General features: G+C 57.7%; 42 protein-coding genes. 8 read left to right on the top strand and 34 right to left on the bottom strand.

From position 1 onward, the window contains the following. Positions 1–151: 151 nt before the first annotated feature. The 10 genes from H7B90_RS19520 to H7B90_RS19475 form a co-directional block, all read right to left on the bottom strand. Positions 152–1771 carry a PH domain-containing protein gene (locus H7B90_RS19520; RefSeq protein WP_185137568.1) on the bottom strand — a complete coding sequence of 540 codons (1620 nt, stop codon included), beginning with the start codon at positions 1769–1771 and terminating at the stop codon, positions 152–154. Next, positions 1758–2222 (bottom strand): PH domain-containing protein, encoded by a 465-nt coding sequence (locus H7B90_RS19515; RefSeq protein ID WP_311772763.1) that lies wholly within the window; start codon positions 2220–2222, stop codon positions 1758–1760. The genes H7B90_RS19520 and H7B90_RS19515 overlap by 14 nt, the downstream gene beginning before the upstream one ends. A 5-nt stretch (positions 2223–2227) precedes the next feature. Further along, positions 2228–2893: a TetR/AcrR family transcriptional regulator gene (locus H7B90_RS19510; protein ID WP_185137567.1), complete on the bottom strand. Its 666-nt coding sequence runs from the start codon at positions 2891–2893 to the stop codon at positions 2228–2230. Positions 2894–3151: 258 nt separating this feature from the next. Beyond that, positions 3152–3799: a response regulator transcription factor gene (locus H7B90_RS19505; RefSeq protein WP_185137566.1), complete on the bottom strand. Its 648-nt coding sequence runs from the start codon at positions 3797–3799 to the stop codon at positions 3152–3154. Beyond that, entirely contained in the window at positions 3796–5997 is a 2202-nt protein-coding gene (locus H7B90_RS19500) for a sensor histidine kinase (protein ID WP_185137565.1), read from the bottom strand. Before H7B90_RS19500 ends, H7B90_RS19505 begins: the two co-directional genes overlap by 4 nt. 143 nt (positions 5998–6140) lie before the next feature. After that, entirely contained in the window at positions 6141–7346 is a 1206-nt protein-coding gene (locus H7B90_RS19495; RefSeq protein ID WP_311772764.1) for an MFS transporter, read from the bottom strand. Between the two features lie 833 nt (positions 7347–8179). Then, a complete protein-coding gene (locus H7B90_RS19490; RefSeq protein WP_185137563.1) occupies positions 8180–9586 on the bottom strand; it encodes a TIGR02679 domain-containing protein in 1407 nt (468 codons plus the stop codon). After that, positions 9583–13728, bottom strand: a complete 4146-nt coding sequence (locus H7B90_RS19485) for a TIGR02680 family protein (RefSeq protein WP_311772762.1) — start codon at positions 13726–13728, stop codon at positions 9583–9585. Before H7B90_RS19485 ends, H7B90_RS19490 begins: the two co-directional genes overlap by 4 nt. A gap of 25 nt (positions 13729–13753) precedes the next feature. Continuing rightward, entirely contained in the window at positions 13754–14989 is a 1236-nt protein-coding gene (locus tag H7B90_RS19480; RefSeq protein WP_185137562.1) for a TIGR02678 family protein, read from the bottom strand. Further along, positions 14982–16502, bottom strand: coding sequence for a TIGR02677 family protein (locus tag H7B90_RS19475; protein WP_185137561.1), 1521 nt, complete (start codon positions 16500–16502; stop codon positions 14982–14984). The genes H7B90_RS19480 and H7B90_RS19475 overlap by 8 nt, the downstream gene beginning before the upstream one ends. A gap of 263 nt (positions 16503–16765) precedes the next feature. Here H7B90_RS19475 and H7B90_RS19470 point away from each other — a divergent pair, with 263 nt between their 5' ends. The 3 genes from H7B90_RS19470 (at position 16766) to H7B90_RS19460 (ending at position 20072) form a co-directional block, all read left to right on the top strand. After that, positions 16766–17728: a carbohydrate ABC transporter permease gene (locus tag H7B90_RS19470; protein ID WP_185137560.1), complete on the top strand. Its 963-nt coding sequence runs from the start codon at positions 16766–16768 to the stop codon at positions 17726–17728. Continuing rightward, positions 17725–18546, top strand: coding sequence for a carbohydrate ABC transporter permease (locus H7B90_RS19465; RefSeq protein ID WP_185137559.1), 822 nt, complete (start codon positions 17725–17727; stop codon positions 18544–18546). The genes H7B90_RS19470 and H7B90_RS19465 overlap by 4 nt, the downstream gene beginning before the upstream one ends. 92 nt (positions 18547–18638) lie before the next feature. Then, on the top strand, positions 18639–20072 hold the full coding sequence (locus H7B90_RS19460) for an ABC transporter substrate-binding protein (RefSeq protein WP_185137558.1): 1434 nt from the start codon (positions 18639–18641) through the stop codon (positions 20070–20072). A 229-nt stretch (positions 20073–20301) separates the two neighbouring features. Here H7B90_RS19460 and H7B90_RS19455 read toward each other — a convergent pair whose 3' ends face one another. The 11 genes from H7B90_RS19455 to H7B90_RS19405 all read right to left on the bottom strand — a co-directional run bounded on the left by H7B90_RS19455 (position 20302) and on the right by H7B90_RS19405 (position 31396). Beyond that, entirely contained in the window at positions 20302–21531 is a 1230-nt protein-coding gene (locus tag H7B90_RS19455) for a S1C family serine protease (RefSeq protein WP_185137557.1), read from the bottom strand. A gap of 117 nt (positions 21532–21648) precedes the next feature. Beyond that, positions 21649–22299 (bottom strand): peptide-methionine (S)-S-oxide reductase MsrA, encoded by a 651-nt coding sequence (msrA, locus tag H7B90_RS19450; protein ID WP_185137556.1) that lies wholly within the window; start codon positions 22297–22299, stop codon positions 21649–21651. Between the two features lie 531 nt (positions 22300–22830). Then, positions 22831–23538 (bottom strand): hypothetical protein, encoded by a 708-nt coding sequence (locus tag H7B90_RS19445; protein ID WP_185137555.1) that lies wholly within the window; start codon positions 23536–23538, stop codon positions 22831–22833. A 169-nt stretch (positions 23539–23707) separates the two neighbouring features. Beyond that, positions 23708–24592 (bottom strand): ADP-ribosylglycohydrolase family protein, encoded by an 885-nt coding sequence (locus H7B90_RS19440; protein ID WP_185137554.1) that lies wholly within the window; start codon positions 24590–24592, stop codon positions 23708–23710. Positions 24593–24756: 164 nt separating this feature from the next. Further along, positions 24757–25188, bottom strand: a complete 432-nt coding sequence (locus tag H7B90_RS19435; protein WP_185137553.1) for an OsmC family protein — start codon at positions 25186–25188, stop codon at positions 24757–24759. Next, positions 25185–26171, bottom strand: a complete 987-nt coding sequence (locus tag H7B90_RS19430) for an ABC transporter ATP-binding protein (RefSeq protein ID WP_185137552.1) — start codon at positions 26169–26171, stop codon at positions 25185–25187. Before H7B90_RS19430 ends, H7B90_RS19435 begins: the two co-directional genes overlap by 4 nt. Next, positions 26155–27147, bottom strand: coding sequence for an ABC transporter ATP-binding protein (locus tag H7B90_RS19425; RefSeq protein WP_246578744.1), 993 nt, complete (start codon positions 27145–27147; stop codon positions 26155–26157). The genes H7B90_RS19430 and H7B90_RS19425 overlap by 17 nt, the downstream gene beginning before the upstream one ends. A 59-nt stretch (positions 27148–27206) precedes the next feature. Continuing rightward, positions 27207–28841 carry an ABC transporter substrate-binding protein gene (locus H7B90_RS19420; protein ID WP_185137550.1) on the bottom strand — a complete coding sequence of 545 codons (1635 nt, stop codon included), beginning with the start codon at positions 28839–28841 and terminating at the stop codon, positions 27207–27209. Then, complete coding sequence (locus tag H7B90_RS19415; RefSeq protein ID WP_185137549.1) at positions 28838–29734, bottom strand: ABC transporter permease; 897 nt, start codon at positions 29732–29734, stop codon at positions 28838–28840. Before H7B90_RS19415 ends, H7B90_RS19420 begins: the two co-directional genes overlap by 4 nt. Next, positions 29727–30737 carry an ABC transporter permease gene (locus tag H7B90_RS19410; protein ID WP_185137548.1) on the bottom strand — a complete coding sequence of 337 codons (1011 nt, stop codon included), beginning with the start codon at positions 30735–30737 and terminating at the stop codon, positions 29727–29729. Before H7B90_RS19410 ends, H7B90_RS19415 begins: the two co-directional genes overlap by 8 nt. A gap of 26 nt (positions 30738–30763) precedes the next feature. Then, a complete protein-coding gene (locus H7B90_RS19405; protein ID WP_373315981.1) occupies positions 30764–31396 on the bottom strand; it encodes a TetR/AcrR family transcriptional regulator in 633 nt (210 codons plus the stop codon). Between the two features lie 196 nt (positions 31397–31592). Here H7B90_RS19405 and H7B90_RS19400 point away from each other — a divergent pair, with 196 nt between their 5' ends. Together H7B90_RS19400 and H7B90_RS19395 are read left to right on the top strand one after the other, a co-directional pair. Then, positions 31593–32108 (top strand): GNAT family N-acetyltransferase, encoded by a 516-nt coding sequence (locus H7B90_RS19400; protein ID WP_185137547.1) that lies wholly within the window; start codon positions 31593–31595, stop codon positions 32106–32108. Positions 32109–32253: 145 nt separating this feature from the next. Further along, the gene (locus tag H7B90_RS19395) at positions 32254–32784 is read left to right on the top strand and encodes a hypothetical protein (protein WP_185137546.1); all 531 of its coding nucleotides are present in this window, start codon (positions 32254–32256) and stop codon (positions 32782–32784) included. A 62-nt stretch (positions 32785–32846) separates the two neighbouring features. Here H7B90_RS19395 and H7B90_RS19390 read toward each other — a convergent pair whose 3' ends face one another. After that, on the bottom strand, positions 32847–34073 hold the full coding sequence (locus tag H7B90_RS19390; RefSeq protein WP_185137545.1) for an RtcB family protein: 1227 nt from the start codon (positions 34071–34073) through the stop codon (positions 32847–32849). Positions 34074–34241: 168 nt separating this feature from the next. Between H7B90_RS19390 and H7B90_RS19385 the strand changes: the two genes are divergently transcribed. Beyond that, positions 34242–34769, top strand: coding sequence for a DUF3841 domain-containing protein (locus H7B90_RS19385; protein WP_185137544.1), 528 nt, complete (start codon positions 34242–34244; stop codon positions 34767–34769). Between the two features lie 387 nt (positions 34770–35156). On the opposite strand, the gene H7B90_RS19380 is transcribed toward H7B90_RS19385, so the two are convergent. The 8 genes from H7B90_RS19380 to H7B90_RS19345 form a co-directional block, all read right to left on the bottom strand. Further along, positions 35157–36710 carry an Eco57I restriction-modification methylase domain-containing protein gene (locus H7B90_RS19380; protein WP_185137543.1) on the bottom strand — a complete coding sequence of 518 codons (1554 nt, stop codon included), beginning with the start codon at positions 36708–36710 and terminating at the stop codon, positions 35157–35159. A gap of 2 nt (positions 36711–36712) precedes the next feature. Next, a complete protein-coding gene (locus tag H7B90_RS19375) occupies positions 36713–37300 on the bottom strand; it encodes an HNH endonuclease (RefSeq protein ID WP_185137542.1) in 588 nt (195 codons plus the stop codon). A gap of 21 nt (positions 37301–37321) precedes the next feature. Then, positions 37322–37945 (bottom strand): chemotaxis protein, encoded by a 624-nt coding sequence (locus H7B90_RS19370; protein WP_185137541.1) that lies wholly within the window; start codon positions 37943–37945, stop codon positions 37322–37324. Between the two features lie 3 nt (positions 37946–37948). Further along, the gene (locus H7B90_RS19365) at positions 37949–40231 is read right to left on the bottom strand and encodes a sensor histidine kinase (protein ID WP_185137540.1); all 2283 of its coding nucleotides are present in this window, start codon (positions 40229–40231) and stop codon (positions 37949–37951) included. Between the two features lie 452 nt (positions 40232–40683). Continuing rightward, positions 40684–42801, bottom strand: a complete 2118-nt coding sequence (locus H7B90_RS19360) for an alpha-amylase family protein (protein ID WP_185137539.1) — start codon at positions 42799–42801, stop codon at positions 40684–40686. Between the two features lie 199 nt (positions 42802–43000). Then, positions 43001–44632, bottom strand: a complete 1632-nt coding sequence (locus H7B90_RS19355; RefSeq protein WP_185137538.1) for an extracellular solute-binding protein — start codon at positions 44630–44632, stop codon at positions 43001–43003. A gap of 141 nt (positions 44633–44773) precedes the next feature. Continuing rightward, positions 44774–45664 carry a carbohydrate ABC transporter permease gene (locus H7B90_RS19350; RefSeq protein WP_185137537.1) on the bottom strand — a complete coding sequence of 297 codons (891 nt, stop codon included), beginning with the start codon at positions 45662–45664 and terminating at the stop codon, positions 44774–44776. A gap of 27 nt (positions 45665–45691) precedes the next feature. Next, a complete protein-coding gene (locus tag H7B90_RS19345) occupies positions 45692–46663 on the bottom strand; it encodes an ABC transporter permease (RefSeq protein ID WP_376701738.1) in 972 nt (323 codons plus the stop codon). Positions 46664–46866: 203 nt separating this feature from the next. Between H7B90_RS19345 and H7B90_RS19340 the strand changes: the two genes are divergently transcribed. Together H7B90_RS19340 and H7B90_RS19335 are read left to right on the top strand one after the other, a co-directional pair. Beyond that, positions 46867–48432 (top strand): response regulator, encoded by a 1566-nt coding sequence (locus H7B90_RS19340; RefSeq protein WP_185137536.1) that lies wholly within the window; start codon positions 46867–46869, stop codon positions 48430–48432. 18 nt (positions 48433–48450) lie between these two features. Continuing rightward, positions 48451–50259 carry a cache domain-containing sensor histidine kinase gene (locus H7B90_RS19335; protein WP_185137535.1) on the top strand — a complete coding sequence of 603 codons (1809 nt, stop codon included), beginning with the start codon at positions 48451–48453 and terminating at the stop codon, positions 50257–50259. A gap of 72 nt (positions 50260–50331) precedes the next feature. Here the strand turns inward: H7B90_RS19335 and H7B90_RS19330 are convergent, their stop codons facing one another. The 4 genes from H7B90_RS19330 to H7B90_RS19315 form a co-directional block, all read right to left on the bottom strand. Next, on the bottom strand, positions 50332–54297 hold the full coding sequence (locus tag H7B90_RS19330) for an endo-1,4-beta-xylanase (RefSeq protein ID WP_185137534.1): 3966 nt from the start codon (positions 54295–54297) through the stop codon (positions 50332–50334). 250 nt (positions 54298–54547) lie between these two features. Beyond that, positions 54548–55279 (bottom strand): restriction endonuclease, encoded by a 732-nt coding sequence (locus tag H7B90_RS19325; protein WP_185137533.1) that lies wholly within the window; start codon positions 55277–55279, stop codon positions 54548–54550. A gap of 141 nt (positions 55280–55420) precedes the next feature. Further along, positions 55421–56059 carry a hypothetical protein gene (locus H7B90_RS19320; protein WP_185137532.1) on the bottom strand — a complete coding sequence of 213 codons (639 nt, stop codon included), beginning with the start codon at positions 56057–56059 and terminating at the stop codon, positions 55421–55423. Then, positions 56056–56889: a hypothetical protein gene (locus H7B90_RS19315; RefSeq protein ID WP_185137531.1), complete on the bottom strand. Its 834-nt coding sequence runs from the start codon at positions 56887–56889 to the stop codon at positions 56056–56058. Before H7B90_RS19315 ends, H7B90_RS19320 begins: the two co-directional genes overlap by 4 nt. Positions 56890–57197 lie beyond the last annotated feature (308 nt).

The following is a 57197-nucleotide window of genomic DNA, read 5'->3' as shown; positions in this document are numbered from 1 at the left end:
TGGGCACGCCGTAGAAAAAAAAGACCCATCCGTACGACGGATGAGCCTTCGGTCCCGGGGAGCGGATCGCTCGCTTTTCTCTTGCCGGCAGGCGCTTCGACTAAGCCGCGGCCCCATGAACGGAGCCCGAGGAAGGGAGTCCTCCAGGGCTCTATCGTCGTCCGGCCGGCTCGGCCAGCCAGTCCGACAGCGAGCGGATCTCGGCGGCGGGCGCATGCCGGAGCGCGAAGACGGCGCCGGATTTGCCCGAGGCGAGGGCGACTTTGAAGGTCGCCAGCGCCTTCCCTTCCTGCAGCGGATTCTGGGAGATCCGCTGCCATTGCACGCGGCTTTTGGCGATCAGCACTCGCTGTCTGGACACCCCGCCGAACCGGATCGCGAGCTGCCTCTCTTCCCGCGACCACGCCGCCTGACGGAGCTCCATCGTCCCGTTCAGCCAAGCGGCGGCGGGAAGCAGCAGCGCGAACCAGCTCCAGGCCGACGGAATCCAGACGATGGCGGCCGCGGCGGCGATCAGGCAGAGCAGCAGCGGAACCGTCACGTAGACGGCTCGGGCGCCGCGGCCGACGGGATTCCACGTCTCGGGCAGCCGATAGTCCGGCAAATAAGCGTCGAGCAGCGCCGGAAGCTCCGCGAAGCGAACGAGAGGGAACAAGTCCACCGTCTTCTTGTCTTCGTCCGAGCCGCCGGCGACGACGATCCGGACGCTGGCCAGTCCGAACGGCCTGTGCAGCGGGTTCTCCGTCACGCGCACGGCTTGGACGCGGCGGGCCGCGATGACGGTCCGCTTCTTCTCCAGCAAGCCCCTTTCGATCGTCAGAGTGCCGTCCTGCGACTCCAGCCGGAAGCCTCCGTCCAGCAGGAAGACGGCCGCGGCCGCGAGCAGACAGGATCCGGCTAGGAGCAGGACGATCGCCCCCGGCCATCCGAGGCGGTCCAGCACGGCTTCCCATAGCGCGGTCTTCTTCAGCCACTCGTCCCAAGCCTTCAGGGCGGTTCCGCCGATCGTCAGCCAGAGCAGCGCGAACTTGGCGGTCGACATGCTAAGGGCAAGGGAACGGCCAAGAGGGAGCTTGAACATAGGTGGGCCGCTCGGTGACGCGGTCTCCGGCTGCCCCGCGTTCGCGGCATCCGCGTCTACGGGATGGCCGGACGGTTCAGCGGGTGCGGCAGAGGCGATAGATGCGTCAGGTTGGTGGGCGGCGCTCCGGGCAGAGCCTCGGGCTGAATCTTGGGCAGGATTTTGGGTTAAACCTTGGGCAAGATCACGGGCGGAGCTTCGAGCGGAGCCGCGGGCGAAGCCGAGAGCCTCCTGAACGCGCGCCGCCTCCTCGGCCGTTATGGAGCTGAGTGCCGCTTCGGGCTTGCCGTCCCCGCCGGCCGTCTCCACCTCCAGCCGGACCAGACCGAAGAAGCGGTCGTACAAGCTGACGCTCGCGTGAATCGATTGAACGCGATCTTTGGCTATCCACGTTTTCCGACGGACCCAGAGCCCCTGCTCGATGTACAGGACGCCGGGCTCCACGCGATAGCGGAACTGCCGCCAGCGAAGCCAAGCGAATGAGACGATCGCGACGGCGGCCGCCGCGATAACCGCGGCCGTCAGCAGGGCGCGGTCGACGGCCTCGCCGAACAGCCGGTTAACCAGCAGGATGGCGACGGGAATGAGAGGCAGCATCCCCGCCAGCTCCTTCCCCGACCGCGCGATAAAGTAGACCATCGAGATCGGATGCAGTCGTCGGCCCGGTTCCCCCTGCTTAGATGTCGTCATCGGCAACCCCCGCCCAATCGGATATTTGTCGGCGCACGCGCTCGGCCTCCGCCTCGGACAAGGCGGGAATCCGGTGGCTGCCCGCCGCGGTGGAGAACGTCACGGAGGAGAGCCCGTACCGCTTCTGAATCGGCCCCTGCTTCGAGTCGACGTGCTGGATGCGCGTCATCGGAATCAACGTCCGCCTTCGCACCCAGATCCCGTGTTGAAGCTCGATCTCCTTCTCGGCGACGGAATATCGCCACGAGCGGTAGAGAAGCCCCGGCAGCACCGCCAGCTCCAAGATAGCGGTCAGAGCGGCCAACGCCGCCGCGGACGCGACGATCCAGACCGGCCAGCCGAAGCGCGCGGTCAGGACGCCGAGGACGGCGACGACAGCGATGCAGCATGCGGATGCCAGAACTCCCTCCATTCTTCTGGCGTTAACCGCTCTCGAATCGATACGCTTCACCTCCGTCACCCTCTCTCCTTGGATTCGGTCTCGGTCTCCCAAGCCGGACGGCGGACGGCCGCCAAGAACAACTCCGCCAGCTCCCGCGCGAAGCCGGCGACGTCGAGGTTGGGATCCGCCGCCAGCCGGTAAGCCACGCCGTCGATGGCGCTTCGCAGCGTAATGGCGGCGACCCGGGCCGAGAAGTCGGAGAACGCCTTGAACTCCCCCGTCTGCTCTCCCCACCGCAGAATCTCGACGACCGGCTGCAGGATCGAATCGTCCGACGAGTCCGCGAACTTCGGCCTCCCGTCCGGTTCGCGCGCGTTCCCGACGATCTCGGTCAAGGCGACGATATGGTCGCGATTCGCCGCCATGAATGCCAGATTGGATTCGATGTACGCCCGCAGCACGGCGACGGGGACCGTCTCCCTCTCGATGATCGGCTGCATGAACCGGACGGCCGCTTCGTATACCTCCTTGACGATCTGCTCCATGATCTCGTCCTTGCTCGCGAAGTGGTACGTGATGACGCCTTTGCTAATGCCGGCGCGCGCCGCGATCTGCCCTACCGAGGCTTGCGCGTATCCGAGCGTAGCGATCGTCTCGATCGCCACCCGCAGGATCTGCGCCTTCCTCGTCCGGTCGGCCGCGGCCCCTTCTTTGGTTTGGGATGGTTTATTGGTTTTCATGGTTTGAATTTTAGTACGATCGTACGAATTTGTCAATCGGCTCGAACGCCAAGCCTCCTTGGACGGATTCGCGCCTGCTTGATTAGACGTCCGTCTTCCTCGTCCTCGTCCCCGTCCTCGTCCCCGCCGCCGTGTCTCCGCCCGCCGCCCCACAAAGAAAAAAAGGCCGGTTGGCCCGGCCTTGTACCCTCTGTATCCTCTCTGTATCCTCTCTGTACCCATCGCCCAGCACATCTATCGCACCATCCCGCCGCCCGATCAATACAAATCCTCCGCCGGCAAAATCCCAAGGCTCTTCGCCTTCTTGATGACCTCCACCCGCGAGTTGACGTGCAGCTTCTGGAACAGCTCCGTCAGGCTGTACTCGAGCGAGCGCTGGCTGATCATGAGCGTCTTCGAGATCTCCTTGTTGCTCTTCCCCTTCGCCAGCTCGCGAAGCAGCCGGTCCTCCTCCCGGCTGATCGTCGTCGGCTCGCGTTCGGCGTCGCCCTGCACGGTGATCTCCTGGCGCCTCAGCTGCCGCAGCAGCTGCATCGGGATGATCGCCTGCTTCCTCGCCGCGCAGCGGATCGCCTGGATGAGCTCCTCGCGCGTCGACGTCTTGGAGACGAAGCCGGAGACGCCCGACTCCATAAGCAGGTTGAAATGCGGCGCGATCTCGAACCCCGAGTAGATCAGGATGACCGCGTCCGGCACGTACTCGAGCAGCTTCCGAGCCAGATCGGCCCCGTTCATGTTCGGCATGTACAAGTCCAGCAGAATGACGTCGTACTTCTTCAGCCGCACAAGGTCCGGCACGCAATAGACGTCGGTCTCGATCGTGACTTGAATGTCCGGCTCCGATTCGATCAGCATCTTCGTTCCTTCGACCACGGACCGATGGTCGTCGACCAGCAAGACGTTCATAGCGCCAGCGCCCCCTTCTCCATGGTCTGCTTGGGCACCTCGATGGCCACCCGGAAGCCCCGGCCCGGGGCGGACTGGACGTCCACCTCCCCTTCCAGGCTCAGCACCCTCTTCTCAATGCCCGAGATCCCCATATGCGAGTAGGAGCCTCCGAGCCCGGCCAAGTCGACTCCGACTCCGTCGTCTTCGTAGCGGAAGCCGATCCGGTCCCCTTCGTCCTCGAGCGAGATGACGACGCGGCTCGCCCGCGAGTGCTTCGTCGCGTTGTTCAGCAGCTCCTGCACGATCCGGTAGAGGCCGAGAATTTGGTCCTCGTTCAGGGACGCGTCCAGCTCCCCCGCCCGGAATTCGATCTCGTAGTTGGCGAACATGCGAGCATACTCGAACAGACTTCTCAGCGACTCCACCAACCCCATCTTCAGCAGAAAAGGAGGACGAAGCTCGTTGCAAGTGATGCGAATCTGGTGAATCGCGTCGAGCAGCCCGTTCTCGATCCGAACGAGCTCCTCCCGCGTCTCCTCTCCGAACGAGGAGCCCGCGGAGCGGAGCGACTCCAGCTTCCGGTACCAGATGATGAGGTCCTGCAGCACCGAATCGTGCAGGTCGCTCGAGAGGGCGGCCCGCTCCTTCTCCGACAGCCGGAACAACAGCCGCAGCATCCACCTCGGCGTCTCGCTCGTCCCGACCAGGTGCTCCAGCCGCTTCATCAGATCCTCCGTCCGGTGAAGGTTGTCGTACAGGATTTTCACATAATGCACGGCCGTCTCCAGCCATTCCTCCTCCATCTTGACGAGCGGGCGCTCCAGCCGAAGGTTCAGGCGCGCCGGCTGCGGCTTCTCGCCGATTCGGACGCGGACCCGGATCTCTCCCGTCTCCTCATCGCCGCCCGCGGACGCTTCCTCCGCCTCTTCCTCGATCGAGACGCCGGAAGCCGGCAGCACGCTTCGGATCTCCCCGATCAGCCGCTCCTCCAGCTCCGACACCTTCATGACGTTCGCCAGGTCGTTCGACAGCCGGTTCAAGCTCAATTGCAGCGCCTTCGACCGCTCCTCGCTCCGGATGAGCTCCTGTTCCTCCTGCTTGCGCTTCGTGATATCCTTCAGGATGCCGTGGATGCCGGTCAGGCTGCCTCCGAGCAGAATCGGAACGAAGGTGATGCTGACGATCCGCTCGCCTCGGTCCATCCGGGCCAGCCGGCACTCGATATCGCGCGGCTCCTGCCGCTGCATGACTTCCATCAACGCCTGGAAAACTTCCGGATGATCCTCGTCGTGAATAAGCCCGATGAAGCAGCGGTCGGTCAGCCGGTCGAGCCGGATGCCCGTCGTCTCCTCGAACGCCCGGTTGGCGTTGACGAAGTGCAGACCGGTCAGCTCGATGGAGAAAACGCTGTCCAGGTTATGCTCGAACAGCGACTTGTACCGTTGCTCGCTCTCTTCGAGAGCCAGCTCCGCCCGCTTTTTCTCCGTGATGTCCAGCATGATGCCGTCGAGCCTGCGAATCTCCCCCGTCCCGTCCCGGTAGGGGTGGATGATCATCTGCCCCCACAACGTCTCGTTCGGAACGTGAATCCAGCGGAACTCCTTCCGCACCGGCACGCCGCTGTCCAGTAGATCCTTCACTTCGCCCATGAGCGACACGTTGTCCTCCGGATGGATGTGGTCGTGAATCCGGATCGGCCGGTCGAGAATCTCCCGCTTCGGAATGCCGCACACCTTCTCGGTGTTGCCGATGTGATATTGATATTGCTTAAAATCCTTGTCGATCGACCATACGGAAGCGTTCACGTTGTCCAGGATGTTCTCGAGCAGCTGCTCGGCTTGCTTGCGGTCGGTGACGTCCCGGACGACGGCGACGACGGATTGAACGAGGCCGTCCGCGTCGAGGACGGGCTTCACTCTCGTCTCCACGTGGACCATGCGGCCGTCGGCGTGAAGGAACCGATAGTCGACGTCCACGGGACTCCGCGTCTCGACGACCTGGGCGAACCGTTCGCGGATTCGCTCCCGGTCCTCCGGCATGAGCATGGCGAACGCGTCCGTGCCCTCGTATTGTTCGACCGTGTAGCCGGATAACGTTGCTATGGACGGAGAGACGTAACGGACGACCGCGTCGCCGTCGACCAGAACGATCGTATCCAGCGAGTTCTCGGCGACGATCCGGTAGATCTCGTTTTTGTCGATATCGAATCGCGTCATGCGTCGCATCTCCTTTATGTCGGTTGAAGCTTCTGCCTACCATTATAGCGGACATCCCAGACCTCCATCGCGCAAAAAAGAAGAAGAACCCCGCAAAAAATGCCGGGGTTCCTCCTTCCGAGTGGCGTCGCCTCTCGGATCGGTCAATGATGGCGAAGTCCGGCGGCGGCGGGTGCCGTGCGGGCAGGCTCCTTATGGCGCAGCAGCGGCAGGACGCCGACCGCTCCGAGCAGGAAGAGAACGGCTGCCGCTCCGAAGAGCGCGGCGAGGGGAAGATTCGTTTTGAGCACGCCGGACAGGCTCATCGTCAGCACCATCCCTCCCGTGAAGAGCGGGTTCAGAATGCCGCTAACCCGGCCGACGAACGCTTCCTCCGCGTGGCTCATCACCAGCGTCTGGCAGGAGATGTGGATGAACGGCACCATGAGGCCGGAGACGAACTGCGCCGCCAGCGCAACGCCCATCGAGCCCGTGGATCCGACGACCGCCACCGCGGCGGCATTGCCGACGAACCCGATCAGCAGCATCACCCGGGGGGAGACGCGCTTGGACAGCCCCATGACGAGCATGCCGCCGAGAATCATGCCCGCTCCATTCGCGGCCGTCAGCCACTGCAAGGAATCCTCCGCCCGCTTCAAGTGCTCGGTCACCACGTACACTCCAAGCGGGTTGATGAGGCCGAGCGCCAGCCCTGCGGCCAGGAAGAAGCTCCCCATATAGACGAAAATCTTGTTGCCCTTCACATAACGCAGGCCCGACCGGATGTCCTCGCCGATCCTAGCGGATGGTCCGGTCTTGCGGATCACTTGGTCCCTCGGCAGCGTCGTCAGCACGGCGGCGGAGAGCAGGAAGCAGACGCCCATCAGCACGACCGCGGCTTGAATGCCGAGGCGGAAGTATACGAGCGTGCCCAGCATCGGACCCAAAATCATGAACACGGCCTGGATCGTCTGGTACATCGACATTCCCATCGGAATTTGCTCTTCCGGGACGTGGAGCTTGAACAGCTTCATCCCGGCCGGCTGCGAGAACTGGGAGAGAATCGAAGAGACGAGCGTGGCGAAGAAGATGGCCTGCCATCCTCCGTAGACGAGAGTCAGCAGCACCGCGAACACGGACGCCGCGCTCAGCACGTCGCAGAGCACCATCGTCCGCTTCGGCCGCCACCGGTCGGCGAACGCGCCTCCGATGAACGAGAAGACGAAGATCGGCGCGAACTCCGCGACGGAGATGAACGAGAGCGCGACCGGATCCTTGTCCGTCTGCTCCGTGACGAACAGCAGGATGGCGAAGTTCCGCACCCAGATGCCGAGCTGCAGGAACACGGCGGACAGCAGAATGGATCGGATGAAGCGATTGGACCAGAAGCCTTGCCGGTCCGGACCGGGTGCGGATGCGGATGTGGCTTTGGACTCGGTTGTAGGAGCGGCTGTAGAGGCGGCTGTGGAAGTCGCTGCAGATGCAGACGTGGTTGTAGAGGACGTTACGGATGTCGCTGCAGATGCATACATGGTTGTAGAGGCTGTTACGGATGTCGATACGGATGCAGACGTGGTTGTAGAGGCCTTTGCGGATGTCGCTGCCGATACGGACGTGGATGCGGTTGTACCTGTCGTTGCGCGAGACATAGAGTCGATCCCCTTTTCTTCCCCGTGGGTGGATAGACCCATTGTAAGAGGAAGCCGGCTCTGCCAACCCGCACATCTGAGGCGTCTCCGCGCACGATACGCGCCCTTGCCGCGCAGGAATTTGCGGGAGAAGCGCAAGCGATCATCTAATGGATCCCGCAGAGCGGCTTCAAGGTATCCGAACAGAAAAATGCCGCATTGCGGCATTTTTTCTACGAAAGACCCTTTCGCTAACAGGCTTCTTGGGATAGGGTGACAGGGAAGTCTCGTTCATGGTTGCCATCGGAATCGGATCATAATGTTCCGGATCATAGGCCCCGTTCTCTAACGAACTCAGACGACGCTATTTAGCGTCAAAAGCCCATTTTGAAAACTCTAACGAACTCCAGCGATCTTATTTAGGTCCAATCGGGGGAAAAACGAGCTTCCGGCACGAAATAGCGTCTATACGATTCGTTAGATTCGAAAATCCACGATTTTTGGCGAAATAGCGTCTCCTCGATTCGTTAGCCGCCTCCCTCCAATCGAAACGGGCACCAGGCACAGCATAATCGCTACTCCATCCTATTTGCGTTGCCCGTCAAATCCATCCATAACGACTCCGCGAGGACTTCCTGATGCAGCTTAACCCCTCTCGCGAGCATAACGGGAATGAGAGTCTCCTCCCATGGGAGGCTCATTTGCTCCAATCGCCGCTTCTCCGCGGACGCGAGAGGCAGCCCCTTCCCTGCTCCTCGTTCGTAGTCGCTTGCCGACATGCGCCAGGCCCGGAATCGATCTCCGTAGCGTTGCTGCAGGAATAGCGTAATCTCCAGGCCTTGAACGTCCAGATCGCCAGCGTAGCGCAGCTCCGGGCTGCGGCCTTCGCCATCCAGCATGCATCGGTCAAGCCACCGAAGCGTTGCAGAGCTCGGATAGCCGTTCACGCATACCAGCATAGCGTCGCCTAACGTCTCTTCGCTTAGCCCCCGGTCCAGTAAATAGCCGAATAAAGAGGGGTTCTCCACCGCCCAGATCACCGAAGGCTTCGGCACTTCGTCCATACGCTCAACTTGCCGGAGCGTGAGCAGCCTCTCCTCCCGATCCTGCGTCCATAACGGAGCGTAGAAGAGAACCTGGGAGCTCATATCGTCATCCGCGATGCCCGCCGTTCGATACAGCTCTCTTCGAAGCAGAGCGCCTCCGGGTAACGCCGACTCATCCGCCGGCGCTTCTCCGCCTTCGCCGTCAGCGACGCCAGAGCCTTTGTCCCCTTCCGTCCTCTGCCCCCATACTTCCTGAATGGCGAAGACGAGCAACCTGCCTAGCGGCTCTTGCCAATCCAGCGCATGGGCGTTGCCGGTTGCGGAAGCGGCCAGAATGGGCAGCCGGATCATGCAGCGCTCGCGCTCGAGAACGCGCTGCCGATCCCACAGCTGCATGACAATCTCGATGCAAACGGCAAGCTGCCGCTCGGCCATAACCGGGTCGGCATCCGCCATCCGCCCTAATGTACGGCTGCCAGCCGCAACTCCCGACTCCACCCCCTTCAGCCATTGCCGAATAGGGGCATAATCATCCCCGCCCTCCTGTAATCCTGCGGCGGCAGATGCGTCTCGCAAGAGCCGAATCCATGCCTCGGCCTTCTCTCTCTTGCGTTCGGAACGGATCGTAACGGTACGACCGTCCAAGTTCTCCAGCATCTCGCGGATCGTGCAGCCGAACGCGCTCTCAAGAAGCCGACTCTCCAAGCGGCGCAACGAGATCGTCGCACGCCGGCCCGGCGGATAATAACGCTCCAGCAGACTGGACAACGCCTCGCTCTCTTCGCCGGACAGCGCCTCCAACGTCACATTGCCGGACGCTCCCCTCGAATCGAACTTGCTGCGCACTTCCTCGACCAATCGCCGCAAGCCCGGTTGCTCGAAATAAGATTTGCTGTCGTCGCCGCCGTTCGAATTCCGCTCGTCCCTTCCGATCATTCGATCAATTCCCGCTTGGTCCCGTTCCACCGGTAGCGGAACAGCGTGACGTAATCGGCATCCTTCGGTCGATAAATCTCCACAATCGCAAGGCGCGGAACCGTATCGTAGCACCCCCACAAAGCTTGGGAGGTCATCATATAGTCGAAGTTCATCTCCGTCAGCAGCTCGAACAAATCGCGGATGTTCTCATCGTCTACGCCGGCGAACGCCTCGTCCAGGGAGATAATTCGCGGCGCATCGGGAGCCGCGTCCGCATATCGGGAAGAGGTAGCCGCGAACAAGGGAATGTACATGCTCATCGCCTTCTCGCCGCCGCTGAACGTATTGAATCTGGCGTCGGTTAGCGGTTTGTAGCCTACGGCTTCCCCTTTCTGATAACGAAGCTCGAATTGGAACCACGTGCGGTAATCCAGCAGCTCGTATATTTGCTTGCGGAGCGATTCCCTCTCCTCCTGAGCGGCCTGCTTCGCCCATCCGACCCGGGAACGGAAGTGCTGGCTCATCTGGTCGATCTCGGTCTGATGCAGCAGTCTGGCGTCCTTCATTAACAAGTCGACGAGCTTCTCCGCGTTCAACTCCTGCTCCGACTGCGCCGGCTTCGGCACCCAATCGAGCTGAAGGCGGAAAGCGTTGGACGTATTCCGCTGCCCCATCAGCTTATTGATCTCCTTGATCCAATGCGTAGCGCGATAAATACGCTGACGAATGGCCTTCCCTACGCTGCGCAAAATAATCTCTTCATATAATTCCCGGTCCTTCTCGCCGAGCAAACCGTTCTGTTCTTCGATGAACGACTCCACCTCGGCCAGCAGCATCGCAGGCGTCCTTGGCCGAGAACGGTCTTGCATGGAGAACACTTGCAGCCTGCCGGATTCGGGCGTCTCTACCATCTCGAGCGAGTAATCGAGCAGCAGATGCTTCACGGCATGGAACTGATCGTGCAAGCTGGTCGTAGCGCTGGAGACGCTTCGGCCCGACATCGCTTGCAGCGACGAGCGAATCTCCCGGCACAGCTTGAAGGCTTCCGCCATCTCTACCTTCGCGGCTCCGGCCGGCCATTCCGGCACAAGCCCTAATTCAAGCTCGATCTGCCAACGGCCATAGACCCGTTCGACCGCCTCCTTCTCCGCCTCAAGCCGTTGTTCCCTCGAGAGCAGCCGCTCGCCCAGGGCAGCCAATGCCTGTTCGATCTCGCGAACTTGCCGGTCTTCGCTCTTGCGCCGTTCGGCCAGCGACCGCTTGCGCTTCTCCAGTTCGGCCAATTGTTCGTACAGATTGTCTATGCCCTGCTCCCTCATCCACTTGCGCAGGCTATCGGCCTGCACTTTGGCCTGCTGCCGCTTATGGGAGAGCTCATCCAGAAGCTCTTGTTCGTTCTCCGCCGAAGCCTCCTGCTCGGCCAGCTCCGCCGCGATTCTGTCGCGGGACGTTACGGACTGCCAATACTGCTTCCACTCCGACCACAGCTCCGTAATGCTCTGCGAATATGAGCGCATCGTCTCGATGGCTTCCCGAAGATCGTTCAGCCGCTTCAGCCGCGACCATCCCGATACCCGCATGGCGAATTGCGTTCGAAGCTCTTGCCATTCCGCGGTCATCTGCCGAAGCCGCTCGGACATCTTCTTCTCCTGCTCCAGAAGCACATTCAGCCTGGACAGCTCCGAAGCCCATTCGTCCAGCTTCTCCTGGAGCTCCGCATCGTCGGGCAAAGCGGCAAGCTCCTCATCCAGCGCCCTCTCTTGCTCCTCCACTTCCGACTGAAGCGCCGCCAGCCTGAGAAGCTCCCGCTCCAGGTCCGCAATCTCGGCTTCCAGACGGTCGATCTGCGCCAGCTTGTAATTCCGGCGAGCTTCCTTGCCGATATATTGGGCGGGCGGCGCATCCGCGAGCTGGCCGATCAATGGACCGAGCTTAAAATGACCGAAGCCTACTGCGGCGGCATTCGAATCGCCGCCGCCCCATGCCGCCGGCGCGGCAAGAGATTGTTCGCCCTTGTCCGTCCAAGCAAACGAGCGCAGCAAAGCGTCGATCGTCTCTGCGGACAATCCGCTCTCCGGAGATGGCGACGGTTGCAAATAATCGGCCAAGGTGTAACCGAATTCGATCGGTTGAGGGACGGCCCACACTTCTTCTCCATCTGCCGACATCAAGGAAGCAGACCCGTCGGGAGCGATCCAGGCGTCAAGCAGTCCGCTCGCGGCGATCGCCGCCTCCAGCAGCCCGCGCTGCTTGTCGCCGACATGACTCTTGAACTCGCATACGGCGTACAACGGCGCCCCTTGAAGCTCCGTCCGCGAGGCCCGTTCCTTGGCTCTGCGTTCCGAGCGAATCGGCTCCGGCTCGCGGCTCAGCTTCCATCCTTGAAGCTCTTCTTCCAGCTGAAGTTTTCGGACCCTAACAGCCTGCCGATCCGCTTCCAGCCGCAGGCCGCGTTCGGTCAGCTCTCTTCTGGCGCGATCGGCCGCCTGACCGGCCACGGCGCGTACAGGGCCGTAATCCCGCCGACTCACTGTCATCTCCGATAGCGCTCGAAGCATGCGAGCCAATTCCTCGTCTTGAACGGCAATGCGGTTCAAGCGGCTTTTCCACGACACGATCCGCTCCTTGTGAGCCGACACCTGCCGTTCATAAGCCCGTTCCTTCTCGCCGGCGTCCCGTTCGGCCCGGTCCCGCAAGAGCCGAAGCTCCCCGAGCTCCTTCTCGTAAGCTTCGACCCGCTTCCCTTCCTCCTGCTCCCGTTCCCCAAGCTGCAACGCCGAGGATAAGTTCTCCCGGTGCTTGCCCGCGTCATTGCGCCAAGACGCCAAGAACCTGTCGTCCTCCGGCGGCCCGCCGCTCCAATTCCGGTGATAGACATCATGCTCGTAGTATTCGCTGTCGCGAGCCATGCCTTCCATCTCTTCAAGCACGTCATGCTGAGCCTGCAGCCTCTCCCGACTCTCCCGAACCGCCTCTTCCTGCTCCCGATTCAAGCGTTCGATTCTCGCCGTGGCCGTCGTCAGCCTTGCCCGAGCATTGTCTTCATAACGCTGCGTGTCCCGAATCGTCTCTTCCAACCGCTGCAGCTCTTGATGCTTGCCGATCCCGTCATGACGATTCAACACGTCCAGGTCCGCCTGAATGCCGGCCAGTTCTTCTTCCGTCGCCTTTAACCGATCGGCTGTCTTCTGCCGCGACAGCTCTTGTTCGTCGCGAGCTTGAAGGACCTCGTCGTATTCCTTCTGAGCCTTATCCTGATTCGCTTTGGCATCCAGCATCTGTTCGGATGCCTGCAGCAGCAGCAGCCGATTATAACGATCGTAAACCTGATGCAGCTTGTCCAATTCGGTTCGTTGAAGCTTCAACTCATCCAGTCGATCCGCCATCTGGTCCATATCTTCCAACACTTCGGACAGCGGGCGCAGTTCGTCCTCCTGCAACGGAGGGAGGGCATCGGTCAAGATCTCGTAGATCGCCGAAGGCTTGAAGTCCTTGGACAGCTTCGGGCTGCGCAATTGAATCAGCAGCTCCAGCAGATCCCCGTAAGACTCGCTATCATAAAATCCGAAGAGCGACTTGTTGACCAACTGCTGATAGGCCCGCTGCTCCTGAACGACTTCGCCGCCCGCGCCGATTCGCTCTTGCAGCTCTCTGCGATCATACGGAAACTTCCCCTTGCCTTCCAGCCAGACCTCCCGGTCGTATAACCAGAAGTCGCGGTTGATTCGGCGGCCGTCCTCCAGCACAAAGCCCCAGAATGCGGCGCCGGAGCCGCCTTTCCTGGCGCGCAGGCCGATGCCGATCGTCTTGTACAGATCCTTGACCGGATGATGGAACTCCAGCCACAAGTATCCGATCCGGTCGCTGTGCCGGTCGTCCTCGCCAAGCAGGTAATATTCGATTCGCCGGTCTCTGGAGCCGAACGGGTCGAGTCTCTTCGGCCGTTTGTCCCCATCCAGGACAAGCGGCACGAAGCTCTGCATCGTCACGGACTTGCCCGCTCCATTCGTTCCTCTCAGCATAAGTCTGCCCTGCTCCAACGTCAGTTCTTCATCGTCGTAATACCAGAAGTTGAATATCCCCGCGCGCGACATCTCCCAACGATTTCGCGTCGAATTAGCCGCACCGCTCTCCTGCTCCGTGCGCTCCTCCGTAATCACGATCCGACCCCTCCGTCCCTGATCTTCATTCGAACCCTTGCGAATCTTCCGATCGATATTCGGCGTTCCAACGGCTAAGCGCAGGCGATAGCGCGAACTTCTCCTCGGAGATCCACCTTCCCAAGCTCCACTCGACAAGATGCGCCATCAGCCCGCTCGCCAGCTCCGCCGAAGTCATGTCCTGCTGCTCCTTGCTCCAATACGGCTTATGCTTCTGTTGCAGAACAAGCAATAACGTCTCCATATCGCTTCTCGTCAGCACGATGCTCCCATCGTTCTCGGGATACCAGACGGCGTCCTCCCGATGAATGCGCCGTCTGATCTCTCCCGCGAACAGCATCGCCAGATCGGACATCGCCGCCGCCGTCGGGAATAACGCCGATTCCCCCGTCAACTCCGGATGGAAGACGAGCAGCCCTTCCCGATAGCGGCTGATCGTCCAACCGAACATCAATTGCAATTGATCCGCAATCGAGCGGCGCTGGTTGACGATATACTTCAAATCTTCCGGCTCCCAGTCCCGGTCCATGACGACCGGCTCCAGCAGAAGCCGGCGGTAGACTCTGTGCCTTCTCTGCCGAAGCTCGCCCTCCGTCGTCTCCGGATAGACGGCGAGCTCATGCAGATCGTGCAAAGACTCATAGCGATTCAGCTCCTGCGGGAACTGCCGCAGCATATATCTCGCATGCGGCGAGCATTCGTAGAGCACGTTCTGCTCCTTGTTGTTGGCCCAGTCGCCTTCCTCGCCGTCGATGGCCGATAATGCGCCCAACTGCCGCAGCTTCTTGAGCGCTCTGACCATGGATAACCGATGCGGATAATGCGTCCAATCCACGGCCATGCCTTCTCCGACCATCTGCTCGCGCAGATGCTCCGCCATATCCGTCAACAGAAACTGATCGAGCTCGCTTTTATTTTCCAAATACCAGAGCCCGTAAGTGAAGAAGACGTAATCCCGGCTCTCCCGAAACTCGCCGAAGCCCATCCACGGCAACGCATGCAACGGGGCCTTGTCCAGCTTCGCCATCGTTCGGGTGAGCAGCAGCACGAAGCCCGTGAATTCCGCAAACCAATCCCGCAGCTCGCGGTATTGATCCTTCACCCAATAGAACAGCTCCGGATCTTCGTCCTTGCGAATCCATGGGCGGTTCAGCAGCGCATTGGCGCATTCGCGGCGGCGGGAGGCCCATACGTCCGAGCCTTCCCGAGCCTGCGCCCGCATCCGGCGAATCGCCCAGGAACGAGCCCCGCCTTTAGCCATTGTCCGTCGCCCTCCGTTCCGTTAGCGCGTACTCGACCTTCATGACATAATCGGGCATATCCAAATCCCCGTCCGTGCAACGAAGAACGGCCCTCTCGCCGGCCTTCGCTGCGGACAGCGTGATCCGATAGCCGTCGGACGTCACGAAGGAGCGGCTGGGACTCGCCGTACATCGGCCGATCCAACTGAGCAGCCGGAGCCGCTTGCGCGGCTCTAATACGCCGAGTTGCTCCAACCGCACGTTGCCCAGGCTTGCAAGCTGCTCCAGATACTCGCGCTCCTCCCGGAGCTGCGCTTCGACGATCGCCCGGTGCTGGCGCTTCCGTTCGTCATCGGAACGAACGGGTTCGGCATCGCTTTTGCCAAGACGCTTGCGGCTCCTTGAGCGAATCCCTCGAACGATCGGAGGTTCCTGCCACATCGCGGCATCCGCCCGATCCGTCGTTCGCACGTCCTCGCCTTGAAGATGCCGGCCCGGGAACAGGCCGAATGCATAAGCGGCCAAGCAATGGGCCTCCTCCAGCGATTCGGCTTGCTCGAACCGGACCGCCAGCCACTCGAGGTCCTTCCTCCGGCTTACGCCCACCCTTCTGCGTTCCTGCAAGCGAAGCGCGCTGCGGACGACCTTCGCGATCGTATCCTTCGTCGCGCGCTCCAGCTGCTGCAGCTCGCTCGCCTCCCGGTCGTCCCCGAGGAACCAACGGCGCAAGTTCATCCAGCCTCTCGTCCATCGGTCGAGAAGCTCCTCCCGCGACTGCACCTCGTCCAGCCGCGGCTTGGCCAGCTCATCGTCCACGGCTTGCTCGAGGAAGAGGTCCCGCACGTTCGGCGTAATCTGCTGCAGATGCCCTTCGATCTGATAGGCGCTCTGCTGCAGACCCTTCACGAAATGCTGCAAATAATCCGTCAGCCGATCCTTCATCGCAAGGAACGCATCCGTCGCCATCATCTCTTCCGCCTGAATCGAGTTCATGCTGCCGATGAAGTCCGCCGCGTTCTCGTGCATTTGCTTAAACGCCTGAAACAGCTTGTCCCAACACTGAAGAGCCTCGCCCGCTGCGAATGCTCCGACGTTCCCGCGGATGGACAGCAAGCACTCGGAGATCGTATCCAGATAAGTGGTCTCCAGGGAGCCTCCATACCCTTTGATCGTCTCCAGCGTCTCCAGCATCCGCTCGATCTCGATCGAGTACGGCGTTAACAGGTATAGGCTCTTCTTGCGCATATATTCTTCGATCGTGACGGCTCTGCCGCCATCGTGCCGCGACGCCAGATTCTGCCAGTTCTTAAGCTGCTCCAGATCGGCCAGGCATTGCTCTAACGTATAAGAGTCCAGCACGCCCCAATTATTTACGCCTTCATAGACTTCCTCGGGGCGCATCCAATAGCGCAGACGCTGATACTCTTGATAGAAATATCGCATGACCGCCCGATATCGAGCTACATTATCCGCATTCAAATAGCGCAGCTCCGGTACATCCCGCAGCCCCGCAGCGGACATTCCGTTCTTCATCGTCTGCCTCCCGTCGCTTGTTCGATGATCTTTCACGATATACCTAAATCGTAAGTTCGGTTAGTAGAATTTTGCAATACTCGCCCCTCTTTGTCTACTTCTATATTACAGGTAATGGTTGGTGCGCCTGCACGTCGACTTTTTTGAATTTACAGAAAGTTTACTCCTAAGAGACGCCCGGATGATACGGGCCCGATAGGATGAGAGGGGGGAGCCGATTGCCGGCCGCCAGTCGAATCCCGAAAGGAGGAGGAGCAGGAGGAATGAACGGGTTGGACGAGAGGCTCAGCCTCCCCCGGAATCGAATCCGAACCCGGGAGAAGGCGCGCCGCCGCGAGAGAACGCTGAGCGGCTTGAAGCGGCGGGAGAATGCGCTCGCTTACGCTTTTCTGGGACCCTCCTTGCTGTTGTTCGCGATCTTCTTCTTCTACCCGATGGGCAAGTCCGTCTATCTGAGCCTGCACGCCACGGACCCGACCGGACGCGTCGCCGGGTTCGTCGGTCTCGATAACTTCCGTTATCTCTTCCAAAGCGACCAATTCGTCCAAGGCTTAAAAGTCACCGTATCGTTCGCCCTGCTGACCGTGCCGACGGGCATTGTGCTCGCGCTGGTCCTCGCCGCCTTGACGAGCGGCCGTCAGAGAGGGCTGTCCCTCTTCCAATTCGCCTTCTCGCTGCCGGTCGTCCTGTCCGTCGGCTCCTCTTCCGTCATCTGGATGTTCCTCTACCACCCGAGCCTCGGCATGCTGAACTATTTTCGAAGTCTCATCCATCTCGATCCGATCTCCTGGCTCGTCGATCCGAAGCGGGCGCTGCTCTCCGTCTCCCTCATGACGGTGTGGATGAACCTCGGCTTCAATTACATCGTGCTGTCCAGCGGCCTGCGCGGCATTCCGGACGAGCTCCGCGAGAGTGCAGCCATCGACGGAGCCGGCCCGTTGCGCGTATTCGCCCGGATTCTGCTGCCGCTCCTGTCGCCGACGCTGTTCTTCCTCGCCATCGTCTCGGTCATCAGCTCGTTCCAATCGTTCGGCCAGATCCACATCCTGACGTTGGGAGGCCCGATGGACCGGACCAACGTGCTCGTCTACTCGATCTATCAGGAAGCGTTCGTCAACTTCCGCTTCGGCTCGGGCAGCGCAAGGGCTCTCGTGCTGTTCGTCATCATCGTTCTGCTCACGCTCGTTCAGTTCAAATGGGTGGAAAAGAAGGTGCACTACCAATGAGACGCCGACTATTCGCTGCCGTCTTGTACGTCGTCTTGGCCTTGTGCGCGCTGGCGGTGCTGTACCCGATTCTGTACACGTTCTCCACCTCGCTCATGACGCCGGGCGAAGCGAGCGAGTACCCGCCGCATGTCGTGCCCCATCATCTCTACCTGCGGAACTTCGTCGACGTCTTCCATCTCGTGCCGATCGGGGCGTTCATCGGGAACACGTTCCTCGTCTCGATCGTCGTCATGCTCGGCCAGCTCGTCACCTCCAGCCTGGCCGCGTACGCGTTCGCCCGCATGAACTTCATGGGCAAGAACCTGCTGTTCGCCCTGTTCATGGCCACGATGATGATCCCTTGGGAAGTGACGATGATTCCCAACTACTTGACCGTGCGCGGCTGGGGCTGGCTCGATTCGTATCCGGGCCTGATCGTCCCCTTCCTCGCCGCGTCGTTCGGCACGTTCCTGCTGCGGCAGTTTTTCCTGCAGCTGTCGGCGGAGCTGTTCGAAGCCGCCCGCATGGACGGGTGCGGTCATGTCCGTTTTTTCCTATCGCATGTCCTGCCCCTGTCTCGTCCCGCTCTCGGAACGCTCGCGGTCTATTCCTTCCTGCAGATGTGGAACGCCTATCTGTGGCCGCTGCTCATTACGAATACCGACAAGATGAGGACGGTGCAAATCGGCATCGCGATGCTTCAGCACCAGGAGACGACGGCCTGGAACCTCGTGTTCGCGGGCATCGCCCTCGTCCTCCTGCCCTCGCTGCTTATGCTGGCGCTGGGGCTTAAGCAGTTGGTGCGAGGCATGACCGTAGGCGCGCTGAAGGGATAGGCCGCGGGGCCGCCGGCTACGATCCGCTGCGACAAGCAGTTGATTGATAGAGGTAAAAAAAATCGAGTCGAAAAGGGAGAGAGTACCGTACCATGAAGAAGCTTCGTTCCAAAGAATGGCTGGCCGTCTCGTCCGTCGCCTTTCTCCTCGTAGCATCCGCATGCGGAAGTTCCTCCGCCAACAACGAGAATGCTTCCTCCGAGCCGTCTCTCGCATCCGCCAGCAACTCGGTTCCGGCAAGCGGCGGCGATCCTGCCGAGTCCGCCTCCGAATCCGCCTCTGAGTCCGCCGGTCCGGTGAAGATCACGTGGTGGCATTCCATGACCGGCGCGAACGCGGAAGCGATCGACAAGCTCGCGGCCGACTTCAACGCCAGCCAATCGGATATCGAAGTGAAGGCGATCTTCCAAGGGACGTACGACGAGAGCCTGAACAAGCTGAAGGCTTCGATGGGTTCGGACGGCGGCCCGGACATCGTGCAGGTGTACGAGATCGGCTCCCGCTTCATGGTCGATTCGGGCTACATCACGCCGATTCAGCAGTTCATCGACACCGACTCCTACGACCTGAGCCAGCTCGAACCGCACATTACGAGCTACTACTCCATGGACGGCAAGCTGAACGGCATGCCCTTCAACACCTCGAACCCGATTCTTTACTATAATAAGGACGCGTTCAAGAAGGCCGGGCTCGATCCCGAGAAGCCGCCGAAGACGTACGAAGAGTTCGAAGAATACGCCAAAGCGCTGACGAAGAGCGGCATCACGGGCGGCTCCATCGCGATCTACGGCTGGTTCATGGAGCAGTTCTTCGCCAACCAGAACGCGGAGTATCTGAACAACGGCAACGGCAGAACGTCTCCGGCGACCGAGTCTCTGGTGAACGGCGAGGCGGGCGTCAAGACGTTGACCTGGTGGAAAAGAATGCTGGACGAGAAGGTCATCTCCAATCTCGGACGGAAAACCGACGACACCTCCGCCGCCTTCGCGGCCGGCCAGATCGGCATGACGCTCGACTCCACCGCTTCCCTTCGCAACATCGTCAACAAGGTCGCCGGCAAGTTCGAAGTGGGCACCGGCTTCCTGCCCCGCCCGGCCGACGCCAAGGAAGGCGGAGTCGTCGTAGGCGGAGCGAGCCTGTACATCTTGAACAACAAGCCGGACAAGGAGCAGCAGGCGGCTTGGGAGTTCATCAAGTACCTGACCTCGCCGGAAGTGCAGGCGAAGTGGAACGTGGCCACCGGTTATTTTCCGATTACGAAGGCCGCTTACGACCAGCAAGCGCTTAAGGATAATATGGCGAAATTCCCGCAATTCCAAACGGCGGTCGACCAGCTTCACGCCTCGATCGACTCTGCGGCCACGAACGGCGCGATGATGGGCGTGTTCCCGGAAGCACGCCAGATCGTCGAAGGCGCGATCGAATCGGCGTTGAACGGGCAGAAGGATCCGAAGGCCGCCCTGGACGACGCCGCCAAGCAGATTAACGAGAAGCTAGCGCAGTACAACAGTACGGTGAAGAAGTAATCGCGGCGATTGACGGAAGTAAAGCAGCCAAGGAGCTTCCCTTTGGGGAGGCTCCTTGGCGTTTGAATGGGGGGATGGCGGGACTCATTCTCTCGTATTCTCTCGTCTCGCGCGGTGCGCCAACTCTAACGGACACCACGGCCGCTATTTCAATAGCGGCAGCTGTGTCCGTTAGAGCTTCGAGGGGCGGTCGCTGCTCCATCCAATCGAGCGGAGTCCTGCCTTGAAGTTACAACGACTGCAACACCGTGCCCGCGAGCATCTCCTTGAGCGCGTCTTGAATCGTTGCGGACGAGATGGCGAAGCCTATGCCTTGGGCTTGAGTGCTCACCGCTGTATTCACGCCGATCACCTCGCCCTGGTCGTTCAACAGCGGGCCGCCGGAGTTGCCGGGGTTGATCGAAGCGTCGGTCTGCAGCAGATGCTCGTATTTGTGCTCGGTGCCGTCGTCTTCGGTGATCGTGATCGGACGCTCCTTGGCGCTGAGCACGCCGACCGTTACCGTATGGTCCAGGCCTTCCGGATTCCCGATGGCGATGACCCAATCCCCGACCTTCGCTTGGTCCGAATCGCCGAGAGAGAGCGTCGGGAACTTTTGCCCGTCCGGGCTCTCCACCTTCAGCACCGCCAGGTCCAGGTTCTCGTTCGCACTTACGACCTTAGCCGTCAACTGTTCCTCATACCCGGGCACGGTCACCTTCAGCTCCGTCGCGTTCGCGATGACGTGCTGATTCGTCAGAATATAGCCGTCCTTCTGAATGAAGAAGCCGGTGCCCGTCCCCATCAATTCCGCCTCTTGGCTGGTTTGCGGCTGGGCCTGCTGCCCGCGTCCCATCCAGCCGCCGCGCCCGCCGAACAGGATCGACGGGAAGTTGTTCGTCGGCACTCCGTAATTCTCGATCTCCACGACCGCCGGATTTGCTTGCTCGAAGACCGCGGCGATGCCCTTGCTCGTGCTTAGGGATGCCGTCGACAGTCCGGACGTCGCCGAATAGGAGCTGCCGCCGGAAGCCGTCGACTGGGCAGCGCCGGATTCGCCGCCGGTGAACAGGTTCAGCCGGTCCGACGCGAAGGAGAGTCCACCGACCAGCAGCGCTCCGGCCAGGAAGGACGCGAGAACCGCCTTGGGCGACACTCCCCGCCGGCGCGGACCGCCGCGGCCGCTGTCATCGCCGCCATCGCTGCCATTCCTGCCGCCATCACTGCCATTCCTTCCGCTGTTGTCGCCGTAGCCGGCTCCGCCTCCCGAGCTCTCCGCCCGGTCCGCCGCGGCCAGTTCCGCTTCATACGACGACTGAAGGGGCGTCCTTCTCGTCCAAGGCTCATAGCGATAGACGGTTACCGGTTTGTCGATTTCGTTGCGTTCGTTTTTGTCGCTACGTTCATCGTGCTCGTCGTGCTGGTTGAAAACCAAGTTCTCCTTGCGTTCGTCGGTACTATACTCATGATGTTCGTTCATCTCGAATCATCCTCCTTATCTTGCGATGTCTCTATCATGAAGGACGATCCTAAAAGGAAGATTAAAGGAAATTAAAAGTATCCTGAGAATGGGCGCCTTCGCCCTATTCCTTCCCGGCTACCAACGGATTCGCCGGACGAGGGCGACCAAGTCGTCCCGGGCGACCGGATCGAGCGGCCATTGGCCGATCTCGCCGATGAGGCGTTCCCGATTCGCGAAGCCCTTCGCCAATCCGTTCAGCCGGGCGGCCAACGTCGAGTTCGTAAGCTCCTCCTCGGACGAGTAGAGCTCGCTTAGCTTGGCGATCGCGTCCGGATATCTTTTCAAATAATACTTCTGATGCCTCGGTTCGGCCGGAGTGAATCCCCTGAACGGAACGATCTCCGTCTCGAGCGGCCGCCCCTTCTCTGCCTCCATTCGTTCCTTCGCCCGGCGAAAGGCTTCTTCCTGTTGCCGGTCGCGGAACAGCAGCAACGACTGATACTGCCTTCCTTTATACCCATTAATATTAATGGGGTTATGGTGATTCCAGAACGTCTCCAGCAGCGCCTCATAAGAGAGGATCTCGGGATCGAAGTCGAGCTCGACCGTCTCGGAATGATCCCCCATCTCGCGGTAGGTCGGATGCTCCGTCGTGCCTCCGGCATATCCGACGCGAGTCCGGACGACTCCCGGCAGAGATCCGAACAGCGCCTCGGGGCTCCAGAAGCAGCCCATCCCGAGCGTAATCGTGCTCAGCTTCGCAACGTCGGTTCCATTGTCGTTCATTTTCCGTTCCCTCCAAGCCAAGCTGTGGCTGCCGTGTCCTGCTGCCGCTCGTCTCCCTATCGTACCATTCCCCGCTTCACCGCATAAGAATCGGACGAGTCCTACTTCAAGATGAGAAGGATACCCGCTTGTAAACGAAATGGTTTGCAAGTTATAATAAAGGCAACAATAAAGAACGGTGCCGTGCTGGAACACGACACCGCTTCGATAGCGTAGTGGGCAACCACGGCGCGCCATACAAGGCGAAACCCACCGAAGGCCCTAACCTTTTGCGGTGGGTTTTCTCATGCTACGAAGCTTCCGACGAATGAAGCGAATGAACTTCCGTACGCTGAAGAACAGCGTTAATAGCATGGAAATCCACTTCAAGACGTCGAACAGCTTGTCATGGGCCACGGGCATCCCTCCTTTCCAGAAGGAGCTGCGCCGTGGCAAGCCCACCGAACACTATCTACTTCATTATAATAGAAAATGCCCAAAATTTTCTACAATACTTGTACTAGAACGCCAAGTGCAGCCTAGTATTTGCTACTATCGAGGCAAAGCCAACTGCGTCGCCTTCCGCAGATAATCCCGGAACAGGTCGGCATCCTGCTCGAGCACTTCCGGATAGATCGTGACCGCGTGCCAGCCGTTGACGGTCAAGTCCCTCTCCCGATCTTGAAACTTCCGATATTCCTCAAGGCCGCTCTTCATCTCCACGATCTCGTCCCCGACGAACTGGAAGACCATCAGAGACCGGAACTCCGACGGATACACGTACAAGCAGCCGGGGAAGGCTCCGCGCTTCAACGGGTAGCCGATCGTCAGATCCTCCATATGGAAATTGACCATAGGCCCCCAATATTCTTGCAGGAAGATGCGGACCCACTCGCCGAACTGCTTCTCCTGCCGCGGGTTCAGCTTGCTCTCGACCCACCGCGTCACGTTCGGATGAACGAAGCGCTCCTCCTTGGGAGGCCGGTCGACAGGGACAAACTCCGGAAGCTGGAAGTCGCAGCGCAGAGCGTCCTTATCGCAGACGACGACCTGCCCCGTCAGATCGAATGCGATCGACCCCTTCGTATACCAATTGCGGTAATAATATCGCTGATTCTCGCAGAACATGAACTCCAGGTACGACAGCATCTTACTCTTCTCCTCCGGATAATGGCTCTCCAGATAATCGGTCAGCGGCGCGAACGCCTTCTTGAGCCACTTCTCCGTGATCTTCTTCGGATAATCGATAGGACGATACATCGAGTTCCACTCCTCTTGGAAAAAAATAAAAGCACCATGCACGCAGAAATAAACTTCTGCAGGCACGGTGCTTCCGTGTCGAGCTGTTATTAAGACGAGTGTAGCATAGGAACCGTCATCGTTCAAGAAAATTTTGTCAACTTTTCAAGCAAACGAGCTATTCCCCTTTTCAAGCCCCGATCCGCCGTCTCAACTCGACGATCTGCTCGCTCACCGCGGACAAACGGTCCTTGATGAGAATTCGATCTCGATATCGCTCCGGAATGCCCTCATAGCCGTAGTGCACGCCAGCCAGCCCGCCGGCTATGGCCCCGATCGTATCCGAGTCGCCTCCCAGGTTGGCCGCTCTCTGAACCGTCTCTTCGAACGACCGCGAGGTCATGAGAAGATAGATCGCCCAACGCCACGTATGCACGATGAACCCGCTCGGCTCGCAATCCGGCTCCCGATCCAGGGAAGATTCGTATTCGGTCCCGCGAACCTCCCGTTCGATCGCCGCGCGAAGAGGAACGGCTTCATTCAGCATATGATAAGCTATCCGATTGTATCTCTCGCAAGTCTGGTCGCACTGCTCGTCGTAGTGGGTCATCCTCGACTGAATCCGCGTTACTTTCTCCACGTCCTCCAGCTTCGGATAACAGAGAGCCGCCGGAAGACAACGCATCAGCGAACCGTTCCCCGCGCTCTGCCCGAGATCCATATGAGCGAGAAAAGCAGCCTCGAACCAGTTGCCGTCATACCCCTGAAGCACATGACGGATGATGTTCCCGATATCCTTGGGCTTGGAACGGAACCATTCCAGATACTTCTCCCCGATGGCCTGCATCGGATCGCGCGGATTCTCCAGGATGCCCTCCGCCACGCACAGCGTCATCATCGTATCGTCGGTGACTTCCCCGGGCTCGAGCTTCCAGACTCCGCCTCCGACGATCTCGGTGAGATAACCGTATACGTTCTCGACTTCGCGCCGCGACATGAATTCCGTCGTACCGCCAAGCGCGTCCCCGACTGCAACGCCGAACAACCCGCCCTTGATTCGCTCGATAAGCTCCATAATCGTCCTCCCTTCTGCCCGGCAGAGCGACCTGCCGAGCCGTGCATCGAAGCCTCTATCTGGATTCCACGCCCGTGACGGAATCCCTTCTCTTCTCTTCCCGACTATGTGCCTCATGAACGGCAAAAAGCCCCGATTCCTCGGGGCTTTCTGCCTTAAATAAATTAGTTCGGCTCGCTTCTCTTCGCTTCCTGGCCGTTCAAGATAAGCCGGTACTCGATCTCCGCGCTCAGCGAGTCGGATACCGAGCAATACTTCGAAGCGCCCAGCTCGATCGCCTTCCAGATGCGGTAATCCGGGATGTCGCCTTCCACTTTGAAAATAAGCTCGATCCTCGTATACCCCTTCGGAGGCTCTTCCTTGCGCGTTCCGACGGTCTCGATCTCGATGGACCGGACGGAGTCGAGGAACTTGTCCAGAATCATCGTCACGTCGATGCCGATGCAGCCCGCGAGCCCCGCCAGAATCAGCTCCATCGGCGTCGCGCCCTTGCCTTCGCCGCCGTAGGCCGGCGTGGCGTCCATGCGGATCGGGAACCCGGAGGGCCCCGTCGATTCGAAGTATCGTTTGCCTTGCCAGATCGTCGTTACACTCATGATTCATCCCTGCTCTCTTCGTTGTATAAGTGGCATGCGACGGAACGGTTCTCGGACACTTGCCGCCACTCGGGGATCACGCTCCTGCATTCCGGCCGCGCCATCGGGCACCGCGTATGGAACGCGCAGCCGGAAGGCGGGTTACGGGGGCTCGGCACCTCGCCCGACAGCGTGATCCGCTCCCGCCGCTTCGCGGGATCCGCCTCCGGAATGGCCGAGATGAGCGCCCGGGTGTAGGGGTGAAGCGGTCGTTCGAACAGCTCCGCGGTCGGACCGGTCTCGACCATTTTCCCCAAGTACATCACGCCGACGCGATCGCTGATATACCGGACGACCGACAGATCGTGCGATACGAAAAGATAGGTCAGCGACAAGCGGCTCTGCAGCTCTTGCATCAGCTTCAGAATCTGCGCCTGGATCGAGACGTCCAGCGCGGATACGGGTTCGTCGAGGACGACGAACTTCGGCTCCGTGATGAGCGCCCGGGCGATGCCGACGCGCTGCCGCTGTCCGCCGGACAGCTCGTGGGGATACCGCGACGCGTGCTGCTTCGACAGGCCGACGACTTCCAGCATCCGCTCGATTCTGCCCTTCGCATCCTCGTCCGACAGGCGCAGATGCGTGCGCAGCGGCTCCTCCAGCGTCTGCCCGATCGTCCATCTCGGGTCGAGCGAGCCGTACGGGTCCTGGAACACGATCTGCATATCCGTTCTCAACCGCCGCAGCTCGTTCGCTCCCAGCCCCGTAATCTCCCTGCCTTCGAACTGAACGCTGCCCGACGTCGGCTCGATCAACCGCAGGATGGTCTTGCCCAGCGTCGTCTTGCCCGAGCCGGACTCGCCGACGACCGCGAACGTCTCGCCCTGTCCGATCGAGAGGGAGACGCCGTCGAGCGCCTTGGCCGTGCCGCCGCCCCGCCCGAACAGCCGTCTGCGCAGCGGATAATGCTTCTTCAGATCGCGGATCTCAAGCAAGGCCGGCATTTGTCTCCCTCCCTCCGTATAGATGACACTTGCAGCGATGTCCGTCGCCGAAGTCGTACGCCGCGGGATCGACCTTCTCGCATACGTCCATCCGGGACGGGCAGCGGCTCGCGAACCGGCAGCCGGCCGGGAACTCCGACGGATGGGGCACCTGCCCGGCGATCGAGTGCAGCTCCTTGCCTTCGCCCGTGAACTGCGGCACGGACTTCAGAAGGCCCGCCGTATACGGATGCTTCGGCTCCCGGAAGACGGTCTTGACGTCTCCCTGCTCGACGATCTGCCCGGCGTACATGACGGACACGCGGTCGCACGTCTCGGCCACGACGCCGAGATCGTGGGTGATGAGCAGCATGGCGGTGCCCCGCTCTCGCTGCAGCTTGCGCATCAGATCCAGAATCTGCGCCTGGATCGTCACGTCGAGCGCGGTCGTCGGCTCGTCCGCGATCAGAAGCTCCGGATCGCAGGCCATCGCCATCGCGATCATGACCCGCTGGCGCATGCCGCCGGACAGCTGATGCGGATAGACGTTCACGATCTGCTCCGGCAGCGGGATGCCGACATGGCCGAGCAGCTCGATCGCTTCCTTGCGGGCCTCCCGCTTGCTCTTGCGGGAATGCTGGCGGATGGCCTCCGTCAGCTGGCGCCCGATTTTGAAGACCGGATTGAGGGCCGTCATCGGCTCTTGGAAAATCATCGCGATCCGGTTGCCGCGAACCTTCCTCATCTCGGCCTCCGAGAGTCGGACCAAGCTCTGTCCCCGCAGACGGATGTCGCCCTGAACGATGGCAGCTTGGTCTTCGGGCAGCAGCCGCATGACGGATAAGGAAGTGACGCTCTTGCCGCTGCCGGATTCCCCGACGATGCCGAGCGTCTCCCCCTCGCCCAGCGAGAGACTGATGCCGTCCACGACCCGGACGGGGCCGGACGGACCGGCGAATTCGATAGCCAGATTGTCGATGGAGAGAAGAGTCATCACCGTCGCCTCCCGTGATCAGGCGGGCAAAACCCCCGAACGGCTCCGGGGGTCTTGAACCTTTATTTGTAGAGCGTGACGAATCGGATGATTTCGTCCGGGTAGAAAATGTAGCCTTTGACGTCGTCGCGGAAGCCGGCGATCAGGTTGCTCTCGTACAGGTACGCCCACGGAGCGTCCGCCGTCACTTGCTTCTGAACCTGCTTGTACAGCTCGGTCCGCTTGGCGTCGTCCGGCTCCACGTTCGCCGCGGCCAGCAGGTCGTCCACGGCCTTGCTCGTATAAGCGGCGTAGTTGGAAGCGCCCTTGCTGTCGAGCAGGAAGCCGTAATGGTACGACGGGTCGTTCACGAGCGACGTGTACTTGCCGAGGAACGCGGCCGCCTTCTTGTTGTTGATCAGCTCGCGATACTGGGCGGGAGCGACTTTGTTGATGTTGACCGTTACGCCGATTTTCTCCAGGTCGGCCTTGAGCAGCACCGCGATATCCTCGTAATCCTGCGTGGAGGAGTTGACCGTCAGGTCGAAGGTCAGGCCTTTCTCGTAACCAGCTTCCTTAAGCAATTGCTTCGCTTTGTCCAGATCGTACTTGAACTCGTAGCCTTCGGACGTGTGCGCCGGCGACTTGCTCGAGATGGAGCTCGTCATCGGGGCCGCCTGGCCGTACATGACGTCCTGGATCAGCTTGCTCTGGTCGACGGCGTAGTTGATCGCCTGGCGAACCTTGAGCTGGTCGAACGGCTTGAAGTTGGCGTTCATGCCGAGGTAGACGATCCGGTTCGTCGATTCGGAGCTGATCGTCAGATGCTCCTTCTTCGACAGACTCTCCACATCCTTAGGCGGAATGTCGAGCGCGACGTCGACGTCGCCCTTCTCGAGCAGCAGCTCGCGGTTCGAAGCTTCCTTGACGTACTTCACGATAACCTTGTCGGCCTTCGGAGCGCCCTTCCAGTAATTCTTGTTGGCGACGAACACCGCTTCCGAAGCCGGGTCCCACTTCTCCAGCGTGAACGCGCCGGAGCCGGCGGAGTGCTGCGTCAAGTAGTCGTCCGGCTGGCCCTTGGCCACGGACGGATCGACGATGGAGAACGTGAAGGTAGCGAGGTATTTCAGCAAAAGGTGGTTCGGCGCGCTCAATTTGAACTCGACCGTGCGGTCGTCGACCTTCGTGACGGATTGAATGTTGGAGAGCTGGTACAAGCTGCCGCCCTCGCCCTTCGTCTGCACCCGTTCGAAGGAGTACACGACCGCGTCGGCGTTCACCGGATTGCCGCTCTGGAACTTCACTCCGTCGCGCAGGGTGAACGTGTACGTCTTGCCGTCGTCGGAGACGGTCCACTTCTCGGCGAGCGAAGGGGCGATCTGGTCGGTGCGGCCCACCGTCTTGCCGTCCTTCTCTTCCGTGCCGCTCGTTACGAGTTGATCGTACAGCGCGAACGCATAGGAAGCGGAGGTCAAGTCGCCCGCTTCATGCGGGTCCATCGTCTGGCCGGCGCCTTGCGAGTAGGCGATCGTAATCGTCCCTCCGCCGGCGGCTTCGCCCGACGGGGACGCTTCGGCGCCGCCGGACGATGCGCTCGGGCTGGCGCTTGGGCTTGCGCTGGCGCCGCCCTTGGGGTTGGCGCTGTTGGTGCAACCGGCCAGCAGCAGCACGGCCACGATCGTAGAGATCAGAACGAGTAGCTTCCTGTTTTTCATAGCGATTGTCCACTCCCTGTATGTGTATGTGTTGAGAATCTCTTGATCCGTCTGGTTACCCGTCGGGTTCGGCCATGCGGGTCGAACGCGTCCCTCAGCCCGTCGCCGAGCAGGAAGAAGCCGAAAATAACGGTAGCGATCGCGATGCCGGGGAACACCGTCATCCACCATTCGCCCGAGATGATGTAATCCCGGCCGTAGGAGATCATCGCGCCCCATTCCGACGTCGGCGGTCGGACGCCGAGCCCGAGGAAGCTTAAGCTCGAGGTCGTGAGAACCGCCGAGCCGAGCCCGAGCGTAATCTGCACCAGAAGCGGCGCGAACGCGTTGGGCAGCACGTGCCGGAACAGAATCGCCTTATCCCGCACGCCCAGCGCCCGGCTAGCCTCGATAAATTCCTTCTCCTTGATGACGACGGTCTGGCCGTAGACCAGTCTCGCGAATTCCGGGATGGCGACGATACCCACGGCCAGCAGCGCTCCGAGCAGTCCGGGCCCGATCGATGCCGCCAAGGCCATCGCCAGGATAAGGGACGGAAACGCGAGCAGCGTATCCATAACGCGCATAATGAGGTTACCGATCCGGCCTCCGAAGTAGCCGGCCGCCGCTCCGAGCGGAATGCCGATCAGGCAGGCGATGCCGACCGACACCATGCCCGTCCATACGGTCACTCTCGCTCCGTACAGGATACGGCTGAAGATGTCCCGTCCGAAGTTGTCGGTGCCGAACCAGTGGGCCGCGCTCGGCGGCAATAGCTTGTCCTGCATCTGAATCTCGTTCGGAGGATAAGGGGCGATCCATGGCGCGAGCAAGGCGAACAGCACCCATACCGCCACGAGAATCAATCCGACGATCGCGAGCCGACTGCGCAACGCTTGTCTCCACCTATTCATAGCGCACCCTCGGATCCAGCACGCCGTACAGCAGTTCGACGAGCAGATTGACGACGCCGTACAGAACGGCGCTAATAAGCGTCATCGCCTGAATCGGCGCGTAATCGGCGGACAGAATCGACTCCGTGACGTAATTGCCGACGCCCGGCCAGACGAAGATCGTCTCCGTGATGACGGCGCCGCCGAGCAAGTAGCCGAATTGGAGACCGACCACCGTCAGCGTCGGAATCAAGGCGTTGATCAGTCCGTGCTTGTAGATGACGGCCGTTCTCGACAAGCCCTTGGCTCTCGCCGTTCTCATGAAGTCCTGGCGGATCACCTCGAGCATGCTGGCCCGGATCATCTTCGTCACGATGGCCATCGTCCCCATGCTCAGGCAGAAGGCCGGCATCAGAAGATGCAGCAGCGAATCCTTGAGCGCGATCATGTCCCAGCTCAGCAGGCTGTCGACGACGTACAGCCCGGTGACGTGCGTAGGCGGGTTAATGCCGCCGCTGATCCGGCCGACGGGCGCGGGCAGCCATCCGAGCTTCGCATAGAAGAGGGAGATCAGAAGCAGCCCGAGCCAGAAGATCGGCATGGCCGACCCGAAGAACGAGAGCACCCGCGCGATATGGTCGAAAATCGAATTTTGCTTCGTCGCCGCAAGAATGCCGAGCGGAACGGCGACGATAAGGGCGAGTGCCATGCCGGCAAGCGTCAGCTCGAGGGTGGCCGGGAATCGGGTGACGAAGTCCGAGGCGACGGAATGCCCCGTATGCCAGGCGAAGCCGAGATCCCCTCTAGCCAGCTGCTTCACGTATTCCCACAGCTGAACCAGCAGCGGCTGATCGAATCCGTACTGTTGCCGGACCTTGTCGACGAATTCGGGCAAGGCCTGCTCCCCGGTGATCATCAGCGCCGGGTCTCCCGGCAATACTCTCGTTAAGATAAACGTGATAACGATAATTCCGATGATGCTCGGCACCATCAACCCGATCCGCCGGAGCGCGTATGAGAGCAACCCCCATCCTCCTCCTCTAGTTGTCGTTAAATGCCCAGCAAGCCGAAGAACTCGAACCTTACCGTCTCCGCCGCCAATTGCTCCGGCGTGCGCCGGGCGAGATCGGAGCTCGGCGGCACGGGTCCGAACAGCCACCGGGCGACGACGCCTTCGATCAGGCTCATGAGGAGCGCGGCTCTCAGATGCAGATCCATCGATTCCGGCAGCATGCCCAGCTCGATCGCCCGCTCGATGTTGCGCTTGAACGCCTCTTCCATCTCGATGCGCGCGTTCGCGAACGCCTGGCGAATCGCCTCGTCTTCCCCGCGTCCGGTTAACAGGAGCTCCATGAAGTAGCGGTTCTCGTCGGCGAATTGGAAGATGTCGCAGAGCAGCCTCTGCGAGCCTTGAACCATCTCCTGCACGGTTCCGGTGCCGGTGCGGTAGCCTCTGCGGATGACCTGAAGCAGCCGCTCCTTCCCGCTCTCGATGATCTCCAGGGCGATCGATTCCTTGCTCTTGAAATACCAGTAAAACGTGCCTTGAGCGACGCCCGCCTGGGCTACGATATCCGAGATCTTCGTATTGTGGTAGCCAAATTTGGCGAATCGTTCGACGGCTATCGCAAGCAGTTGCTCCCTGCGCAGGTCTCGTTGCGACGCTTGATTGTCAGAGGCGATGACAACCACTCCTTCCAGATTGACTGGTCAGTCAGTTGATTAATATCTTATGGGTTTACTAGGGATTTGTCAACGATTTTTGTCGATTCTTCTTGCGTCCGGTCTTCCTCGTTTACACCCGGAAGGAAGTTTTGTAATCTGGTACTAGCGATAGATGGCGATAGATGGAAGAATGTGTCGTGGAAGGAGACCCTAGATGACGTTGAACTGCCAGATGTGCGAGAGCGAGGACGACTTCGCCCAAGCCGGCTTGTTCCTGTTGGCGCACAAGCGCGACCTGCACCCCTCTTTTACCACCTTGGAGATGGTGACCCTCCTTTATTCCTACGTCACGAACGGCCGCCTGGTCAGCGTCCGGAACGAGGAGAACCGGATCGTCGGGATCGGGGCCTACTATTACGGAACGCCGGATCGGGAATTCCAGGACAAGGACGTCGCATTGGTGGACGTAGCGATCGCCGACAAGGCTTACCGCGGCTCTCGGGTGTTCGTACAAGGGCTGCTCTATCTCGTCGACCGGGTTATGGAGGGGCATCCGGAGGTTCGGGAGGTCCGGCTCGCCGCTCAGGAGGACAACGCCTACTTGCGCCGGCTGTATTCCAAGTTCGCAACGGCCGGAGGAGTTCGTGAGGGTACGCATGGCAGGGAAGTCGTTTTTCATACAGAGATTAACAATCTTAGGACTACCCTTGGAAAATTTAGCAGGTTATAATTTAAAGGAATTAAATACCTATCGAGGAGGAGAAGCACATGTATCCAGCTAAACCGGATGTCAAAGAAATCATCAAAGGCAGCGGCTTCAAAAAAATCGTCAAAGTGAACGACTCTCTGAGAGCGCAACTGCAAGCAGCGAAGTAATGTCTTACGTCTTCCGAACCAGCGAGTTCGAGATGGATCATGAAGCCTACATGAACTTCCTGCTTCGCCACCACGACAAGCTGAATTTGCCTTACCCGTTCGCCTTGAAGCTAAGCTTCGCGAGCAGCCCGCTCTTCCTGGGCAAGGCGATGCTCGTCATCGACGAGGAGTCCTACGAGATGGTCGGCGCCGCCGGCTTCGGTCACGGGACAGGCCCTGGCGAGTACGAGGATCGGCATATCTGCCAGGTCGAGGTCGCGTATATCGTGGAAGGGCTGCGGCGCACGTCCTTGTTCGCGCAGGGGCTGCGCGCTCTGCTTGAAGCGATCCGGGCCGACAATCCCGACGTCCGGCAGGTTCAGTTCTGGGTCTCCGCGTCGGACGAGCGCTTGAACCGGCTGTTCGCCAAGTTCCTCGCTCTCCCCGGCGCTTCAAGGTCCATCGTGAACGACCTGGCGCTTATCGCCGTTCCGTTCGATGAACTGGAAGGCTACTCGAATCGCTTGAGGAGACTGGCATCCGCCGGGTGAGCACAAGGAAAGAGCCTGACGTCGGGTATTGGCGCAGGCTCTTTGTCGTTATAGGGTCAGTTTTAGTCCTTGTACGGATCGAATTCGTCGGCCCCCGCCATGCAGACGCCGATCGGCTTCAATACATGCACGATCTCTACCGTCTCCGCATGCGCATCCAGCACCTCCTGCAGCTTCCGGTAGACGAACGGACTCTCGTCGGTCCCGGCTCCCCGCAATTCCACGTCGAAGTTGCGCACCGCTTGCCGCATCTGTTCGACGGAGATTTGCCCTCCGGTGCGAGTCCGGGTTTTCCAGTTCATTTTCCCGGCGGCTTGCGTACGGCTCATGATGCGTCCGGCTCCGTGAACCGTACTGTAGAACGACTCGCGGTTCTCCTCCGTATCCCTGCCTCGCACGATTACCGAGATATCTCCCATGCTGCCTCCAATAAAACCAAGCTGGCCGGGTGCCGAAGGCGTCGCGCCCTTGCGAACGACGATTGTGTCCTTGCCGTTATGCGTCTCGCGCCAAGCATAGTTATGATGGTTATGCACCTCGAAGTCGGCTTCGGCCCCGATAAGCGACAGTACCTGTTCGATTACGTAATTCCGGCCCGCGTAGGCGTAACGCCCTGCCAACTTCATCGCACGGTAGTACATGTCGCCAAGCTCGCTGGCCAGATCCAGCAGAACGGGCGGCTGATCCATCTTCTCTCCCGGCGCGCTCGCCAGGAAGTCCCGTCCCGCGGCTAAGTTGAGGAACCCGCTCGCCGTCTTATGGCCGAATCCCCGGCTTCCGAAGTGATTCCCCACCCACAGCCGGCCCGTCCCCACTTCCTCGAACAGGTCCACGAAGTGATTGCCGCTTCCCACCGTTCCAAGCTGATCTCGCGCCAGCGCCTTCAGTTTGTCATGCTCCTGCCGTCCCACGTTCGCATACACGGCCCAATCCGGATCGTCGAAGAGCTCGTGATCCACCTTCTCGTTGTTGACTCGCCCGACTCCGAACGAGATATGCCGGGCTATCCGATCCATCGCTTCGGACAGGCGCGGAAGCAAGTCGGCTGCCAGCAGGTTCGTCCGAACCGCCTTATTGCCGCATGCGATATCGTAGCCGACACCCGAAGGCGATATTTGCCCATCGTATGCGACCACTCCGCCAATCGGCTGGCTATAGCCTTTGTGGTGATCCGCCATCAGCAACGTCTGCACGACATTCCCGTATTCCGAGCAAGTTTTAGCTTGGGACAACGCGCCCGGATCCGGCCGTCCCCACACGCGCACTCCGTCTATCGTTTGATAAGCCATTTTATCGTTACACTCCTCATTCACCGCCGTCGGCTTCTTTGCTTCCATCTTCGCTCAGATCCGGCTTCCTGAACATGGTGTAAGTATGACGAAGGGTTTATACTCACCTATTTCCCTCTATAGCCGCGCTTGTTACAATTACAACAAGACACTGGTGCGGAGGATTACATGGCGATATTCTGGACGCTACAAACCGAAGAGGGATGGAACATAGCCCTTAGGCGCGGTTATCTTGAGGGTAATGCAGCCTATGCGATGTACCCGGAAGAGTATCTTTGGATGATGGAGCAGATGCGCCGGCGTCTCCCTCGGTATAACGGCGAATACCCGATCTGGCTCTGGATCGAGAAGCCCGACATGCGTTCGACCGGCCATTTCAATAGTTATACGAAGTGTGTCAGACTCACCGTAGAATTGGACGAGAGAGACGTATTAATCTCCGACTTTTACGATTGGACGAGCGTTCTGAACAACGATTTTATTGCGCACAATGAGCAAGAATACAATGACTTCTACGCGGGGAAGTTGAGCCTCTCTTTGGAGGAGAGTTGGGAGCGAATCTTCGATTATCCATGCCCTCGAGATGAGGGGTGGGACGGAACGCATCTCTGGCTTCAAGGCGTGACAGGTAGAGTTTATTTGGAGCAGGTGAAAAAAGTTGAGCATTTTGTGAGTCGGAAGCAAGGGGTAATCTAGGCTAAGTTCAAAGTAACTCAGCCTAGTCGATGTCAGCCCATGCTATCAACCTCGGCGGCGTCCCAAAATCTCCACAATGGAACGCTTAAGTTAATCATTTGCAATGCTAGTCAGACTCACGAACCTTTACCGAACCTCGCGTGCCAAATCTGCTTGCTTATGATCAAGCTAAACTGCCACCGTCCCCATATTTCTATCCCACCGTTAGCAGAGGTAAAACACCCTCTAAAGTCTTCGGCATAGTATTGCCTTACTTAAAAATGGCCAGTCAACCTTTTTTTCCTTAATCATGTTGATTCTCGGTTCAATCATATTAGCTTATCGTTTATCGAACTTTAAAAACGCTTAACATATTGGAAGCAAAAACTTGGGTCCTCCCCAAAGTAATTAATACTGACTTTTTAATCTGCGAATCAAGTATTTTTCACGAATTATTTTAAGGGCATTTAGTTCAGTTATAGACAAGTCACTTAATACAATACTATCCACATATGTTAGTATGTCTTGTATTGAAATATTATCTCTAAACATTCTATCAAGTTTTTTTACCCTGTTTTTATGAATACGCTTGTATGGGATAGCTAGGGATTTAAATTCACTTGGAACAAGTTCCCCTACTCCACCTCCATAAAAACGACCGTTATACTCGCATAGTGTTATTGTTAGTGAATTATAAAAACAAAAGGCAACAGAAAGTGAATCATACCCTTCTGACAACCGAATATTATACGAAATGTCTGTAGTAAAGACCTCAGCATTATTTACTATTAGCCTTGGCAACCTATTATAACGCTTATAAAACATGAGATTTCCTGATGAAACTATTGGGACATCGTGCCACCTATCACGTTTTCCACATTTATAACGTTTATGTAGTTCATCTCTTTTTCCCTTCGCTAGATATGCTTTTAGCGTTCTTGATACCTTAGATATATCAACATCATTTAAGTTAAGCATCCATACCTTCTTATTTAATTCATTCAATTCATTAAAATCATCTTTTGAAAAAAGCAATAAATTCGCTACGTTGGATCCCTTTGGGATAATAGGCAAAAGATACTCTCTACAGTTAAGAAGTTCTGCATCTGAGTTATTAAGTATAAAAAACTCATTCGCTCCAGTCACTATTCCAGGAGAGATATCACCCAAATTTGACACCAAAGTATATTTTTTTGTAAGTCTGGTTAATAATTCTATTTCATCATCATTAAGAATAGAATTAGACCATTTTTTTAAGGGTTTATTTCGCCTAATCTCACTATATTCGACGGGATATATTTCATTAACGTTTTCTACCGTTGTATATCTTACAATTGGTTCCAGCTCTTGTTGATTTGTCATAAAAACAAGACACACATCTTGCTCAATGTCTGGAAATACACTTTCTTTAAAAGTAGTAATTTCAATTAGATTGAACTTTCTTTCAAGAAAAGCTCTTAATTTTTCAGCATAATGAACCTGCAAAAATTCAAAAGGGAGAACAAAAAAAATAGCTCCATTTTCGCTGTCTAGTAATTTTAAGGCACCTAGCACAAATGAAACCCAAAGATTTTGAAAAACTGATTCTGGGAGAGACCAGTACTTAACTAATTCAATCGAAGTCGCCCTTTCATTTTCTGATAGATTCTTTTTGGTAATGTACGGTGGGTTGCCAATAATTAAATCGTATTTTTTGTTTGATGTAAGTGAATACTGGATAAAGTCATTACAAATAAGCTTAACATTCTGAGGCATATCTGTAGAAAGATCGTTAATTTTACCTTGGTCTATTTCGACTGCATCAATCGGTCTCCCATAGTGGTTCAACCATCTAATGAACCTTCCATCACCAGCCGATGGTTCCAATAGAGATTGTGCATTAGTTTTTTCCATTGCATAACTTGACATATATTGAACTAATGGCTCTGGGGTATAAAAAGAACCTGTTTGCTTATCGTTCACTTTCATTCCCCTTTGCCAAGTAGATACTCAAGTAAATTATCTAGTTCTTCTTGTATTGCTACAAACAACTCCATTTGATCTATTGATAGTTTGGAGTTATCTCTTTTTAATTGATAGAGTTTTTCCTTTCTCTTAAAAAGCTCCATAGACTTCCAAACAGTTTCTGTTGGTCGAAGCTGGAATTTGAAAACACCATACATATACTTTCCGACATCCGTATAATGCTCAATTGCCCCTTGTTTATTACGACCTAAGTGACTATCATATTCCTCTGTTGCCGGATCTACAAATCCTTTATAACCATCATGGCACAAATCTTTATTTTTAGTCGGCCATTTTTTTGCTTTTTTCCTATTGCAAGTAAAACACGAAAAAACAAGGTTATTATAATCTGTCTCCCTTGTTTTATCTGTAGAAATTGGGACAAAATGATCTATTTCAAATCCCTTTCTGGCGAAATAAATACTTTTCCCACAGTATCCACAAATGTTATTAAAATCTTCTGAAAGTGGCCCCCTATAATTTGCGTAATTAGTTTCAAGTGGAACTTCTATTCTTCTAGATATTTTTAATTCCCCATGGACTCTCATTCCCGTTCCCCCATGTTTGTCTTACTGCTTATTATTAATATCAATATAGCGATCAAGTTTTTCTAATAAACTGTCCATCTTTCGATTGACATCAGATTTCAACAATTCTGTAGCTACATCATCAACTTCTCCATAGGATCTTAAAATTCTGTAGTGATGAAGGAATACTTCTTCTTCTTCAGCTGTTATTTTATGAGTTGTTTTCTTCCCTAATAAATCTGTATATTCATCAAGATGAAGTTTCAATCTATTTCTGAAAACTTCAGTAGATTGTATTACGGTTTCGCAGAAATTACTGAATTTCTCACCATCACTTGATAAAACATTTCGGTCAAAGATAAGATTCCTGATAACTAACCTGTCATCGGCAGAATCTTCTGGAAAATTGGTTAAGATGATACATGGCAAATCCGGCAAATGATTGTTAATGTAGGCAACAACCTTTGTACCATAAAATGCATACTTTGCAGTTAACTTGTGGTCAACTAGTAAACATTCAATAGTGTTTTTCAATACCCAGTCCTCAATTTCCATTAACGATGTACAATTATCTACAAAATGCAAATCAATTCCTTTGCGTGCTAACCTCTTTTTATAATTTCCGAATTCATTAAAGTCATCATCGACAAAACCAACTTTGCACACAGCCTAACCTCCTTCCTGTTCCACTCCAATTTTACCATTCAATGAGATCCTAATGTGAAAGCCACTTTTACTATTTATATTCTGTGACAAATCAATGGATCCATTATACTCGTTTACAGTCTTTACAATTATCCACATTCCCATACCCGTTCCGATTTGCTCACCAATCTCGTTACGCTTATCTGTTTCAAACGGTTCAAGAATTCTGTCAGGATTACTTTTGTAGGCAGCGCTAAGTCCTGCACCCGAATCAGAGTACTCTAAAATAACTCCATTTTCAGACGGACTAATTTTTATATTAATTTCCTTTTTCTCAACTTTGACACTGTTAAATGAAGTAATGCTGTTTGTTATTAAGTTATTTATCATGCTCTCAATCTCATATGGAAAACATTTAAAGAATATCTCTCCAATTTCCAAATTAATCTTAACACCTTTATCCTCTTCAACCTCAGTCCAAGAGGATATTAGGTCCTCTAACAATTTTTTGAGATTTACTTCCTTCATTGTTCTTTTATCTCGTCTAACAGACTCTATAGTTACTTTAAACCATGAATTAAATGAGTTCTTTATTTCATTCGCTGCATTTATATATTCAATAGCTTCATCTTTATTATCGTCTAATTCTAATGCTTCTTTTGCCATAATAATCTTCATACTTAATTTATGAGTGGAATCTTTTATTTCATGAATATACGTATTTGTTACAATTCCTGTTGTAGCTAGAATTCTTAACATCCTGTTTTCATCTTCCAGGTTTTTAATTTTATTATCCTTATCATCAATTACAGTCTTCACCTTAGAAACTTCAATATACTCTGGGCGTTCTGATGATTTCCCACGGTTTTTTTTCTTCTTCTTTTCTTCCCTATCAACCTTTGTGCGGATTTCCTGTTCGTACTGTGCTGTGAAATTAGTTGCTTCGTAATATGCATTTAATTTTCTACATACATATTGACGATCTTCTTCAAAATATCTTATTACCTCTAATAATATGTCTCTTAACTGAGAAAATTCCTTTGTCTCTACTATTCCCTCACGATTTGCCTGATCGGGCAAAGTAATATTAGTTCTAGATATATATATAGACCCCAGCATTTGATCAGAGTTAACTCTCCATTTGCCTGTTGGGTGAGCGATCCCCGCTGGGGATTTTGCCTTTCTGTTTGATAATAGCAACCAGTCATAGTTAGATGTTTTTGGTTCACCATATGGGCGTACTCTAAAGTGATCTCGATAAAGCTTTATTCCTCCAAAGGTGTCACGATAATCTTTTCTATTCGAGAAATCCTTGTAATAGTACTTTTCTTTTTCTTCTAATGGAGCAGATAATTTTGAAAAGTACATTACACCAGAGAATCTTCCTATCGTATTGGGGACATCTTTATTTTTACTTGGAAGCATCTCCCCTAATGTCTTTTCAATAACTATTGGTTTTCCCTTAAAATAATCTCTATCTTTAGCTGAAAATCCCCCTTCTCGTATGATCGTTTCAAATTGACCTTTAAAGTCAAACTCGTCACGATATATTTTTGTGACTACCGTCCCATCCGGCTCAGCTTTAAACTCGATCTTATAATCATAGGAAAACAATCCATTGTTCATGCTCACTTTGGCATTTTCTTTTTCAGTTTCTTCGCAAAAAAAGTAAACTTTGAAAATGTCTTCAATTTCCGGCGGGATCAATGTTGCTAAGTTATTTTTTATTCTTTCTACTAATGTACTTGACCAATCATCTCTCAGAGAATTAAGCTTAAATACTGTGCCAGTTGTTAAAAAATCTTTCTTAATAACTTCTTTTAATGATGGATTATTTACGTTACTAAAAAAATCAATAATTGAATACTCAACAGGATTTAAATCCGCATATATTTCAGTTATAGTAGAACCCGAATTAAAATCACTCCAATTAACGCTCCATTCCAATTTTGTATCACTAGTTATTGTGAGCATTTGACAGAAATCAGAAATTCTATCAAGTGCAAATCTACCAATCCCTTTTGCCCCTGTTTGAATTCTCCCTTTAGATGTTGTATAGTTCTTAACTTTCGATGAATTTCCAATAGTCATCCAATGAGTCTTAATAATATCCTCTGTCATCCCAGATCCATTGTCTGCTAAGTATAAAGTCTCGGTGGATTTTTCATAATAAAGTACACATACCGATGCATCTGCATCATACGTATTTTTAACAAGTTCAAGCACTGCACCTTCTAACTTCGACACGTTTTCTCTACCAATTAATCGTGCTGTATATGCATGAACATTAAACGGTACTTTGGGCATTGTTTCCCCTCCTTTAATTCGTCTTTCAACTAGAAACAAGGATTATCATAGTAAAACTCGTAATACAAAAAGCCTAGTTATTTCCTCTTAATTATAACCCAGTTTACAATAAATAACATGATCTATGAGAAAAGTACTACAACCTTTTACATTCCTGACAAAACACATCCGCTTCCCAAAAAACAGTAGTTGGGAGCAGATTCCAAGTCCTATAAAGGCTATTGTTTTATCCCTATTTCCTGAACACAAGAATCATGGAACGATTAGCTTCATTATTTTTGACTGATCATGACTTCCATCAGATGTAACAACAACTTCCTATTGCCAATACATCAAAAAGAACTTGATCCCACTGAAAATACAAAGAAAGCTGGCGCTGGCAGTATCAGCGTCAGCTTTCACTAGCAAATTTATTGAGGCCATCATTGACTCAGCACTAAGATTATTCACTCCTATAAAATTATCAACTCGAATAATGTCGACTCCAATACCTCAATTGAAACGAGAATCTCCTCTTTTCCATCGTGAAAGTCACCACCCCAGAAGTCAGTTTCCAAAAAGACAATCGAAGTACCCACTTCGACACCAAGCCGCTCCAACGGAATACGCACCTGCGCAGGAGCCGTATTGTCGAAGTTGAAGACCGCAAGAACAATCCTCTCCCCCTCCCGCAACATGAATACGTTTGAGGCCCCGGAGCCCGTGCCGCTCTCGACCGGAACGAACGTCCGGCCGAGGCGGGCCAGAGAGAGAAGCTTCTCGTTCGCGAGCCATTCGGAGGCGCGGGTGCGGGCTTCTTCTTGGCGGAAGTCGTCGCCGAGGAGGAGGACGGTGCCGGCAATGATCGAGGCGTTCAGGCGGCTGCGGCCTTCGTGGCAGCTGGTGGCGTCCTGGTTGAAGCTCTTGTAGAGCACGGTGTGGTCGGGGTCGTTGAATCGGTAGAGCGTGTTGTTCATCCACCAGCCGTAGGTGAGCGAGTTGAGCATGTATTCGGTGTCCGCCAGCGTGCCGAAGGCGTCGCAGGAGATGCGGCGGCTGTGGCCATAGCCGTGCGGGAAGATCGGCGCGATGGACAGGTTGATGTGGAACGGACGGCCGATTCGCTCCGGGGCGAGAGTCCGGCAGATGTAGTCCATGCCGAGATTGTACGCCTGGATGCCGGTATGCACAGAGGGATCATAATGTTTTCCCTCCAGCGCGCCGTGGCCGAGGAAGTCCAGCTTCACGTATTCGTAGCCCCATTCTACGAACCGATTCAGATGATAGTCCGTTCGCATCAGATTGCCGGGATGAGTCGGGTCGATAGCGAGGCCGCCGTCCAGGTCGGGCAGGACGTTTCCTTCCCAGTCCCTCAGCAGCAGATCCGCGTATGTATAACGACCGTCGGTTCCTTCCACCTCGACGTTCGGGTCCTGGCCCCAGAAGGCGAACGGCGTCCAATAGATGCCCGCCTTCTGGCCGTTGCCGTTGACGTGCTTCACCGCTTGGCGCAACTGGTTCTCGGACAGGCTGGTCCAGAAGGAGTCGAAGTTGACGTAGACGACGCCGTCGTTCTCGAAGCCGCCATCCTTCAAGCTGCGCAGAAAATCCGACGTCTGGACGTACACGTCGTAGTCCAGCTTGTCGGCCACCGCCGACCAGCTGTTCCAGCCGAACGGCATGCCGTGCTCCCACGGGAGCGCGGGCTTGACGGCGGCGTTGGCGCGGCCGAACGCTTCCAAGCCGTCGCGATAATCCTCATAGGAGCCCAGGAAAATAACCGGCGAAGACACAGTCTTCCCTTTCACCGCACCATGCGGAATGGTATCGCGCGTCAGCTCTCCCGCCGCTCCGCCGTAGGCTTCGACGGCGTCCATCCTTCCGGCGACGGCGGATGACAGCTTGAGGCCGGTTTTCCACGTGTCGTGCGTGATGGAGCCGAGAACGAGTCCCTTGCGCGACTGCGGATCGTAGATCGTCGTCGCCTCGTAGCTCTCCAGCGCGCCGGGCATCGGCACCGATTCGTAACGAACCCACTTGTCGTTATCGAACGGTACGAGCAAGCCGCGAAGCTCATGCCCTTCCGGCAGCCCGAGACGAGCGGCGCCTCCGACCGGGTCCCCGGCCAAGACGGGGGCCACGTAATTCGTCTCGATGTCTCCGCCGTCCGCCCCTTCCAGCTCAACCCCCACCGTGAGAAAAGGCTGGCTCTCATACACCGTGAACTGCTGACGGCATACCGGTTTGCCGCCTCTGCCCTCGCTCTCGCCCTCGCTCTCGCCCTCGCCCTCACCATCCTTAGCCGCAACGTGCACCACCGTTATCCGCACGCCGCGACCGCCGATCGCGTCCTCAACGTCGAGCACCGCCCCGGCATCGGCGCGATGCTCGGCGTAGTCCGCCGTCGTGACCGTCGCCCCATCCGTCAGCCGGTAAGCGGACTGCGCTCCGACGAGCTCCGCCCCGTCGCGCCATGTGACCGAATAACTCCCGCCGACGAGATCCAATTCGAGCGTGAATAACGCATTTTCCACCCGAATCGCCCGTTCGCCGACCTCCACCTTCACTCCCATACGCTGTACGCCGCTCATTCAACCCTCATCCTCCCCGAATATCCGCTATTCCGCATTCCGTATTCCACATTCCGCATTCCACATTCCGCATCCGGTGCCCCACCGGCGATCTTGCTTATGACAACCGCGAACGAGCAGCCCCGCACGCATAAGGCATAAAACCGAACAAAAAAACCGAAGGACCGGGCCCCCGCCCGCCCTCCGGTCTCAACGCCTGTTACTTCCACGATTCCAGTCGCTTCTTGTAGTTGTCGGTGATGATCGCTTCCAGCTTCTCGTCGCCCGCCGTCTTCATCTGCGCGAGCATGTCGTCGTAGAACTTCTTCGCATCGGCCTCCGAGCCGGCGATGACGATCTTGGTCAGCGACTGCTTCATGATGTCCTGTACCTTCTGATAGCTGAGCGATTCCGGCGTGCCGCCCTCCGGCCCGAGATTGTCGTACGGCGACGTATCCCACACCGAATCCGACAGGTTCTTGATCGCCATCTCGTCGATCTCGCCGCGATTGAAGGCGCCGATGCCGAGCGGCGTGCCGTCGCTTCCGTTCCCGTTCTTGACGAACCACGTCCACTTGCTTATGCCCATCTTCTTGGTCGTGCCGGCCCAGTCGTCCTTCAACTGCTTCAGCACGTCCTCGCGAGGCGTATGCTTGCCGTCCTTCAGATCCCAGCTCTGGCCTTCGAGCCCCCACATGAGCAGGTACTGGCCTTCCTCGCTGGCGAGGAAGTTGATGAACTTCATCGTCTCGACCGGATGCTCGTTGTTCTTCGAGATCGCGATGCCGTCCCAGCCGAGCGGGTTGCGCGGGCCGAACGTCGTCTTCGCCGGATCGACGCCCGGGGCCACGACCTTGTACGAATACAGCTGCCGCTCGATGCCGCCCGCCTTCTTGAGCGCGTTGTTGGCGTTGCCGACGTCCCAATAAGCGCCCGGCGTCGCGAACACGATGCCGTTGGACAGCTTCTGCTCCCAAGTCTGGTTCTTGTTGACCGGCCAATCGGACTCGATCAGCCCTTCGCGGTACAGCTTGTTCATATACAGCAGCATCTCGAGGTACTTTGGATCCTTGACGTCGAACTTCAGGCTGCCGCCGTCTTCGTAGTACGTTTTCATCCCCCACATGCCCTTGAACGTCCCGAACAGCGCGCCCGTGTTCTCGGCGGTAAACGTCATCGGGACGGCCGGCTTGCCGTCGATCGTCGGATACTTCGCCTTGAAGTCCTTGAGCAGCTGCTCGAATTCGTCGGTCGTGAACGGTTGCCCGCCCTCGGCCTTATCCGGCGCCAGCTCCTTCAGCAGGTCCTTGCGGATGTTCATGCCGAACACCGGGGTCGGATCCATGCCGTACCAGTTGGACAAATAATAGTTTTTGCCGTCCGTATGCCGCGTCCTCGCCAGGATGTCGCCGTACTGCTCTTTGACGTCCGGGCCGTACTGATCGATCAGGTCGTTCAGCGGGATGATGGCGCCGGCCGCGATGTACTTGTTGATGATGTCGCCGCTGCGGGTCATCAGGATGACGTCCGGCATGTCGCCGCTCGCCAGCATCAGGCTCAGCTTCTCCTGCGGATTGCCCGTCGGCTGCTGGATCTGAACCTTGATCCCGGTGCGCTTCATGATCTCCTGAGCGACCGGATCGTCGAAGGGATCGCCGCGATTCTGATCGAAAAAAGTAATCGTAATCGGCTTGCCCGCTGCTTGGCTTCCGCTCGCGGACGGCTGCTGGCTGCCTGCCGGGCTCGCCGCCCCCTCGTTGCCTCCATTGCCGCCGTTGCCGCCGCAGCCGGCGAGCAGTCCCGCCATCAGCGATACGGCAATCATTCCCGTCGCGATTCGTCTCTTCTTCATCGACCCTTGTCCCCCTGCTATGTGGATTGGATATGTCAGGATGATTCCGCGATGCCCATTCCAAGCTTCCATTTTCCAGCTGCCATTCCCTGTTGCCGATCGTACGAGCCCGTCACCTCCTCTCAAGGTCCGCAAGCCCGCTTAGCTCTTCACGGCGCCCAGCATCATCCCTTTGACGAAGTAGCGCTGCAGGAACGGGTACACGAGCACGATCGGCAGCGTCGCTACGACGGTCGCCGCCATCCGGATCGTGTCGGGCGAGACGGCGAGCCGCTTCGCCGAGTCGGCCAGCTTCTGGGCGTCCGATACCATGCTGCCGGTCTGGTACTGGTTCAGAATCTTGACCAGCACCGCCTGCAGCGTCTTGAGGCTCGACTTGTAGGTGAAGGCGTACGAATCGAACCACGCGTTCCAGTGGCCGACGGCGATGAACAGGGCGATCGTCGCCAGCACCGGCGTCGTCAGCGGGAAGATGACGCGGACGAAAATCTGCAAATCGTTCGCCCCGTCGATCTTCGCCGACTCCGCCAGCTCCTGCGGCAGCTGCTCGATGAACGTCCGAACGAGGATCATGTAGAACACGTTCACGAGCCCCGGCAGCACGAACACCCAGAACGTGTCGATCAGATGCACGCTTTTCAGCACCATGTAGTAAGGAATCAGTCCGCCGCCGAAATACATCGTGAAGATGAAGTACAGCGTGATCGGCTTGCGCAGCACCAGGTCCCGGTTGCTGAGCGGGTAAGCTAACAAGGTAATGACGAGCACCGCGAGCGGCGTGCCGACGACGGTGCGCGCGAACGTCACCCAGACGGCGTGCAGAATCTCTCGGTCGGTCAGAATCTCCTTGTAGCTGGTGAAGCTGAGCTCCCTCGGCCAGAAGTAGATGCCGCCCTTGATCGAGTCGGCCGCGCTGTTGACGGACAGCACGAGCACGTTCCAGAACGGGTAGAACGTCGCGAAGACGACGACGAGCAGAAAAGCGTACACGATGCCGGAGTAGAACCGATCCCCCAAGGACCTGCTTCTCATGCGACCCTTCCTTTCGTCTGCCTGATACTAGAATAGCGATTGGTCGTTGACCCGCTTCGCCAGCCGGTTCATCGCCAGCACCAGAATGAACGCGACGACCGACTTGAACAGTCCGACCGCGGCGCCGTAGGAGAACATGCTGTTCTGCAAGCCGTAGCGGTACGTGTACGTGTCGATGACGTCGGAATACTTGAGCACCAGATCGTTCTGCATCAGGTACTGCTGGTCGAACCCGGCGTTCAGCACCCCTCCGACCGCGAGGATGAGCAGGATGACGATCGTCGGCCGCAGCGCGGGCAGCGTGACGTACAGCGTCTGCTTCATCCGGGACGCGCCGTCCACCTTGGCCGCCTCGTACATCTCCGGGTTGATGGAGGAGATGCCGGCCAGGTACATGATGGCGTTAAAGCCCATGTCCTTCCACATGTTTGCGGAGGCGATGATCCACCAGAAGTAATGCCCATTTTGAAAAAAACCGACCGGCTCATCCGTGATATGCAGCAGCATAAGCACCTTGTTGACGAGCCCCTGCGACGACAGCAGCGTGATGATGATGTTCGCCGCGATAACCCACGAGATGAAGTGCGGCAAGTACGAGATCGTCTGGAAGATCCGCTTGAACGCCCCGCTGCGCACCTCGTTGATGGCGAGCGCGAGCAGGATCGGCGCCGGGAACCCGAGCAGCAAGCTCAGCAGGCTCTGCGCCAGCGTATTGCGCATGATGATCCAGAAGTCGCCATTGTCGAAAAAGTAACGGAACCAATCGAGACCGACGAACTCTCCGCGGAAAAACGACCCGACGAACGAGCCGCCCGGCTTGTAGTTGATGAACGCCATGTACAGGCCGAACATCGGCGCGTACGAGAAGATCAGCGTGCATACGAACGCGGGCACGATCATGAGCCATAAGTATTTCTGCTGTCTGAACCGCTTCCATAATTCCGTTCGACGCCCTGCAAGCGGCGCCGCGCGTCTCGGCTGTTCCGCGTAAGCTCTCACTCTCGCCCCTCCTTCTCTGTTGGCTGCCTGAATGTAATCCCATTATAGGGAGCCGGGCCGGGCGGATTCTATCCCAATATCCTCCGATCCATGCGGCAATCCGCCGAACCTGTCGCGGAGGCATTGTTGAATTCCGGCAGGAGGAATACAATGATGTTCACCAAGACCTAGCGATTCTTATCCCGAAAGGCGTGAACGACGAGATGTATTCCATCCTGCTGGCCGACGACGAGATTATGGAGCTGGAGACGCTTACCGAATACGTCCGCTGGGAGTCGATGGGCATCCGGGTCGCCGGCGCCGCCAAGAACGGCCGCGAGGCGCTGGAGCTGGTCCGCGAGCTCGATCCCGACATCATCCTGACCGACGTCCGGATGCCGATCATGGACGGCCTCGAATTCGCCAAGCGGGCGAAGCAGCTGAGCCAGCGGGTCAAGATCGTGTTCTTAAGCGGTCACGACGAATTCCAATATATTAAGGCGGCGCTGTCCGTCGAGGCGTCCGGCTACCTGCTTAAGCCGCTCGATCTGGAGGAGCTCGCCCAGCTGATGGAGAAGGTCAAGGCGAAGGTCGAAGAAGCGAAGCTGGCGGAAGGGTCGCGGGAGGTCGTCGGGGAGAAGCTGCTGCGGAGATTGCTCATTGAGGAATCGGGGGAAAAGCGGACGGAACTGGCGGCCAGCCTGCGGACGGTCGCCGGGTTCGCGCTTCCGCGCGGTTCGTTCCGGGCGGCGTACGTGCTCGTCTCCCGCTCCCGCCGCGACGGAAGCCGGAGCGACGGCATGCCCGCGCCGCTCGAGCGCAGCATCGCCGACGCCGTGCACGCCCGCCTGCGGGCTCTCGGCTACGGCGGCCGGCTGATCGATTGGGAGAGCGGCTCGTTCGCGGCCCTGTATCCGGCGTCCGAAGCGGACGATACGCGGGAGGTGTGGCAGCGTCTTCGGGGGTTGATCGAGGACGATTTTCCGGTGTCGCTGACGGTCGGCATCTCCCGGGCGGGCGATCGGCTGGAGGAGGCGCACGGCTTGTTCCGGGAGGCGAAGGCCGCCGTCGGGCACGCGTTCTATCGCGGGCACGGCACCCTGCTCGAGGCGGAGGAGCTGCGGCCCACCGTCTCGGAGGAGATCGGCATCGACGCCTCGCGCGCCGCGCTGTGCAAGGCGATCGGCCGTCTGGACGCCGAGGCGGCCGAAGCCGAAGCGGCCGCGTTCTTGGAGCGGCTGCGGGAGAGGCACGCGCACCCGAACCTGGCGCGTCTGGCGGCGGCGCGGCTCGTCGACTCGGTCGAGCGGCATTTCCGCGCGGTGCATAAGGAGCCGCAGGCTTCGCCGCCGTTCGACAGCGACGAGGAGATCATGAACCGCCGCGCCACGCTGGACGAGATCGGCGAGTATCTCGTCCACGTCTGCCAGAGCCTCGTCATCGCGCTGTCCGACAAGGACAAGGACCGGCACCAGCCTATCGTCAGGCACGTGCAGGACATCATCGACCGCTCCTATTCCAAGCCGCTTACGGTCGACGACATCGCCAAGGAGGTTTACTTGTCTCCGAACTATGTTCGTACGATTTTCAAGGAGAAGACGGGCCGGACCATCCTCGAAGCGATCACGGAGAAGCGGATGGACCGCGCCGTTCGGCTGCTGGCCGATCCCTCGCTGAAGGTGCACGATATCGCCGCTTCGGTGGGCTACGAGAACGTGTCCTACTTCTGCTCGGTGTTCCACAAGCACACGGGCCTGACGCCCAACCAATACCGCAAGCAACATTACTGATTCCGGGGGAACCTCTTCGTGACTCCACTTGGACGATGGCTTCGCCGCCTGCTGATCCGACCCTTCGTCGACATGCGCCTTCGCAACAAGCTGTTCGTCGTGCTCGGCCTCGTCTCCGTCGGACCGATGCTGTTCTTCGGGGTCTATTCCTATGAGAAGATGAAGAGCGAGCTGACGCGTCAAACGTTCGCCGGAATGGAGCTGACGACCGCCCAGATCAGCACGAACCTGAAGATGAAGCTGGGTTCCTACTCCAGCATCTCCTCCTCGCTGTATCTCGATCCGCGCCTGCGCGACTATCTGTCGCAGGATTATTCCAACGGCACGGGTTACGTCGACGCTTATTCGTATATCGATAACACGTTCCGGAACATGCTCGTCACGAACACGGACATCTCCGGCATTACGGTGTACACGAACAACGACACGCTTCCCGTCGACGAGGTGTACGTCAAGCGGCTCGACGAGGATGCGAAGAGAAGTCCGTGGTACGCCGCGGCGAGCAAGTCGTACGGCAGCGTCTCGTTCACGGCCATGCCGGCCTGCGACTCGTCGAAGGACGGCGGCGAAGGCGGCGGCATCCCGGTCGTGAAGCCGTCACGCATCGTGCTCGCCCGCTTGCTCAACAACAACAGCCTGAATTACCCGTACGGCATTCTGACGATGGAGATTCCCGAATCCGATATTTACGCGCTCATGGAGAAGGAGAACAAGAACAAGGACCTGTTCATCGTCTCGCCGGACGGCACGATTATCTCCGGCCAGGACAAGAGCAAGCTGAACCGCAAGCTGGACGAGTTCGTCGTGGGACTTAAGTTCGAGGGAGCCGTCGGCAGCTTCATCGGACAGTACGACGGGGAGAAGGTGTACGTCGTCTACAACGCGATCGACAACGGCTGGCGGACCGTCTCGATCGTCTCTTACAGCAGCTTGCTGGCGAACATCAACATCGCCTTCTCCCGGCTGCTGACGATCGCTATCGCGAGCCTGGCGCTGTCCGTCGTTCTCATCTACGTCACTTCCCGCTTGTTCACGAAGCGGATCGAGAGGCTGCTGCTGCTCACCCGCCGGCTGGAGCGCGAGGACTTCAAGGTGCCGGAGCTGATGGCCGGGCACGACGAGATCGGCCAGCTGTCGTTCGCCATGGTGAAGATGGCCGGGCGGATGAAGGAGCTCATTAACGAGGTGTACAAAAAGGAGATCGCCAAGAAGGAAGCCGAGATGAACATGCTGCAGGCTCAGATCAACCCGCACTTCCTGTACAATACGCTGGCTTCCATCTCGGCGCTGGCGATGCGGAGCGGGGACAGCCGCATCCAGGACATGGTGACGCATCTGGCGAAGTTCTATCGCATCTCGCTCAACAAGGGCAAGACGATCGTCAGCCTCGGCGAGGAGCTGCGGCTGACGAAGTCGTACATCTCGATCCAGCAGCTGCGGTTCGGCGGGCTGATCCATCTGCACTACGACGTCGACGAGGCGGCCAGCCCGTATCCGGTCGTCAAGCTGATGCTGCAGCCGTTCATCGAGAACGCGATCCACCATGCGATCTGGGACGACGAGGCGGGCATCAATATCATCATCAAGGCGCGCATCGACGGGGAGCTGCTCCTGCTCGAGGTCATCGACGACGGCATGGGCATGCGGCCGGAGACGCTCGAGCGGATCCAGTCGGCGGACGACAGTATCTCCTCCGGCTACGGCATCCGCAACGTGGACCGGCGCATCAAGGTGACGTTCGGCGACGACTACGGCGTGCGCACCTTCAGCCGCTTCGGCATCGGCACGACGGTGCAGATCCGCCTTCCTCTTCGGGGGCCGCTGTGAGACGTTCGCTTGGACTGTCAAGAAGGCTGCCGGGGATTACCCCGGCAGCCTTCTTCTTGTGGATGGCTATGCTTACAGCTTCCAGATACGGTACAGGATCCAGGCCGCTTCGGCGCGGGTAAGAGGATCGTTCGGCGCGAGCTTGCCGTTCTTGCCTGTGATGATGCCGCGCGCGACGAGGACGGCGGCGCTGTCCTTGGCGTAGCCGGCGACGGCGTCCGCGTCGGCATAGGCGTCCAGCGAGCCGCCGGATGCGCCGGACAGGCCGGCTGCCGCGAGCGCGCGGGCGGTCAGTGTCATCATCTCCTGGCGGGTGATCGTGCCGCCCGGGTTGAACGCGTTGTCGCCGGAGCCGGAAGCGATTCCCCGCTCCTTGGCGATAGCCAGCGCGTCGTAGTAATACGCGCCTTCCGGGACGTCGCCGAACATCGCGGCCGGCTGGCCCGTCGCTTGCAGCCCGAGCGCCCGGACGAGCAGCAGGACGAAGTCGGCCCGGCTGATGTCGGCCGTCGGATCGAAGCTGTCCCCTGTCGTGCCCCGGATAATGTCGCGAGCCGCCATCGCTTCGATGGCCGCTTGAGCCCAGGGCACGCCGTTCAAGTCGCCGAACGTCTTGAAGACGGGGGCGACCGCATAGGTGCCGGAGTGCGTCGTGCAGAAAACAAGCGTACCGCCAGCCGAGTCGTACCGGCCGTTCGGAATCGGCGTCGCGCGGCCTTGGCCGTCGACGGCCCAGACGACGATCTGGTCGGGACGGCCCCGCTCCTCCGCCGTCGGCGTATAAGGAATGGACACCGTCACCGGATTCGCAGCGTTGTTCCACGCCAGATCGCGGTCGCCCGCGACGACGCTCCATTCGATCGCCGGACGCTGGCCGACGGCTTCGCGAACCGCTGCCTCCCATTTATCCGTCGAGGCTCCGGCTACCCGGATGGACACTTGCTCGGCTCCATCGCTGCTGCCCGTCGTCGCATTGGACAGCCCGTTGCTCGGAACCCGAAGCGCAGCGTTCGGCGTCTTCAGCACGAGCTCGAAGACATCGGAGCCTCCCAGGCCGGAAGCCGGCAACTGCACCTCATAAGACGTCGCGCCCGCTTGCGCAGGCAGCTCGACGACGATCTGCTTCTTGCCGCCCGCACCCGGGGCGGCGGCTGCCTCCAGCGCCTTCTTCAACTGGTCGCCGGACACCGAGCCGATGGCGCGCCCGTTGTCGGTCTTCACCTCCGGCTTGATCCAGGCCGCGCCGTCCTTCTGCTCGACGTCGCCCGGCTGCGGCGTCGAGCCTCCGCTGCCGCCGCCGCCCGAGCCGGAGCCGGAACCGCCGTCTCCGCCGGACCCGGTCGGTTTGCCCGCGAGCGTCAGCACGCCGTACACCGACGTATCCATATACCCCGTGCCGGTCGTATCGTTCCAGGCGGCGACGCTCTGCCGCGCGCCGTCCTTCGCGTCGTTGATCTGCACGTCGAAGCCGAGCTTCGTGCCGTTGCGAGGCTTAACCGCCTTGAGCGGAAGCTTCGCTTCGATCGTGTAATTCGTTCCCGACACCTTCGCCGCCGAGACGAACCCTTCCGCGATGCCCGCCGGATTGAAGGAAGTCTCGTTATCGAAGTTGATCCGGTACTGACCGTCGTCTTCTTGATAGAACGTGGTTTTCCCATTATTTTGATCCAGGAAAATCTCCACCGAATCCTGCTCCCAAGCGTTCGCGTTGCTCTTGTCGAGCTGCGCGTCGTTCACCTGGACGAGCACGTACAGGTACTTGTCGTCCCAGAGAACCTTCGCCGTTCCGGTCGCTCCCTGCCAAGCCGTCTGGTACCGGTTGACCGGAAGGTCCGCCGCCCGGCTCCAGACCGCGTCCGCCGTTCCGTCCACCGTCGGCGAGCCGTACCGGGCCGTGCCCTGGTTCGCTTCCGTCGATTCGGGCGGATGCTCCGCTATGAACTTCGCCGGATCGATGACGCCGTAATAGGCCGGCTTCGCCTGCAAGTTCTTATCGAACAGCAGCGGATTGTTCTCGGACCGCCAGCTCGTCGCGTCGTTCAAGCCCCAGAAGGTGACGCGCGCGATCTGCTCCGCGTGCGTCTTGTACAGGTCGAACAGCTGCGCGTACAGATACCCCTGAGCGACAGCCTGCTTCTCCGTGAGCTGGGAGTTGCTGCCCGCCTGCACGTCCAGCTCGGAGACGCTCACTTCCACTCCAAGGGAGATGAATCTCTCGAGGGACAGCTTCACATTTTCCGGATTCGTGTTGATGTTGTAGTGCCCCTGCATGCCGATGCCGTCGATGAGCAGCTTGCCCGGGTGCGCCTGCGCATACTTGTCGTTGATCTCCTTGACCATGTTGGCGATAGCCTTGGCTTTGTTCTGGTTGTCCTCGTTGTAATCGTTGTAGTACAGCTTGATGTCCCAATCGGGATGCTCATCCAGCACCTCTCTCGCCATAAGGAACGCCTGCTCCACGAAGTCGTCTCCGATGGCCGCCTTCCACGGGGATTGGCGCAGCGACGCCTTCCAGTCCGCCGGGTTGCCCGGGTTGTCGCTCATCGCTTCGTTGACGACGTCCCAGGAGATGACCTTGCCGCCGAAATGCTCCATCACCGTGCGGATGTGCGCGCGCATATTGCCGAGAGCTTCGTCCCGGCTCAGCGGAACCGTGCCTCCGTTCCCGTCCTGGGCCGTGTGCATCCACGCCGCCGTCTGCTGGTGCCAGACGAGCACATGGCCGTGCACCTTCAGCCCTTCGGCTATCGCCTTATCCACGATCGCGTCCGCCGCGCCGAACGAGAAGCCTCCCTTCGTCGGCTGCAGCTGGTCCGGCTTCATGGCGTTCTCCGCCGTAATCGCGTTGTGGTGCAGCTTCAGCAGCTCCAGCCGGACGCCGTCCAGATCCGCCGCCGACACCGCGTTGCCGATCAGGAAGCCGTCCTTATACGTCTCCCGGACCGGAGTCAGATCCCGCTGGATGTCGACCGGGCCCGAGCCCGTCTTCTCGAACCGGATATCGTCGATGTAGAACGACGCCGTCTCGTTGTTCGAGCTCTCCACGTAGATCGTCAGATATTCGTCCGCGACGTTGTTGTACCGGTAGGTCCCTTCGAAAAGCACCCAACCGTCGTCGGCGCTAATCGTCTTCGCCGCGATATTGTTGTAGCTCGGGCTGGCGCTGCCGACCTGGGTAGACAGCTGAAGCTGCGAGCTGGCGGGCGAGATCAGCTTCACCCAAGCCGAGATCTTGTACTCGTACCCTTGGTCCACGTACTTCTCCACGCGCAAAGCCGGCCCGTGCCAAGCCTTGGACCGGTTCTCCACCTTGAGCGAGTAGGCCCCGCCTTCGGTGTGGTTGGCTTCGTTCGTCGCCGTCAGCGTCTCGGTGCCGGCCCGGCCGGCGAAGCCGCCGGTCGTCCGATCCTCGAAGTCGACCGGCTTGAACGGCAGCGCCGGAGGCCGCGGATTCTCTTCCCCGCCGCCGCCCGCTTCCGCCTTCTCGGTGATCAGGACGTCGCCGATGTAGAAGGGCACGGCCTTCCCGGCGTCGTTCGACTGCACGCGAAGGGCCGAGTCCTTGCTCGTGTCGACCGTGAACTCCTTGGTCAGCGTCAGGGCGGAGCCGGCGGCGAACGGTTCGCCGTCGAGCCAGCCGTAGCTGTTCACCGTCTGCAGATAAGCCTGCGCATCGGCGGGCACCGCGACGTTCTCGTCCACGTAGAGGGAGAAGGTCACCGTGTAGGTTTTGCCGTTCGCGAGGCCGAGGTCGGCGAACTTGAAGTCCGCCCCGTCCCAGTTGTTCGCGCGGTTCGCGACGTGCAGCGCCGCTCCGTCGTCGTTGCCGGCGAACGTCACGCCCGTGACGGGCGTCAGGCTGGCGCCGCCGGATTGGGCCGCGGCTCCCTTGCCGCCGGCGAACGTCTCGTGGTAGACCGTCCGCGTCTCGGCCGGCGGCGCGTCCTCCGCCTGCGCGGACGGCGCCGGCCAGGCCGACGGAATGAGCAATGCCGCCGCGAGCAGGGCCATAACCGCTCGCTTCAAGTGCCTTTTCATGAATGGCGTTCCCTCCAGTGGATAAATTCCGACACGTTTGTTAAGCGCTTTCATACAGGTGGAAAAGCCCTCCTTTCCCAGACTGAATCCATTATAAAGCGCCCGGCGCCTTCGTTTGACCGGAGGAACTATAGAACTTACCTTGCTTTTTTTACATGCTTCAGACTACGTGCAAAAAAGCCGACACCTTTGTCGGCTTGGAGTGTGCATCTATCCGCACTACGAAATGTTGAAAAGGCCAGTCATTGATTTAGATGGCTTGAACATTCTTGCATCGGGGGTAGTTCGAGCAGGCATAAACCTCCCCTTTGTTACTTTTACGTCTCTGCATCGTACCGCCGCATATCTTGCATATCAAGTCCATTTTTACTTCAACCCCCGCGACCGTTTTCTTTCCAATGGATTGAGCAGTTGCTGATTTAACCGGGGAATTCAATCTCAGCATCATTTCAATTAATTCCTGCCTTCCAATCATTCGCACCCCATTGGCTTTAGCCAGCGTAACGGCCTGATCTGTGTAATTGCTGTTCGTGACAACCCATGCCTCGGAGCAGTTGTATTTTGCCTTTCCCGCTTGCACTTGTTGCACTGCCTCAAGGCCGACATTATTTTTATATCTTTTCGCTTGGACGGCAATCCTTTTCCCTTGACGTGTCAAAATAAGGTCGACCCCATAATCGCCTGACCCTTGCGTAACCTCTGTTTGATACCCTTGACTTTTAAAAAGCTCCGCAAGGTATCGCTCGAATCGAAGACCATCCATTTTGTCCACTTCAGCGATGCCCGAGCGTCTCAAGCGCTCCCTCTTCTGCGCTCCAATCATGAATGCAATCGCAAAAATAACGGCAAACATTAAAACCAACGAAATAGTAGCCGCAGCGAACGACTTTGTTGCCATGAAGGTCCCGAGAAAGACGGCTATCACAAGCAACCCAAGCAGTGCGGCGACCGGGTCTTCCTTCTTCTTCCTACGTTTAGCCATTTATATAAACTCCCTGTGCGTTAGTACTTTATTTATCGGCTTGTTTTATAGGGAATTTTACCCAGAATTAAAACAGACTCACGGGATACTGCCCGCGAGTCTTGTCATTCCGTTCCATATTTCAGTGAGTTAATCGGGAACTCAATGGTGTTCTTCTTGGACTAAACTTGGCTGTCTATCCGCTCCTTCTCCATTCGTCTCCTCATCGGGCGGCATTCTCACGGGGCGCGTCAGTTCCCGTCCCGCGCGGCGCACGAGAAGGACCAGCAGCAATCCCGTCATGAACGAGCCGAGCGCCAGCAGCAGGAAGACGAGATACAAAACCCCTGGTCCATAGTTGAGCTGAAAGGGGAAGCTGAACAGCGTCATAGCGCCGATTGCGAAATTCCAGTACCATAAGCTCCGGGCGGTTCCGGCAAGCGACAATCTCCGGCGCTCGAGCGCGCTCTGGCGAATCCCATCGCAGATCCCGTAGAAGAAGACCATGTTCGCCGCCAGCGCAAGAGATACGAGTCCCAGCGCGCCGGCTTCCGGTCTCTCGCCGCTCGTCAGCGAGATCTCGCCCCGTACGCCGAACAACTGCAGGACGGAGAGGAGAAGCAGAACGACGGCGGCGATCCAGGCGATCCGATACCCTCGGCTGTGCGGCCTGAGCTTCGTTAACCCCGCGAGGATGAGAGCATAGCCGATGACGTCGGGCAGCAGATCGAACCCGTTGAAGCGGAAGTCGATAAGATCGATCAGAAGCCCCCAGAAGATCTGCGAGTAGGCTCTTCTCATTCGGCTTCCCTCCTCTTCTCGCGTACATAGGCGCGCATCTCGGCTTCCGAAGGGTACGGCACGTCGTGCGCGAATACGATGTAATCGTCCTTCTCCCCGCTCTGCCCCTCGAAGTTCATCTTCAACTGCACGTTATAAACGTTCAACGCGTCGGCTCCCTGGCGGGAAGGCTTGAAGGTATAGTTCAGCGAGAGCATCTCTCCCTTGCTCAATTCCATCGGGTATGCGGAAGGGTTCGGCTTCAACTCGAACTGCAGGGCGTCCCCCAGCTTCTCCAGCCAGACCGAAGAGACGCCCGTCAATCGAACCGGCTGCTTCGCCTTGATGACGTTCCAGCCTTCTCCGTTGCTGGAACTTCCCCCAGCCATCATGTCGACCAAGGAATCCTCGGACGGATCCATAGGCCAAGCTTCGCGGTGCACGACGATCTCGCCGACGTTCTCTTCCTTTACGCTGCCGTCGTTGTAAAACACGCGAACCGTATGCAGCCGAAGCGGCTCGGCCTCCTCTTTTCTCTTCGTCATGGCATTCTCGTCGTAATATCCTCTCAGCACGTAAATCGTCTGTCTGTGCATCTGCTGGTGCACGTATACCGGATAAAATCGCAGCTCCGGAAGCTCGTCGATTTGCACGTTGATCGGCTTGAGCTTGTCGTCGTTGTTGGCCACGTACAGAAGATCGAAGGCGACCGAAGGCACTGTCGTCGTCTCGATATAATGCCGCAGGAATCCCGCTTCGGGAAGCCGACACGCCCGGCTGTACGCGTAGTTGCCTATCCAACTGGCCGCGATGGCCGCCGCCGCGACGATGAATACGATTTTGTTCCTCACCCGCGTCCCCTCCAACCGGTACTCTCCGCAATCCATACCTATAATTGAACGCTGCCGAGTGGAAAAAGTTGCCGAATCTAGGAAAGTCGAATGTCCGCCTCTCTTGGTTCGAACGGCTAACGAATCCAGACGACGCCATTTGGATGGAAAACGGGAAATTTCCAGCTCTAACGAATCGTACGAACGCTATTGGGTGCCGGAACCCCGATTTTCCCCTCGCCGGCTCCAAATAAGATCTCTGGGATGTGTTAGCTCGTCAAATCAGGGCATTTGAAGCCAAATAGCGATTCCTGGGTTCGTCCCTCGTA

It is taken from the genome of Cohnella xylanilytica (genome assembly GCF_014212175.1).
Lineage (GTDB): Bacteria > Bacillota > Bacilli > Paenibacillales > Paenibacillaceae > Cohnella > Cohnella xylanilytica.
The sequence above is the reverse complement of the archived record's forward strand: the minus strand, read 5'-3'. Positions and strand labels throughout refer to the sequence as shown.

Coding starts and splice junctions, on each gene's coding strand:
- H7B90_RS19520 (WP_185137568.1), bottom strand. CDS start 1,771: ATGACGACATCTAAGCAGGGGGAACCGGGCCGACGACTGCATCCGATC.
- H7B90_RS19510 (WP_185137567.1), bottom strand. CDS start 2,893: ATGAAAACCAATAAACCATCCCAAACCAAAGAAGGGGCCGCGGCCGAC.
- H7B90_RS19505 (WP_185137566.1), bottom strand. CDS start 3,799: ATGAACGTCTTGCTGGTCGACGACCATCGGTCCGTGGTCGAAGGAACG.
- H7B90_RS19500 (WP_185137565.1), bottom strand. CDS start 5,997: ATGACGCGATTCGATATCGACAAAAACGAGATCTACCGGATCGTCGCC.
- H7B90_RS19490 (WP_185137563.1), bottom strand. CDS start 9,586: ATGATCGGAAGGGACGAGCGGAATTCGAACGGCGGCGACGACAGCAAA.
- H7B90_RS19480 (WP_185137562.1), bottom strand. CDS start 14,989: ATGGCTAAAGGCGGGGCTCGTTCCTGGGCGATTCGCCGGATGCGGGCG.
- H7B90_RS19475 (WP_185137561.1), bottom strand. CDS start 16,502: ATGAAGAACGGAATGTCCGCTGCGGGGCTGCGGGATGTACCGGAGCTG.
- H7B90_RS19470 (WP_185137560.1), top strand. CDS start 16,766: ATGAACGGGTTGGACGAGAGGCTCAGCCTCCCCCGGAATCGAATCCGA.
- H7B90_RS19465 (WP_185137559.1), top strand. CDS start 17,725: ATGAGACGCCGACTATTCGCTGCCGTCTTGTACGTCGTCTTGGCCTTG.
- H7B90_RS19460 (WP_185137558.1), top strand. CDS start 18,639: ATGAAGAAGCTTCGTTCCAAAGAATGGCTGGCCGTCTCGTCCGTCGCC.
- H7B90_RS19455 (WP_185137557.1), bottom strand. CDS start 21,531: ATGAACGAACATCATGAGTATAGTACCGACGAACGCAAGGAGAACTTG.
- msrA (WP_185137556.1), bottom strand. CDS start 22,299: ATGAACGACAATGGAACCGACGTTGCGAAGCTGAGCACGATTACGCTC.
- H7B90_RS19445 (WP_185137555.1), bottom strand. CDS start 23,538: ATGTATCGTCCTATCGATTATCCGAAGAAGATCACGGAGAAGTGGCTC.
- H7B90_RS19440 (WP_185137554.1), bottom strand. CDS start 24,592: ATGGAGCTTATCGAGCGAATCAAGGGCGGGTTGTTCGGCGTTGCAGTC.
- H7B90_RS19435 (WP_185137553.1), bottom strand. CDS start 25,188: ATGAGTGTAACGACGATCTGGCAAGGCAAACGATACTTCGAATCGACG.
- H7B90_RS19430 (WP_185137552.1), bottom strand. CDS start 26,171: ATGCCGGCCTTGCTTGAGATCCGCGATCTGAAGAAGCATTATCCGCTG.
- H7B90_RS19420 (WP_185137550.1), bottom strand. CDS start 28,841: ATGAAAAACAGGAAGCTACTCGTTCTGATCTCTACGATCGTGGCCGTG.
- H7B90_RS19415 (WP_185137549.1), bottom strand. CDS start 29,734: ATGAATAGGTGGAGACAAGCGTTGCGCAGTCGGCTCGCGATCGTCGGA.
- H7B90_RS19400 (WP_185137547.1), top strand. CDS start 31,593: ATGACGTTGAACTGCCAGATGTGCGAGAGCGAGGACGACTTCGCCCAA.
- H7B90_RS19395 (WP_185137546.1), top strand. CDS start 32,254: ATGTCTTACGTCTTCCGAACCAGCGAGTTCGAGATGGATCATGAAGCC.
- H7B90_RS19390 (WP_185137545.1), bottom strand. CDS start 34,073: ATGGCTTATCAAACGATAGACGGAGTGCGCGTGTGGGGACGGCCGGAT.
- H7B90_RS19385 (WP_185137544.1), top strand. CDS start 34,242: ATGGCGATATTCTGGACGCTACAAACCGAAGAGGGATGGAACATAGCC.
- H7B90_RS19375 (WP_185137542.1), bottom strand. CDS start 37,300: ATGAGAGTCCATGGGGAATTAAAAATATCTAGAAGAATAGAAGTTCCA.
- H7B90_RS19365 (WP_185137540.1), bottom strand. CDS start 40,231: ATGCCCAAAGTACCGTTTAATGTTCATGCATATACAGCACGATTAATT.
- H7B90_RS19360 (WP_185137539.1), bottom strand. CDS start 42,801: ATGAGCGGCGTACAGCGTATGGGAGTGAAGGTGGAGGTCGGCGAACGG.
- H7B90_RS19355 (WP_185137538.1), bottom strand. CDS start 44,632: ATGAAGAAGAGACGAATCGCGACGGGAATGATTGCCGTATCGCTGATG.
- H7B90_RS19350 (WP_185137537.1), bottom strand. CDS start 45,664: ATGAGAAGCAGGTCCTTGGGGGATCGGTTCTACTCCGGCATCGTGTAC.
- H7B90_RS19340 (WP_185137536.1), top strand. CDS start 46,867: ATGTATTCCATCCTGCTGGCCGACGACGAGATTATGGAGCTGGAGACG.
- H7B90_RS19330 (WP_185137534.1), bottom strand. CDS start 54,297: ATGAAAAGGCACTTGAAGCGAGCGGTTATGGCCCTGCTCGCGGCGGCA.
- H7B90_RS19325 (WP_185137533.1), bottom strand. CDS start 55,279: ATGGCTAAACGTAGGAAGAAGAAGGAAGACCCGGTCGCCGCACTGCTT.
- H7B90_RS19320 (WP_185137532.1), bottom strand. CDS start 56,059: ATGAGAAGAGCCTACTCGCAGATCTTCTGGGGGCTTCTGATCGATCTT.